At 45.1% G+C, this 52,654-nt stretch carries 40 protein-coding genes and 1 riboswitch; of the genes, 24 read left to right on the plus strand and 16 right to left on the minus strand.

The genetic code is table 11. The annotated features are described in order from the left end of the window. The 13 genes from Xsto_RS13075 to Xsto_RS13135 form a co-directional block, all read left to right on the plus strand. Nucleotides 1-304 (plus strand): EF-Tu C-terminal domain-related protein (locus Xsto_RS13075; RefSeq protein WP_479688473.1); only part of this gene is annotated, 304 nt, incomplete at its 5' end. Nucleotides 305-676: 372 nt separating this feature from the next. Then, the gene (gene secE / locus Xsto_RS13080; protein ID WP_099109246.1) at nt 677-1,060 is read left to right on the plus strand and encodes a preprotein translocase subunit SecE; all 384 of its coding nucleotides are present in this window, start codon (nt 677-679) and stop codon (nt 1,058-1,060) included. Nucleotides 1,061-1,062: 2 nt separating this feature from the next. Continuing rightward, entirely contained in the window at nt 1,063-1,608 is a 546-nt protein-coding gene (gene nusG / locus Xsto_RS13085; protein ID WP_099109247.1) for a transcription termination/antitermination protein NusG, read from the plus strand. A 226-nt stretch (nt 1,609-1,834) separates the two neighbouring features. Next, nucleotides 1,835-2,263: a 50S ribosomal protein L11 gene (rplK, locus tag Xsto_RS13090; protein ID WP_010848553.1), complete on the plus strand. Its 429-nt coding sequence runs from the start codon at nt 1,835-1,837 to the stop codon at nt 2,261-2,263. A 3-nt stretch (nt 2,264-2,266) separates the two neighbouring features. Further along, nucleotides 2,267-2,971 carry a 50S ribosomal protein L1 gene (gene rplA / locus Xsto_RS13095; RefSeq protein ID WP_099109248.1) on the plus strand — a complete coding sequence of 235 codons (705 nt, stop codon included), beginning with the start codon at nt 2,267-2,269 and terminating at the stop codon, nt 2,969-2,971. A gap of 354 nt (nt 2,972-3,325) precedes the next feature. Beyond that, nucleotides 3,326-3,823: a 50S ribosomal protein L10 gene (rplJ, locus tag Xsto_RS13100; protein WP_099109249.1), complete on the plus strand. Its 498-nt coding sequence runs from the start codon at nt 3,326-3,328 to the stop codon at nt 3,821-3,823. Nucleotides 3,824-3,886: 63 nt separating this feature from the next. Next, the gene (gene rplL, locus Xsto_RS13105) at nt 3,887-4,252 is read left to right on the plus strand and encodes a 50S ribosomal protein L7/L12 (protein WP_045972989.1); all 366 of its coding nucleotides are present in this window, start codon (nt 3,887-3,889) and stop codon (nt 4,250-4,252) included. Between the two features lie 415 nt (nt 4,253-4,667). Continuing rightward, nucleotides 4,668-8,696: a DNA-directed RNA polymerase subunit beta gene (gene rpoB, locus Xsto_RS13110; protein ID WP_099109250.1), complete on the plus strand. Its 4,029-nt coding sequence runs from the start codon at nt 4,668-4,670 to the stop codon at nt 8,694-8,696. 148 nt (nt 8,697-8,844) lie between these two features. Then, nucleotides 8,845-13,068, plus strand: coding sequence for a DNA-directed RNA polymerase subunit beta' (gene rpoC / locus Xsto_RS13115; RefSeq protein WP_099125330.1), 4,224 nt, complete (start codon nt 8,845-8,847; stop codon nt 13,066-13,068). A gap of 89 nt (nt 13,069-13,157) precedes the next feature. Then, entirely contained in the window at nt 13,158-14,453 is a 1,296-nt protein-coding gene (locus Xsto_RS13120; RefSeq protein WP_099125331.1) for a polysaccharide deacetylase family protein, read from the plus strand. 181 nt (nt 14,454-14,634) lie between these two features. Continuing rightward, on the plus strand, nt 14,635-16,011 hold the full coding sequence (locus tag Xsto_RS21875; protein ID WP_099125332.1) for a glycosyltransferase family protein: 1,377 nt from the start codon (nt 14,635-14,637) through the stop codon (nt 16,009-16,011). A 2-nt stretch (nt 16,012-16,013) separates the two neighbouring features. Further along, on the plus strand, nt 16,014-17,306 hold the full coding sequence (locus Xsto_RS21880) for a glycosyltransferase family 2 protein (RefSeq protein ID WP_244590398.1): 1,293 nt from the start codon (nt 16,014-16,016) through the stop codon (nt 17,304-17,306). Then, on the plus strand, nt 17,306-18,805 hold the full coding sequence (locus Xsto_RS13135) for a radical SAM protein (RefSeq protein WP_099125333.1): 1,500 nt from the start codon (nt 17,306-17,308) through the stop codon (nt 18,803-18,805). Before Xsto_RS21880 ends, Xsto_RS13135 begins: the two co-directional genes overlap by 1 nt. A 72-nt stretch (nt 18,806-18,877) precedes the next feature. On the opposite strand, the gene Xsto_RS13140 is transcribed toward Xsto_RS13135, so the two are convergent. The 3 genes from Xsto_RS13140 to malK are packed head-to-tail and all read right to left on the minus strand — an operon-like array spanning nt 18,878 to nt 22,204. Further along, nucleotides 18,878-19,762 (minus strand): MalM family protein, encoded by an 885-nt coding sequence (locus Xsto_RS13140; RefSeq protein WP_099125352.1) that lies wholly within the window; start codon nt 19,760-19,762, stop codon nt 18,878-18,880. 20 nt (nt 19,763-19,782) lie between these two features. After that, nucleotides 19,783-21,060, minus strand: a complete 1,278-nt coding sequence (locus Xsto_RS13145) for a maltoporin (protein ID WP_099125334.1) — start codon at nt 21,058-21,060, stop codon at nt 19,783-19,785. 34 nt (nt 21,061-21,094) lie between these two features. After that, entirely contained in the window at nt 21,095-22,204 is a 1,110-nt protein-coding gene (gene malK, locus Xsto_RS13150) for a maltose/maltodextrin ABC transporter ATP-binding protein MalK (protein ID WP_099125335.1), read from the minus strand. 377 nt (nt 22,205-22,581) lie between these two features. On the opposite strand from malK, the gene malE reads away from it, so the two are divergent. The 3 genes from malE (at nt 22,582) to malG (ending at nt 26,379) form a co-directional block, all read left to right on the plus strand. Then, complete coding sequence (gene malE / locus Xsto_RS13155; protein ID WP_099109257.1) at nt 22,582-23,781, plus strand: maltose/maltodextrin ABC transporter substrate-binding protein MalE; 1,200 nt, start codon at nt 22,582-22,584, stop codon at nt 23,779-23,781. Nucleotides 23,782-23,915: 134 nt separating this feature from the next. Then, a complete protein-coding gene (gene malF, locus Xsto_RS13160) occupies nt 23,916-25,472 on the plus strand; it encodes a maltose ABC transporter permease MalF (RefSeq protein WP_099125336.1) in 1,557 nt (518 codons plus the stop codon). A gap of 16 nt (nt 25,473-25,488) precedes the next feature. Further along, the gene (gene malG, locus Xsto_RS13165; protein WP_099109259.1) at nt 25,489-26,379 is read left to right on the plus strand and encodes a maltose ABC transporter permease MalG; all 891 of its coding nucleotides are present in this window, start codon (nt 25,489-25,491) and stop codon (nt 26,377-26,379) included. 99 nt (nt 26,380-26,478) lie between these two features. On the opposite strand, the gene malQ is transcribed toward malG, so the two are convergent. Next, nucleotides 26,479-28,614 carry a 4-alpha-glucanotransferase gene (malQ, locus tag Xsto_RS13170; protein ID WP_099125337.1) on the minus strand — a complete coding sequence of 712 codons (2,136 nt, stop codon included), beginning with the start codon at nt 28,612-28,614 and terminating at the stop codon, nt 26,479-26,481. A gap of 9 nt (nt 28,615-28,623) precedes the next feature. Continuing rightward, nucleotides 28,624-31,068 carry a maltodextrin phosphorylase gene (gene malP, locus Xsto_RS13175; RefSeq protein ID WP_099125338.1) on the minus strand — a complete coding sequence of 815 codons (2,445 nt, stop codon included), beginning with the start codon at nt 31,066-31,068 and terminating at the stop codon, nt 28,624-28,626. Nucleotides 31,069-31,425: 357 nt separating this feature from the next. Here malP and malT point away from each other — a divergent pair, with 357 nt between their 5' ends. After that, a complete protein-coding gene (gene malT / locus Xsto_RS13180; RefSeq protein ID WP_099125339.1) occupies nt 31,426-34,143 on the plus strand; it encodes an HTH-type transcriptional regulator MalT in 2,718 nt (905 codons plus the stop codon). A gap of 53 nt (nt 34,144-34,196) precedes the next feature. Next, nucleotides 34,197-34,802 carry a DUF1349 domain-containing protein gene (locus tag Xsto_RS13185; RefSeq protein WP_099125340.1) on the plus strand — a complete coding sequence of 202 codons (606 nt, stop codon included), beginning with the start codon at nt 34,197-34,199 and terminating at the stop codon, nt 34,800-34,802. Between the two features lie 425 nt (nt 34,803-35,227). Here the strand turns inward: Xsto_RS13185 and thiH are convergent, their stop codons facing one another. The 7 genes from thiH to Xsto_RS13225 form a co-directional block, all read right to left on the minus strand. Beyond that, complete coding sequence (thiH, locus tag Xsto_RS13195; protein ID WP_099125342.1) at nt 35,228-36,376, minus strand: 2-iminoacetate synthase ThiH; 1,149 nt, start codon at nt 36,374-36,376, stop codon at nt 35,228-35,230. Further along, nucleotides 36,373-37,140 (minus strand): thiazole synthase, encoded by a 768-nt coding sequence (locus Xsto_RS13200; protein WP_099109266.1) that lies wholly within the window; start codon nt 37,138-37,140, stop codon nt 36,373-36,375. The genes thiH and Xsto_RS13200 overlap by 4 nt, the downstream gene beginning before the upstream one ends. Nucleotides 37,141-37,155: 15 nt before the next feature. Further along, the gene (gene thiS / locus Xsto_RS13205; protein ID WP_099109267.1) at nt 37,156-37,368 is read right to left on the minus strand and encodes a sulfur carrier protein ThiS; all 213 of its coding nucleotides are present in this window, start codon (nt 37,366-37,368) and stop codon (nt 37,156-37,158) included. Beyond that, a complete protein-coding gene (locus tag Xsto_RS13210; protein ID WP_099125343.1) occupies nt 37,365-38,168 on the minus strand; it encodes a HesA/MoeB/ThiF family protein in 804 nt (267 codons plus the stop codon). Before Xsto_RS13210 ends, thiS begins: the two co-directional genes overlap by 4 nt. After that, complete coding sequence (gene thiE, locus Xsto_RS13215) at nt 38,162-38,875, minus strand: thiamine phosphate synthase (RefSeq protein ID WP_099125344.1); 714 nt, start codon at nt 38,873-38,875, stop codon at nt 38,162-38,164. The genes Xsto_RS13210 and thiE overlap by 7 nt, the downstream gene beginning before the upstream one ends. After that, the gene (gene thiC, locus Xsto_RS13220) at nt 38,859-40,844 is read right to left on the minus strand and encodes a phosphomethylpyrimidine synthase ThiC (RefSeq protein ID WP_099109270.1); all 1,986 of its coding nucleotides are present in this window, start codon (nt 40,842-40,844) and stop codon (nt 38,859-38,861) included. The genes thiE and thiC overlap by 17 nt, the downstream gene beginning before the upstream one ends. Nucleotides 40,845-40,986: 142 nt before the next feature. Further along, nucleotides 40,987-41,111, minus strand: a riboswitch (TPP riboswitch). 81 nt (nt 41,112-41,192) lie between these two features. Beyond that, nucleotides 41,193-41,867, minus strand: a complete 675-nt coding sequence (locus Xsto_RS13225) for an HAD family hydrolase (RefSeq protein ID WP_099125345.1) — start codon at nt 41,865-41,867, stop codon at nt 41,193-41,195. Nucleotides 41,868-42,126: 259 nt separating this feature from the next. Between Xsto_RS13225 and nudC the strand changes: the two genes are divergently transcribed. Continuing rightward, nucleotides 42,127-42,906 (plus strand): NAD(+) diphosphatase, encoded by a 780-nt coding sequence (gene nudC / locus Xsto_RS13230; RefSeq protein WP_099125346.1) that lies wholly within the window; start codon nt 42,127-42,129, stop codon nt 42,904-42,906. Nucleotides 42,907-42,981: 75 nt separating this feature from the next. On the opposite strand, the gene dcp is transcribed toward nudC, so the two are convergent. After that, complete coding sequence (gene dcp, locus Xsto_RS13235; RefSeq protein WP_099109273.1) at nt 42,982-45,180, minus strand: peptidyl-dipeptidase Dcp; 2,199 nt, start codon at nt 45,178-45,180, stop codon at nt 42,982-42,984. A gap of 425 nt (nt 45,181-45,605) precedes the next feature. On the opposite strand from dcp, the gene hemE reads away from it, so the two are divergent. From hemE to Xsto_RS13260, 5 genes are all read left to right on the plus strand, one after another. Beyond that, nucleotides 45,606-46,670, plus strand: coding sequence for a uroporphyrinogen decarboxylase (gene hemE / locus Xsto_RS13240; protein WP_099125347.1), 1,065 nt, complete (start codon nt 45,606-45,608; stop codon nt 46,668-46,670). A 5-nt stretch (nt 46,671-46,675) separates the two neighbouring features. Beyond that, a complete protein-coding gene (gene nfi / locus Xsto_RS13245) occupies nt 46,676-47,353 on the plus strand; it encodes a deoxyribonuclease V (protein WP_099125348.1) in 678 nt (225 codons plus the stop codon). Nucleotides 47,354-47,429: 76 nt separating this feature from the next. Then, entirely contained in the window at nt 47,430-48,020 is a 591-nt protein-coding gene (locus tag Xsto_RS13250; protein ID WP_099109276.1) for a YjaG family protein, read from the plus strand. Between the two features lie 184 nt (nt 48,021-48,204). Continuing rightward, a complete protein-coding gene (gene hupA, locus Xsto_RS13255) occupies nt 48,205-48,477 on the plus strand; it encodes a nucleoid-associated protein HU-alpha (protein WP_099109277.1) in 273 nt (90 codons plus the stop codon). A gap of 50 nt (nt 48,478-48,527) precedes the next feature. Beyond that, nucleotides 48,528-49,181, plus strand: a complete 654-nt coding sequence (locus Xsto_RS13260; protein ID WP_099125349.1) for a DUF1481 domain-containing protein — start codon at nt 48,528-48,530, stop codon at nt 49,179-49,181. 50 nt (nt 49,182-49,231) lie between these two features. On the opposite strand, the gene purD is transcribed toward Xsto_RS13260, so the two are convergent. The 3 genes from purD to Xsto_RS21885 all read right to left on the minus strand — a co-directional run. Continuing rightward, on the minus strand, nt 49,232-50,530 hold the full coding sequence (gene purD, locus Xsto_RS13265; RefSeq protein ID WP_099125350.1) for a phosphoribosylamine--glycine ligase: 1,299 nt from the start codon (nt 50,528-50,530) through the stop codon (nt 49,232-49,234). 152 nt (nt 50,531-50,682) lie between these two features. After that, nucleotides 50,683-52,272 (minus strand): bifunctional phosphoribosylaminoimidazolecarboxamide formyltransferase/IMP cyclohydrolase, encoded by a 1,590-nt coding sequence (gene purH, locus Xsto_RS13270; RefSeq protein ID WP_099125353.1) that lies wholly within the window; start codon nt 52,270-52,272, stop codon nt 50,683-50,685. A 153-nt stretch (nt 52,273-52,425) separates the two neighbouring features. Further along, nucleotides 52,426-52,654: hypothetical protein (locus Xsto_RS21885; protein ID WP_211284319.1), on the minus strand; the 229-nt coding region annotated here is incomplete at its 5' end.

Below are 52,654 nucleotides of genomic sequence, written 5' to 3' on the forward strand. Positions count from 1 at the left end.
GAAACCAGGTTCAATCAAGCCACACACTACTTTCGAATCTGAAGTGTATATCCTGAGCAAAGATGAAGGTGGCCGTCATACTCCATTCTTCAAAGGTTACCGTCCACAGTTCTACTTCCGTACAACTGACGTAACCGGTACTATCGAACTGCCAGAAGGCGTTGAGATGGTAATGCCAGGTGACAACATCAATATGATCGTTACTCTGATTGCTCCAATCGCAATGGACGAAGGTCTGCGTTTCGCAATCCGTGAAGGCGGCCGTACTGTAGGTGCTGGTGTTGTTGCTAAAGTGATCGCATAATTTTTTTAATGTGTTCATTTTGGAAGGGCATCGATAGATGCCCTTTTTATACGTTGTCTTAAGAAGAACCTATCTCATCAATAGTTGTCGATGGGTACATCAAATAACTGTACTGAATTATTGGTGAGATAGGCTCTGATACAACGGATAGGCTTTGGTATCCACCTGTTTTCAGACAAGCAGCTTTAAGAGAACTCTTCTTAATAAGTTCGTTTTCGGGCAAACGGATACAAAAAGTCCTGCTGAATTATGACGCCGAGTCAGATACAATTACAATTATTTTTGGGTTCGGTCTGATTTGTTTTGCTCTTGCGAGGCAAGCTGGCTATCTATTTACATCATAGTTACTTACATATAGTTACAGGTTGGTTTATGAGTGCGAATAGCAATGCTCAAGAAAGCGGGCGTGGTCTTGATATAGCAAAATGGCTATTGGTAGCAGTGCTGCTGGTGGTTGCTATTGTGGGTAATTACTATTACCGGGAGTATAACCTGCCCCTGCGCGCGATAGCCGTTGTTGCTATTGTTGCCCTTGCAGGAGCAGTTGCATTGTTGACTGCGAAAGGTAAAGCTGCATTAGCATTTGCCCGCGAATCTCGCGTCGAAATGCGTAAAGTCATTTGGCCAACTCGCCAGGAAGCCCTGCATACAACACTGATTGTTGCAGCAGTAACGGCTGTCATGTCGCTGATTTTGTGGGGGCTTGATGGTATTCTGGTGCGTTTAGTTTCATTTATTACAGGCCTGAGGTTTTAAGAATGTCTGAATCCCCAAAAAAGCGTTGGTATGTCATACAGGCATTTTCTGGGTTTGAAGGTCGCGTAGCCCAATCTCTGCGTGAACATATCAAATTACACGATATGGAAGACTCTTTCGGTGAAGTTATGGTGCCGACAGAAGAAGTTGTTGAGATCCGCAGTGGCCAGCGTCGTAAAAGCGAGCGTAAATTCTTCCCGGGCTATGTCTTGGTACAAATGGTAATGAACGATGCAACATGGCATCTGGTTCGCAGTGTACCTCGCGTAATGGGTTTTATTGGCGGTACATCTGACCGTCCTGCACCAATCAGTGATAAAGAAGTCGATGCGATTATGAATCGTCTTCAGCAGGTTGGTGATAAACCACGTCCAAAAACTTTGTTCGAACCAGGCGAAATGGTCCGCGTCAGCGATGGCCCATTTGCAGACTTCAATGGTGTTGTAGAAGAAGTCGATTACGAGAAGAGCCGCCTGAAAGTTTCGGTTTCTATCTTTGGTCGTGCTACGCCAGTTGAGCTGGATTTCAGTCAAGTCGAGAAAGCTTGATTTGATGCTTAATTGAGCTATTTTGCTTGCAAAGGGTGTGAAATTAGCATACAATTTCGCGCCTTTTGTTTTTGTTCGGAGGCTATTTTAGTTTATCCGAATAGGCAATAAGTCTGATGACAGACATAATTTTTGTGGTTTTGCCTGATTTAGTTATTAGGCGGGGCCTGAAACGTTAGGGGAGCCTCTTTCCAGAGGCGATAATACCCATATAGAGGAAATATAGATGGCTAAGAAAGTACAAGCCTACGTTAAGCTGCAAGTTGCAGCGGGTATGGCTAACCCAAGCCCACCAGTTGGTCCAGCACTGGGTCAGCAGGGTGTTAACATCATGGAATTCTGTAAAGCGTTCAATGCTAAAACTGAAAGCATTGAAAAAGGCCTGCCAATTCCAGTTGTTATTACTGTTTATGCAGACCGTTCTTTCACTTTCGTTACCAAAACCCCACCAGCGGCGGTTCTGCTGAAAAAAGCAGCAGGCGTTAAATCTGGTTCCGGCAAACCGAACAAAGAGAAAGTTGGTAAAGTAACCAGCGCTCAGATTCGTGAAATTGCTGAAACTAAAGCTGCGGATATGACTGGTGCTGACGTTGACGCGATGATGCGTTCAATCGAAGGTACTGCTCGTTCCATGGGCCTGGTAGTGGAGGGTTAATCAATGGCTAAACTGACTAAGCGCATGCGCACTATTCGTGAAAAAGTTGATGCAACTAAGCAATACGACATCAACGAAGCCGTTGCTCTGCTGAAAGAACTGGCTACTGCTAAGTTCGTAGAAAGCGTTGACGTAGCTGTTAATCTTGGCATCGATGCTCGTAAATCTGACCAGAACGTTCGTGGCGCAACTGTACTGCCACACGGTACCGGTCGTTCAGTACGTGTTGCTGTATTTACCCAGGGTGCAAATGCTGAAGCGGCTAAAGCTGCTGGCGCAGAACTGGTAGGTATGGAAGATCTGGCTGAACAGATTAAGAAAGGCGAGATGGACTTCGACGTAGTTATCGCATCTCCAGATGCAATGCGCGTTGTTGGCCAGCTGGGTCAAATCCTGGGCCCACGTGGTCTGATGCCAAACCCGAAAGTTGGTACTGTAACTCCTAACGTTGCTGAAGCTGTACAGAACGCTAAAGCTGGTCAGGTTCGTTACCGTAACGACAAGAACGGTATCATCCACACTACCATCGGTAAAGTTGACTTTGACGCTGACAAACTGAAAGAAAACCTGGAAGCTCTGCTGGTTGCGCTGAAAAAAGCGAAGCCATCTTCAGCTAAAGGCGTTTACGTTAAGAAAGTTAGCCTGTCCACTACCATGGGCGCAGGTGTTGCGATTGACCAGTCTGGTCTGAACACCGTAACAGCTTAATAATTTAGGCTGAAAGCGAATAACGCTTTACCTCAGCGTCAGATTTGTCTAAAATCTGACGCTTCGAATTTGACTGAACAGATTTATAACAATTTATAATAATTGGTACATAAAATTTGTTCAGGGTAAATCACAGTTTTCGGTTGGAGCTTGGCCTAATCCAAGCCCCGTCCAAGACCGCAGGCGTAAGTACGTAGATACATTACTTACTTAATATCCTGCGTAGACGGTGACAGAGCCAAATGAAATTTAATTTCTGGATTCTGCTCACCGTGTTTCAGCGCTCAGGCATATTTCATGTTCTGAGTGAAGTGAGTCCCGGGTTTGCCCGGTTAATCCAGGAGCAAGAAGCTAATGGCACTAAATCTTCAAGACAAACAAGCGATTGTTGCTGAAGTCAGCGAAGTAGCCAAAGGCGCGCTGTCTGCGGTTGTTGCGGATTCTCGCGGCGTTACTGTAGATAAAATGACTGAACTGCGTAAAGCAGGTCGCGAAGCTGGCGTTTACATGCGTGTTGTTCGTAACACTCTGATGCGTCGTGCTGTTGAAGGTACTGAGTATGAGTGCCTGAAAGAAGCGTTTGTTGGTCCAACCTTGATTGCTTTTTCTAACGAACATCCGGGCGCAGCTGCTCGTCTGTTCAAAGATTTCGCGAAAGCGAACCCAGCATTCGAGATTAAAGCAGCAGCCTTTGAAGGTGAGTTTATCCCAGGTTCGGACATCGATCGTCTGGCTACACTCCCAACTTACGAAGAAGCAATCGCACGCCTGATGTCAACCATGAAAGAAGCCGCTGCAGGCAAACTGGTTCGCACTCTGGCTGCGCTACGCGATCAGAAAGAAGCTGCTTAATTGCTTATTTCCTTCGTTGCTTTTTAACGTATAAATTATTTCTGAATTTTAGGAACACTTGTTATGTCTATCACTAAAGAACAAATTCTGGACGCAGTTGCAGAAATGTCTGTAATGGACGTTGTTGAACTGATCAGCATGATGGAAGAAAAATTCGGCGTTTCTGCTGCTGCAGCTGTTGCTGTAGTTGGTGGTGCTGCTGAAGCAGTTGAAGAAAAAACTGAATTCGACGTAATCCTGACTGGCGCTGGCGCTAACAAAGTTGCTGTAATCAAAGCAGTACGTGGCGCAACTGGCCTGGGTCTGAAAGAAGCTAAAGACCTGGTTGAAAGCGCACCAGCAGCACTGAAAGAAGGCATCAGCAAAGACGACGCTGAAGCTCTGAAAAAATCTCTGGAAGAAGCAGGTGCTTCTGTTGAGATCAAGTAAGATCAGTTTGAAGTTCGCAGCCTAATTTTCAAGGCTGGCGGCTGGCGATTTTTTAATCGCCAGCCTTTTTGCGCTGTAAGGCAGCTTGTCGTTTTGTAAGGACTTTGTTTTACAAGGATTACTTTACAAAAAGATTGCCTTACAGAGCACATGCAGGGTGTTAGTAGCATTTCACACTGTTTGGCTACTCATCAACCCAAAATACTCCTTCCTATTGACGACTTAATATACTGTGTTCTCAGCTACGATCCACTCGGGTAGCTCGGTAGTAAGGTAACGCAATGAAATGATTTAAGAGTAATAGCAATGAGTATTACGGAAAATATTCTATTTTCTGTTCGAAAAAATAGTGTTGCAGAGTGCTGTCCTTAAGGGCGGACAGAGTGGGTCACTTATCAGCGAGCTGAGGAACCCTATGGTTTACTCCTATACCGAGAAAAAACGTATTCGTAAGGATTTTGGTAAACGTCCACAAGTTTTGGATGTACCATACCTTCTTTCTATCCAACTTGACTCGTTCCAGAAGTTTATCGAGCAAGATCCTGAAGGCCAGAATGGACTGGAAGCGGCCTTCCGTTCTGTGTTCCCAATTCAGAGCTACAGCGGCAGTTCTGAACTGCAATATGTAAGCTACCGTCTTGGCGAACCTGTTTTTGATGTTCAAGAGTGTCAGATCCGTGGCGTGACTTATTCCGCTCCACTGCGCGTTAAACTGCGTCTGGTGATTTATGAGCGTGAAGCGCCTGAAGGCACAGTAAAAGACATCAAAGAACAAGAAGTCTACATGGGTGAAATTCCACTCATGACTGATAACGGTACTTTCGTTATCAACGGTACTGAGCGCGTAATCGTATCTCAGTTACATCGTAGCCCAGGCGTTTTCTTTGACAGCGATAAGGGTAAAACCCATTCATCCGGTAAGGTACTGTATAATGCACGTATCATTCCTTACCGTGGTTCATGGTTGGATTTCGAATTCGATCCTAAAGATAACCTGTTTGTGCGTATCGACCGCCGTCGTAAATTACCGGCTTCGATTATTCTGCGCGCGATGGATTACACGAGCGAAGACATTCTGAATCTGTTCTTCGACAAGACCACGTTCGAAATTCGCGACAACAAATTGCAGATGACTCTGGTACCAGAACGTCTGCGTGGTGAGACAGCTTCATTTGATATTGAAGCGAACGGCAAACTTTATGTTGAAAAAGGCCGTCGTATCACTGCACGTCATATCCGCCAGTTAGAAAAAGATCAGGTAGACCGCATTGAGGTGCCTGTTGAATATATCGCGGGTAAAGTTGTTGCAAGAGATTACATCGATCAGAATACGGGTGAAATCATCTGTGCTGCGAACATGGAACTCTCTTTGGATCTGTTGGCACGTTTGAGCCAATCTGGTCATAAAACCATTGAGACCCTGTTCACCAACGACTTGGACCACGGTGCATACATCTCCGAGACTCTGCGTATTGATCCAACCAACGACCGCCTGAGCGCATTGGTTGAAATCTACCGCATGATGCGTCCGGGTGAACCACCAACACGTGAAGCAGCAGAAAACCTGTTTGAGAACTTGTTCTTCTCTGAAGATCGTTATGATCTGTCTGCTGTTGGCCGTATGAAGTTCAACCGTTCACTGGATCGTGAAGAGATTGAAGGTTCCGGTATCCTGAGCAAAGCTGACATCATTGATGTCATGAAGAAGCTTATCGATATCCGTAACGGTAAAGGCGAAGTGGATGATATCGACCACTTGGGCAACCGTCGTATCCGCTCCGTTGGTGAAATGGCTGAAAACCAGTTCCGTGTAGGTCTGGTACGTGTAGAGCGTGCGGTGAAAGAGCGTCTGTCTCTGGGCGATCTGGATACCCTGATGCCTCAGGATATGATCAACGCTAAGCCAATTTCAGCAGCAGTGAAAGAGTTCTTTGGTTCCAGCCAGCTGTCTCAGTTTATGGACCAGAACAACCCACTGTCTGAAATCACTCATAAACGTCGTATTTCTGCTTTGGGCCCGGGCGGTCTGACCCGTGAACGTGCAGGCTTTGAAGTTCGAGACGTACACCCGACTCACTATGGTCGTGTATGTCCAATCGAAACGCCTGAAGGTCCAAACATCGGTCTGATTAACTCCCTGTCCGTTTATGCTCGTACCAACGAATATGGTTTCCTTGAAACCCCTTATCGTTTAGTACGTGATGGCGTGGTAACAGATGAGATTCATTACCTGTCAGCGATTGAAGAAGGTAACTACGTCATTGCGCAGGCTAACTCCGCACTGGACGAAGAAGGCCACTTCATCGAAGAACTGGTAACCTGCCGTCATTATGACGAATCCAGCTTGTTCAGCCGTGATCAGGTTCAGTACATGGACGTTTCGACACAACAGATCGTGTCCGTCGGTGCTTCCCTGATCCCATTCCTTGAACACGATGACGCCAACCGTGCATTGATGGGTGCGAACATGCAACGTCAGGCGGTTCCAACTCTGCGTGCAGACAAGCCGCTGGTCGGAACAGGCATGGAGCGTGCGGTAGCGGTTGACTCCGGTGTAACCTCCGTTGCTAAACGTGGCGGTGTGGTTCAGTACGTTGACGCATCCCGTATCGTGATTAAGGTTAATGAAGATGAAATGTACGCTGGTGAAGCGGGCATTGATATCTATAACCTGACCAAGTACACCCGTTCTAACCAGAATACCTGTATCAACCAGATGCCATGTGTATCTCTGGGCGAAATGGTAGAACGTGGTGACGTTCTGGCTGATGGTCCATCCACCGATTTGGGTGAGCTGGCACTGGGTCAGAACATGCGCGTGGCGTTCATGCCATGGAATGGTTATAACTTCGAGGACTCCATCCTCGTATCTGAACGTGTTGTTCAGGAAGACCGTTTCACTACTATTCATATTCAGGAACTGGCTTGTGTATCCCGTGATACTAAACTGGGGCCTGAAGAGATCACTGCTGACATCCCTAACGTAGGTGAAGCAGCGCTGTCTAAACTGGACGAATCCGGTATCGTTTATATCGGTGCGGAAGTGAAAGGTGGCGACATTCTGGTCGGTAAAGTGACACCTAAAGGTGAAACTCAGTTAACGCCAGAAGAAAAACTGTTGCGTGCGATCTTTGGTGAAAAAGCGTCTGACGTTAAAGATTCATCACTGCGTGTACCAAACGGTGTTTCCGGTACTGTTATCGATGTACAGGTCTTTACCCGTGATGGCGTAGAAAAAGACAAGCGTGCTCTGGAAATCGAAGAAATGCAGTTGCGTCAGGCGAAGAAAGACCTGACTGAAGAACTGCGTATTTTCGAAGCTGGTCTGTTTGCCCGTATTCGTACCGCACTGGTTGCCGGTGGAATTGAAGCGGAAAAATTAGACAAGCTGCCACGTGAGCGCTGGTTAGAACTGGGTCTGGCTGATGAAGATAAACAGAATCAGTTGGAACAGTTGGCAGAACAGTATGACGAACTGAAAGCTGAGTTCGAGAAAAAACTGGATGCTAAACGCCGTAAGATCACTCAGGGTGATGATTTAGCACCTGGCGTACTGAAAATCGTTAAGGTTTATCTGGCAGTGAAACGTCAGATCCAGCCTGGTGATAAGATGGCAGGTCGTCACGGTAACAAGGGTGTAATCTCTAAGATCAACCCAATCGAAGACATGCCTTACGATGAAAACGGTACTCCTGTTGACATCGTACTGAACCCGCTGGGCGTACCATCACGTATGAACATCGGTCAGATTTTGGAAACTCACCTGGGTATGGCGGCGAAGGGCATTGGTGACAAGATCAATGCAATGCTGAAACAGCAGCAGGAAGTTGCCAAACTGCGTGAATTTATCCAGAAAGCTTATGATCTGGGTGATGACACCCGTCAGAAAGTTGATTTGAATACTTTCACTGACGACGAAGTCATGCGTCTGGCTGAGAACCTGAAAAAAGGTATGCCAATCGCAACGCCAGTCTTCGACGGTGCGAAAGAGACTGAAATCAAAGAGCTGTTGCAACTGGGTGGCCTGCCGACTTCCGGTCAGATCACACTGTTTGACGGCCGTACTGGTGAGCAATTCGAGCGTCAGGTAACCGTTGGTTACATGTACATGCTGAAATTGAACCACTTGGTTGATGACAAGATGCACGCCCGTTCTACCGGTTCTTACAGCTTGGTTACTCAGCAGCCGCTGGGTGGTAAAGCACAGTTCGGTGGTCAGCGTTTCGGGGAGATGGAAGTGTGGGCACTGGAAGCATACGGTGCTGCCTATACTCTGCAAGAAATGCTTACCGTTAAGTCTGATGATGTTAACGGTCGTACCAAGATGTATAAAAACATCGTGGACGGTAACCACCAGATGGAACCAGGTATGCCGGAGTCTTTCAACGTATTGCTGAAAGAGATCCGTTCCTTGGGTATCAACATCGAGCTGGAAGACGAATAATAAATCATCGTTTTCCGCTGGCACTGCCCGCCTTATGTTGAAATAACATAGGATCGGGCAGTCTGCCAGCCAGTGGTTACACTGGTTACAAGGGGGGAGTGGCATGGGCCACTCACCTAACAGGTCTAACTCCGACAGGAGCCATTTCGTGAAAGACTTATTGAAGTTTCTGAAAGCGCAAACCAAGACCGAAGAGTTTGATGCGATCAAAATTGCTCTGGCCTCTCCAGATATGATCCGTTCGTGGTCATTCGGGGAAGTAAAAAAGCCGGAAACCATTAACTACCGTACGTTCAAACCTGAGCGTGACGGTCTTTTCTGTGCGCGTATTTTCGGGCCGGTAAAAGATTACGAATGCTTGTGTGGTAAATACAAGCGCTTAAAACACCGTGGTGTGATTTGTGAGAAGTGTGGTGTTGAAGTCACTCAGACTAAAGTTCGCCGTGAACGTATGGGTCACATTGAACTGGCATCTCCGACTGCTCACATCTGGTTCCTGAAATCACTGCCATCCCGCATCGGCTTGCTGCTGGATATGCCACTGCGCGACATCGAACGCGTACTGTACTTCGAATCCTATGTGGTTGTAGAAGGCGGCATGACCAGTCTTGAGCGCAGTCAGATCCTGACTGAAGAGCAGTATCTGGATGCACTGGAAGAGTTCGGTGATGAGTTCGACGCAAAAATGGGTGCAGAAGCGATCCAATCTTTGTTGAAAAACATCGATCTGGAAAACGAATGTGAAACTCTGCGTGAAGAGCTGAACGAAACCAACTCTGAAACCAAGCGTAAGAAACTGACCAAGCGCATCAAGCTGCTGGAAGCTTTCATTCAGTCTGGTAACAAACCAGAGTGGATGGTTCTGACTGTTCTGCCAGTTCTGCCACCGGATCTGCGTCCATTGGTTCCTCTGGATGGCGGCCGTTTCGCAACGTCTGACCTGAACGATCTGTATCGTCGCGTTATCAACCGTAACAACCGTCTGAAACGCCTGCTGGATCTGGCTGCGCCAGACATCATCGTACGTAACGAAAAACGTATGTTGCAGGAAGCGGTTGATGCATTGCTGGATAACGGTCGTCGTGGTCGCGCAATCACGGGTTCCAACAAACGTCCTCTGAAATCCCTGGCTGACATGATCAAGGGTAAACAGGGTCGTTTCCGTCAGAACCTGTTGGGTAAACGTGTTGACTACTCAGGCCGTTCTGTAATTACCGTAGGTCCATACCTGCGCCTGCATCAGTGTGGTCTTCCTAAGAAGATGGCACTGGAGCTGTTCAAACCATTTATCTACGGCAAGCTGGAACTGCGTGGTCTGGCGACTACCATCAAAGCAGCTAAGAAAATGGTTGAGCGCGAAGAAGCAGTTGTATGGGATATCCTTGATGAGGTTATCCGTGAGCATCCGGTTCTGCTGAACCGTGCACCAACCCTTCACCGTCTGGGTATTCAGGCGTTTGAACCGGTTCTGATCGAAGGTAAAGCTATTCAGTTGCACCCATTGGTGTGTGCGGCTTATAACGCCGACTTCGATGGTGACCAGATGGCTGTTCACGTACCGTTGACACTGGAAGCCCAGTTGGAAGCGCGTGCGCTGATGATGTCTACCAACAACATCCTGTCTCCGGCGAGCGGTGAACCAATCATCGTTCCATCTCAGGACGTTGTACTGGGTCTGTACTACATGACCCGTGACTGTGTTAACGCGAAAGGCGAAGGCATGGTTCTGACCGGTCCTAAAGAAGCAGAACGCGTATACCGCGCAGGTCTGGCTTCTCTGCATGCCCGTGTCAAAGTTCGTATCACTGAAGAAGTGAGAGATGGCGAAGGCAACGTTACGGTTAATACAGGTCTGGTTGATACCACTATCGGTCGTGCCATCCTGTGGATGATTGTACCGCGTGGTCTGCCATATTCACTGATTAACCAGCCACTGGGTAAAAAAGCGATCTCTAAGATGCTGAATACCTGTTACCGTGTGCTGGGCCTGAAACCAACCGTTATCTTAGCTGACCAGACCATGTATACCGGTTTTGCTTACGCTGCCCGTTCAGGGGTATCCGTAGGTATTGACGACATGGTTATTCCTGAGAAGAAAGAAGGCATCATCGCGGAAGCAGAAGCTGAAGTTGCTGAAATTCAGGAACAGTTCCAGTCAGGTCTGGTAACTGCGGGCGAACGCTATAACAAAGTTATCGATATCTGGGCGGCGGCAAACGAACGTGTTGCTAAAGCGATGATGGAAAACCTCTCTTCTGAAACTGTGATTAACAGCAAGGGCGAAGAAGAACAACAGGTTTCCTTCAACAACATCTTTATGATGGCCGACTCCGGTGCTCGTGGTTCTGCTGCTCAGATTCGTCAGTTGGCGGGTATGCGTGGTCTGATGGCAACGCCAGATGGCTCCATCATCGAAACCCCAATCACCGCGAACTTCCGTGAAGGTCTGAACGTACTTCAGTACTTCATCTCAACCCACGGTGCTCGTAAAGGTCTTGCGGATACCGCACTGAAAACTGCGAACTCCGGTTATCTGACCCGTCGTCTGGTTGACGTTGCTCAGGATCTGGTTGTTACTGAAGATGACTGTGGTACTCATAATGGCATCATGATGACTCCGGTTATCGAAGGTGGTGACGTTAAAGAACCTCTGCGTGAGCGTGTACTGGGTCGTGTGACTGCGGAAGACGTTCTGAAACCGGGTTCTGCGGACATTCTGGTTCCACGTAACACTCTGCTGAACGAAAAATGGTGTGATCTGTTAGAAGAAAACTCCGTTGACAGCGTGAAAGTACGTTCTGTAGTTAGTTGTGAAACTGACTTCGGTGTCTGTGCGAACTGTTACGGACGTGACCTTGCTCGTGGTCATATCATCAACAAAGGTGAAGCAGTTGGTGTTATCGCGGCACAGTCAATCGGTGAGCCGGGTACACAGCTGACGATGCGTACGTTCCACATCGGTGGTGCGGCATCTCGTGCGGCAGCAGAATCCAGCATTCAGGTACGTAACAAAGGTCAATTGAAACTGACCAACGCGAAATTCGTTACCAACTCAGCGGGCAAACTGGTTATTACTTCCCGTAATACCGAATTGCGCCTGATTGACGATTTCGGTCGTACTAAAGAAAGCTATAAAGTGCCTTACGGCTCCGTATTGTCAAAAGGTGATGGCGAGAAAGTTGCCGGCGGTGAAACCGTTGCTAACTGGGATCCACACACCATGCCAGTCGTGAGTGAAGTGTCCGGTATCATCCAGTTCTCTGACATGGTAGATGGGCAGACCATTACCCGTCAGACAGACGAACTGACCGGCCTTTCATCACTGGTGGTTCTGGACAGTGCAGAGCGTACCGGTAGCGGTAAAGACCTGCGTCCGGCACTGAAAATCGTTGATGCTCAGGGTAACGACGTTCTGATCCCAGGTACAGATATGCCTGCTCAGTACTTCCTGCCGGGTAAAGCGATTGTTCAGCTGGAAGATGGCATATCTATCTCTGCGGGTGACACGCTGGCGCGTATTCCTCAGGAATCTGGCGGTACTAAAGATATCACCGGTGGTCTGCCACGCGTTGCAGACCTGTTCGAAGCACGTCGTCCGAAAGAGCCTGCTATCCTGGCAGAAATCAGCGGTATCGTTTCCTTCGGTAAAGAAACCAAAGGTAAACGTCGTCTGGTAATCAGCCCACTGGATGGTAGTGATGCTTACGAAGAGATGATCCCTAAATGGCGTCAGCTCAACGTATTCGAAGGTGAGGTTGTTGAACGTGGTGACGTGATCTCCGATGGCCCAGAATCTCCACACGACATTCTGCGTCTGCGTGGCGTTCATGCCGTTGCTCGTTACATCACTAACGAAGTTCAGGAAGTTTACCGTCTGCAAGGCGTTAAGATTAACGATAAACACATTGAAGTTATCGTTCGTCAGATGCTGCGTAAAGTGACCATTGCAAGCGCGGGAAGCTCTGAATTCCTTGAAGGCGAGCAGGTTGAATACGCACGCGTTAAAGTTGCTAACCGTAAACTGGATCAAGATGGCAAAGTCCCTGCGACCTTCCACCGTGATTTGTTGGGTATTACCAAAGCATCACTGGCAACAGAATCCTTCATCTCTGCGGCGTCGTTCCAGGAAACAACCCGCGTACTGACTGAAGCAGCTGTTGCAGGTAAACGTGATGAATTGCGTGGCCTGAAAGAGAACGTAATTGTGGGCCGTCTGATCCCTGCGGGTACAGGTTATGCTTACCATCAGGATCGTATGCGTCGCCGTCACGAAAACGAAGTGGTTGAAGCACCACAAGTGACTGTTGACGAAGCCACTGCAAACCTTGCTGAATTGTTGAATGCAGGTTTCGGTAACAGCTCCAACGAGTAAACCATGATGAGTAGGATACATAATTCGTATCACTAATCATAAAATGCCCTCTCTGGTAGAGGGCATTTTTATTTTGGATGGAAAACAGAATGAGACAAATCGTTAATGTTGCTGCCATGATTTTCTTGCTGTCATTCTTCTTTTTCTCTAATCAGGTCGCAGCGTATCAGCCTGATGGGGAAAGCTATCGTTATATGGAGGTAATCAGAGACAGCGAAATTTATGCCTTGATCGGAGAACATGTGATTCAGGTTGGCATCTTCAGGAAAGGGCAGAGCCTGAAAGTAGCTCAGGATGAAGGAGAAGACAGTGATTATTACGTATTTAGGTTTGGTAATGGGAAAGGTTACATTGCTAAAAACCATTTAAAAGAAATAAAAAAAGCCTCATTTCCCCGTGATCCTTTCCCCATCCTCAATAATAAAATCACTCAGGGTTTAGCTACCTTTCAGTCAACGAAGGTTTACAGCACGCTGAAAGCCGATAGTAAGCCAATTGCAGTACTGGCAGCAGATCTCCGTTATCCAATTCAGGATAAGGTACAGGATATTAAGCATAATATCTGGTATGAAATTAATCTGGGAGGACGTCTGGGTTATATTCGTGCTCAGGATGCTGAACAGGATAATGGCATACCCGTGCTGACATACCATCATATCCTTGAGGAGAAAGAGAATAAGCGTTTTCTGCACACATCAACAACCACATCTTTGAACGCCTTCAGTAATCAAATGGATTACTTAAAACAGGCTGGTTATACCACGATTTCACTCTATGAGCTGGAAGGGTACTTGAAAGGAGTAGTTAACCTGCCGGCGAAAGTCGTTGCTTTGACTTTTGATGATGGATTGAAGTCAGTGTATCGGTATGCTTACCCAATACTGAAAAAAAATGAACAAAAGGCGACACTTTTTATCATTTCATCCCGAATCAAACGCCATCCTCAGAAATGGAATCCCAATAACCTACAATTTTTGAGTCTTAATGAATTGTTATCTATGCAGGATGTTTTTGATTTTCAATCCCATACTCATTTCTTGCATCGATTAGGTAAAAATAAGAAGCCCATATTATTCAAGCGTTCATACCGGAATATTCTGTATGATTTCGAACGTTCTCGCCGGGCATTATCACAATTTAACCCCCATGTAATTTATCTTTCCTACCCTTTTGGCGGCTATAATATGTCAGCGATGAAAGCGGCTAGAAATGCAGGTTTTCATTTGGCGGTTACAACTGTGCAGGGAAAAGTTAAATTGGGAGATAATCCTTTTTCCTTGAGACGGTTATATATATTGCGGACAGATTCCATTGAAAAAATGGCGAAAATGATAGCCAATAAACCAAGAGATATTCCTTTTTCTAAGATAAATAGTAAAAAATGATATATTTAGAACGATTATTAAAATAAGTATATAGAACTCACTGTATTAATGGATTTTTATTAGAAATATCACAGTTCGCTATTTTTGATCATGTTTTCATGAAATAATACCCTGTCAGTTTAACTTCAAAATATTATATATTATTGTTTCCATTTAATTATTAAATTATGTGGAGGTGAAAGTGAATATTGACGGTTCTTGTAATGTATTGATAATCTCCTTTGATGGTGTTCCGATGTCCGGAATTGTTGTTGAATCAATTAAACTTGCAGGTTTTTTGAAAAACAGTAAGAAAAGAATTTTCATGGATTTAGGTTATGATATAAAAATTGATAAAGGAAATTTTAATAAGGAATATAAAGATGAGTGCTCATTATTTGGTGAGTTATTAGAATTGGTTAGAGTTGTAAATATTTTTTATCTTCCTGATTATAATATTAATTTTCTTACTGATGTTTTTGATGTCATGATAAGAAATAATAAAGTGATTGAAGATGGTGAATTAAGAAACTTAAAAGAAAGGGTCGAAAAAGTTTCTGATGCGCTTTCGGATTCAATTCTGGAATTCTGGCTGGAAAATCGTATTGGTTATCTCATTGTAGAAAATGGAACTATTCCAGAAAATATTGTTTATACCAAAGCCTTGTATAAAGCTATCGATAAATATGGGCAACAATTTGATCTTGATAAATTTGTTTTTTGGCGTGATCATGATTTGATGTGGAATAGTGAGACATCCGCTGAGAAATATGGCGCACCACCTTACGAATTTGCAATAAAACCTGTTGACTCACCGTATATAAAATACTTTACTTTAAACCAGACTTCAAAATCACATTTATTAGAATGGTGTGGATATGATTTAGATATCAATGTCCTACCTAATAGTTATGACTTTGAACGCCTGACTTCTAGGAAAAATATCAGGCATCGATTTGGTATCAGTAAAAATGATGTAGTTATATCAAGAATCACCAGGATTATTCCACAGAAGAGATTGGACAGAGATATTATCCTGATCAAAGAGCTTAACGGACTATTCAGTCAGGATGATATAAAAATATATTTACTTGTGGCGGGTAATATCAATGAAGATGTATGTCATTATCATCAGTTAAGAGATATGGTGAAAAATTATGATGTAGAAGATTATGTTATCTTTGTCGGTAGCTTATGCCATGATTTTTACCATAATACATCCGAGTTTACAGTTGAGGATCTGATACATTCAGCAGATTTAATATCATTCTTGACTTCATATGATTATGATAGCTACGGGAACCCTATCGGGGAAGCAATCTGTCAAAGTAAATGTTATATCACGACCAGCTATGAATATTATGATGAGGTGTATGGTAATAAAGGTTTCCTTTCTCCAGTGATGAATATCAGCAAAGAAAATGATGGAGTGCCGGATAAAGAGTTTATTAATGAAGTTTATGCATTTCTCAAAGATCCAGTAAATATGAAAAGATATGCGGAGCATAATTACAAATTAGGAAGGGAGTTATTGTCTCATCGTATTCTGGATGACATTTTCTTTTCAGATAAAAGGTGAATATGATGAATGAAGTGATGGAAAAAGATGTCGTTATTTCTGTTGTTTTACCTGTCTTTAATGAAGAGAAAAGATTGAATATTGTATTAACTTCTCTTTTTAACCAATATGATGAATCAGGGGAATTAAATAAGGACACTTATGAGGTTGTTATTGTTGATAATAATTCAACAGACAACTCCCTGAATGTTATTAAAGAATTTAGAGAAGCTAATCCGTTATTGAATCTGTATGTTATAGAAGAAAAAGAGCAGGGGGTTTCTTCCGCCAGAAAATGCGGAATGGATTTTGCCAGTCAGAGGAGTAAAGAGCGGGATAATAAATATCAGCTGGAGCAACGTTTTTATATTCTGTCTGCTGATGCAGATTGTACGGTTGATAACCAATGGATTTATCAGCTCATAAAAAAAATGACGATGGATAAGGCTGATTTGGGGACGTGTAATTATTTCTATGATCCCGAAAAGTTTTTACATCGTCCTGTTTTGTATGAACAGATAAGAAAGACATTACTTTGTCGTGAGTTTTCTTTCTCTCTATTTGGTGGGTTTCCTGATGGTAAAGGTTTTGCTGTTGAAAGAGACTTATACGATAAGGTGGGTGGCATCGAAATTTTTTACCAATTACATGGTGGCGCGTTTGTGCAACACCTGTCGGATGACTGGGATTTCGGTATTAAAGTTATTGCTTATGGTGGTAAGCCAACTTATGCGCACTACTCCAGAGTTGAGATTAACAGCAGGCGGGTCGATAATTTGCTGGGTGAAGTGATCATCGGCAAGGCTTATGGGGCTGATGGCATAATCACCATGAAAGATATCCGACCACCGGATGAAAATATACCGTATGGAGATCTCACACCAGAAGAAGGGAAAATGGCATGGGATTATTCCATTAAAGATTATGTACCTAAAAATATTATATTACCTTTATTGCTTAATCCTGATTTATTACAGAAAGACGCCATCATTGATTTTTTTACGGCTCCGGTGGCTCAGAAATTGTATGAACGCATTCATGAAATAAAATCGGCAGCTTGTATTATCGATTTTAAACCGATACACGCTTATAAAACGCCATCCTACCGGCTTTATTTCGAATTCAGACAGCAAATATTCGCCAGCCTGCGTAAACATGTGGATCAAAGTATAGGTTATCCGCCGGAGTTACCGCCTTGTCTTGACGCTATTCTGAAGCAGCAGCCAGATAAATTTATTAATTATGTTTACTACTTCTGTGAGGACAGGGAATCAGGAACAGCCCATAACTATTTTGCTAATGGAGGGGTTTTCTGATGATAGAGCAAGCACTGTATTCACTGAATAAGATAGACGAAAAATATCCACGGCCCGATATTATTGATGTACTTTCTGATCAGCGTAATCAATCCCTTCTTTCTTATGTTTATCGTGACCCATTCGGGTGTCATATTTTCCCCGGAGATATTGAAAATTACCCGCATCAGCGCTTTCTTGAAGCATTGAATAGTGAACTTTCTACCGGATATCCCATTCATCTCTGGGCCTATATACCTACCTGCCGATATATTTGTCATTTTTGCCAGTTTCCTAAGATTGTGGTCAGGCCACACAGAGAAGAGTCATCTCAGGTATTTAAGGAAGTCGTCGACCTCAATATCATGGAAGCCAGAATGTGGCTGCAAAAAGTGCCTAATCTGGCAAGTGTGCCAATCGGTGAGTTTAATATTTTCGGAGGGACACCATCACTATTGCCCTTTGATGAATTGGAACGGTTAATGGTGTTTTACCGGGAACACTTTAACTTTAGTCATGCAACACTAAGATTTGAAGGAGAGCCGGGTACTTTAGACAGCCATTATCTGGCTTTTCTGCACAAACTAGGGTTCAGTAAACTGTCTTTTGGGGCTCAATCTTTCAACGATGATATTATTTATTCTTCTGGCAGGAAGCACTCTTCTCGGGAGTGTTTCGAGGTGATAAAAAACGCCCGAGAAACCGGTATTGAGTGGACCAGCGTAGATTTAATTTATGGTTTATTACAACAGAGAGTTGAAGATGTTGAGTATGACATCAGAAAAGCGCTGGAACTGGAGTTGTCTCATATTGTCTGCTCGAAGCTGCATATAAAAGATTTCATGGAAACGCGGACCGGTGTCTCAGAGGAAAAAAAAGCCTTGTGGCAAAAGAAAATGGTGCCAATTGAAATTACACCAGTTGAAACAACATCTGCTGGAACAAACCGTATTGATACCGGAGCCAATAAAGGCAGTAAACTTTCTGCGAATATGTTTCCAAGCCTTGGTGAGCAATATCAGATGCGCAATGTTATCGATAATTTATTTGATAGTTATTACTTTGAACATCCGACAATGTATTTTTATCGCAAAGATACAGAGCCAGAAAAGTGGAAAGGCATTATTACTGATCAGGATAAACAACATCCGGAAGTTGCTATTGGATTGGGTGGCAGTTCTAAATGCCGTTCCGCTGAAATGGTGAACCTCACCGATTACAAGTGTTATCGCGAAGCAGTGAATAATCATATTTTGCCTGTTGCTTCTGTGACGGGTATGTCAGCAGAAAGGCAGGAAGCGAATGCTATTAAAATGGCGTTATCGACCTGCCAGCCGGTAGACAATGATATTCACCGGCAAAGATTTGGTCATGCGATAAAAGAAAACAAACGTATTTATAATAAATTATGTGATTTGGCAGAGCGTCAGTTGCTATTTTTTGATGATGACAAAATTAAACTCACGCGTAGTGGCAAAGTGCTGGTTGAGTCAATCATAAATACAGAATTTAATGACTAAATATGATGAGTAATAATGATTAAAGCCACCCGTTTTATTCTTACTAAACGGGTGGCTTTAATGCGTACCGGTTCAGGAAGATTCTTTACTCTTTATCATTTTGATAAATGTTTCTCGTGCACTTGATGAACCAAGGCGTTCAGCTTCATCTAACAGAGTCAGTGCCTTATTTATATCTCCATTTTTGATCGCTTTCTTGATAGCCTCATTGAAGTGCTGTTCTGTTTCACCGGAAATAGATTTAGGCACCCTATTAGGATTTGGATCTACAAAAGTATGATCAGCTAATACGTTTTCGGTAGTTCGTTCTGACGTCACTTTCAGCGTTAAAATTCCGGTATCAGTATGGAGAGCTATTGGGTCTGGAATATTGGGAACCGCGTTACCTACTCCCTGAGCATAGGCTTTGGCTGGATCAACCATTTTGGTCGATGTTTGCAGGTCTGCATGGGTAGTGTAAATCAGCAAATATATATTTTTCTGCCCTGATACTGGCGTTATTTTTAATGTTCTTTCAACCCGTTCCCCCGAGAAGATCCCCGGTTGTTGATAGGAAAAAGAATGGCTTGCATAAAGTGCAACAGGCTGAAATTTTTCATCAAATACCAACACGTTAGGTAAATAGACCTGCTTATCTTTTATCAGGCTGCTCAACGTGATTTTCAGGGCACCCTGACTGGCCGGTAAAGCAAGAGTGGCAATTGCTCCCTGAATATTCCCTTCGTTAATCTGAGGTGAAGCTCGACTGAGTACAATTGTGTGCATTGCCGGGGGCTTCATCGGTTTCCATACCTGCTTCTGTAAAACAGAAGCAGGTATGGAATAAGCTACGTTGTTGCTTACTTCCGGGTTAATCATAGTCTTCTCAGAGACAGTACCTGCGGCATAAGCTACTAAGGGGAGGCTTATGCAGGAGAGAATACTGTAATAGAAGAGAGTAATTAGTTTGGTTTTCATCGTTTCACCCTTAACCACAATCACCACCAGGCTTCAAATTGAGCACCAAACGTGAACTCATCATTCTTACCACGGCTGAAATGGTGCTCAGTTGTATCACGATAAGCTAACCCATCGTTATAACCGGGAGTTTTGTTGGCATAACCCCATTTTTCATTCCATTTAGTATAAGTGGTGTACAAACGAATCGCCGGACGGGACCAGATGCTATCGCCTGCCTGCCATTGTTGGGCCAGAGTGATTTTGTACTGGTCGTTAATCGCTTTGGTACGCTGAGATTTGACATTATCGTAGCCAACCTCCATTAACGTACTCATGGTTGGTGTCCATTTGTACATCGGGCGGATACCGGCGGTATACCAAGTGGTGCCGTTACGATTGTCGCGATCAATATTTTGGTACATAGCGACGTACATTAAGTCCCATTTTTCAGCCAGATTGATGGCTCCATGATTTATCACGCGTAGCATATGACCATTATTGTCGGTACTGGCTCCCGCGGAACGACCATTATTATTGGAAGTCATAGAGTCAGTCGCATACTGAACAACAAGTTTATTGAACCCATCCAACATGCTTTGGGTATGTTCAGCCGTCAGCATTATCCCATCTTTAGAAGCGTTTTTGGCCAAATGATAACCCTTACGTGGATTAGCCCGCCCGTAATCAACACCTAATTCGAGTACACCACCGCTGTTGATGGGGAGATCAGCAAGCCGGGCATCAAAAACATCATTAGAGGTTTCGGTATTTTGATTTTTATTATCAACCCAGTGATATGAACCGCCACTTTCAGTATTGCGTGTCACGGCGAGAGAAAGTTTGCCAAAATCAAGGTCAATATTTTCCAAACCGGCTCCGGGACCGGAAATATCCCAATAATAGAAATCGATCATATGTACATCATGGCGTTGATAAAAACGCTTACCGGCCCACAGTGTTGAACCTGGCAACCAGTCAATCAGGTTAGTTCCCTGTACATTCACTTCACGGAATACTGGGTTGACCGATTCATTATCGCTTTTCTGAGCCGCGCTGTAGGCCAGATTGGTATCGAAATAGAAGCGTTTATCTTCTTGTTGCCATAGTGCTTGCCCCAATTTTAATTCAGCATAGGTTTCACATTCATTTCCGAGGCGGTATTTACTCTGTGCCCCTGTACTTTGAGCACATTTTTGCTCACCGCCACGTCCTGTCCAGCCGATACCTGAACGGGCATAACCGTGGAAGTCTACCGCAGCGGCCTGCATGGAAAATAATCCAGCAAGCAAAGGTAATGAGAGAGGTAAGATGCGCATAATTGTTCTCCTGTTATTTTTTTATGGCGAGGTTTTAAACCCCTGGTTCTCTGTATAGGCGCCGACATGCTGTTCCGTCTTCCCGAAACAGATGACAACGATGAGGGGCTAATCCGATAGTGAAGGTCGCCCCTTCTTCTACAAGAACAATATCAGGCTGGAGATAAACGAGATTTTGACGGATGGTTGATATGTGGATATGGATATGAGTTTCACTTCCTAACTGCTCTACTATCTGTACAGTTCCTGTCAGCGTTACGTCAGCGACATCGCTGGGTAAAAGGTGTTCCGGTCGGATACCCAAAGACACATTACTCCCGATGGTAACTCCCTTACTTTCTACCGGAAGCCAGACATGTTGCCCATTAGGCAGGCTGATCTGTACTTGATCAACAGCGGTTGCGGAGACTTTGACTGGTAAGAAATTCATCTTTGGAGAACCCATGAAACTGGCTACAAAACGGTTAGCCGGGTAGTGATAAATTTCGAGAGGTTTACCAACCTGAGCAATATTGCCGGCATCCAATACAACGATTTTGTCTGCTAATGTCATGGCCTCGGTTTGATCATGGGTGACGTAGATCATGGTGCGTTGTAGACGCTTATGCAGACGTGAAATTTCGATACGCATCTGAACTCGCAGGGCAGCGTCCAGATTGGAGAGAGGTTCGTCCAGTAGAAAAATATTGGGTTCGGCGACCAGAGTACGGCCAATAGCCACTCGCTGACGCTGGCCACCGGATAGTGCTTTTGGACGGCGATCCAATAGATGAGCTAGCTGGAGAGTTTCTGCGACTTTCTCTACCCGTTTTTGAATCTCACTTTTTTTAATACCTGCCAGTTTCAGGCCGAAAGACATGTTATCTGCTACGGATAAATGGGGGTAAAGTGCATAAGATTGGAACACCATACCGATACTACGTTTAGCGGGCGGCACATTATTTATTACTTGGCCTGCAATCAGCATTTCACCGGACGTAACATCTTCCAGACCGGCAATCATTCTTAATAAAGTCGATTTTCCACATCCCGATGGACCAACAAAAACCACAAATTCCCCTTCATCAATCTCAAGATTGATATTTCTGGAAATAACATTTTCACCATAAGCCTTAGATACATTACGAAGTGTGACGCTGGACATGTGTTTCCCTCGGAGTTGCCATCCTGGTTTGTAGTGAAAAGTAGATGGCCGGATTGTGTGCAAAATAACAGGAATAAAAATCCTCCATTTTATCGTTTTTTATGGAGGAGGGATTAGGAGGATGAGATTAGTAGGATTACAAAATCCCTTGATATTTCACGAAATAAAATGTGATTTTAGTTCCAGAAATTGGTGCGTTTTTAAGGCTGGTGGCATGGTTTACAGTGCTTTTGTAATCACGTTCACACTCATTTGATGAGAGGCGTAGACAGGGGGAGGATGAGTCTGCTTTCTATTAATTGCACACTGTGAAATATTTTCTGGCGGTGTAGTGAAAAATTCATCTTAAATCAGCAAATACTGAAAAGGACGGAATGATGACAAAAAGAATCTCAAAAATAGGTGCTCGTGCACTGATGCTTTCCGTTTTATCTACATGGGTACTTTCTGTTCCTGCTTTCGCAAAACTGGAAGAAGGTAAGCTGGTAATTTGGATCAATGGGGATAAGGGATATAACGGTCTGGCGCAGGTTGGTGACAGATTTATGCAGGATACGGGGATTTCAGTCAGTGTTGAACATCCTGATAAACTGGAAGAAAAATATCCTCAGATTGCGGCGGTGGGAGATGGTCCGGATATCATTTTCTGGGCACATGACCGCTTTGGGGGCTACGCACAGTCGGGATTACTGGCGGAGGTTACGCCTGATAAGAATTTTATGGACAAACTATTTCCCTTTACCTGGGATGCAGTTCGTTATGAAGGCAAATTGATTGGCTACCCTATTGCGGTTGAAGCTCTTTCTCTTATTTACAATAAAGACTTAGTTAAGTCACCACCCTTAACATGGGAAGAAATTCCTATGTTAGATAACGAGCTAAAAAAGCAGGGGAAAAATGCGATCATGTTCAATCTTCAGGAGCCTTATTTCGTCTGGCCCCTGATTGCTGCTGATGGTGGATATGCTTTTAAGAGGCAGGGGGATACCTACGATATTAAAGATAGCGGGGTAAATCATACTGGTTCTAAAGCCGGTCTGGAATTTTTAGTCAGTCTGGTAAAAAACAAACACCTTAGTGCTGATACCGATTATTCCATTGCTGAAGCTGCCTTTAATAAAGGTACGACAGCAATGACTATTAATGGTCCTTGGTCATGGGGGAACATCGACAAAAGTAAAATTAATTACGGTGTTACTCTGCTGCCGACTTTTAAAGGCCAACCTTCTAAACCTTTTGTTGGCATTTTAAGCGCAGGAATTAACGCAGCCAGCCCCAATAAAGAGCTGGCCAAGGAGTTTTTGGAAAACTACCTGCTGACTAATGATGGCTTAGCAATGATGGATAAAGATAAGCCGCTGGGTGCGGTAGCGTTGAAGTCTTATCAGGATATTCTTGCCAAAGATCCACGCATTGCTGCCACGATGAACAATGCCAAGAAAGGTGAAATCATGCCGAATATTTCACAAATGAGTAGTTTTTGGTACGCCATGCGTAGTGCAGTACTTAATGCAATCAGCAGCCGACAACCTGTAGATGCGGCTCTCAATGATGCAGAGGCTCGAATTGTAAAATAAACGTGCATTAGTCTTCTTCTTTTGAAGGAGGCTTTTTATTTATCGGAGGAAAGATTTTCTCATTGAATCTCAGTAAAACAGGTTCGTGGGAATAGGCTCGCAGGTAATAAATTTCTAGTAACAGGAAGTGCATAATGTCAGCAAGGTTGAACAAAAATGTATGGTGGCCACGTTCTGTCCTGAAATGGTTTGCGGTGGGGCTGAGCCTGTTTTTTACCGGTTATTTGATTGTGTTGATGTACGCACAAGGGGAATACCTGTTTGCGATTCTGATACTGGTATTACTGGGTAGTGGTGTTTATGTTTTCGCTAATAGTAAGTCTTATGCCTGGCGTTATACCTACCCGGGTATTGCTGCGATGTTATTGTTTGTTCTGTTCCCGCTTGTTTGTACCATTACGATTGCTTTTACAAACTATAGCAGTACCAACCAACTTACCCTTGAGCGGGCTCAGGCTGTATTGATGAGTAGACAATATCAAACAGGCCAGTCATTTAATTTCAAACTTTACCCCCAGGATCAACAGTGGATTTTGGTATTAAATGTCGCTGATAGTTCGAATGTATTGGTATCTGAGCCTTTTTCTTTATCTGATAAAGAAAAAATCATTCTACCATTATATGAACAGGTAACCCCCTTTAATCATGACGCTGCCACGTTGCGTACCATTACGCAGAACCGGCAGGCATTAGGGCAAATAACAGTACTTCTGCCGGATAACAGTAGATTGCGCATGAGTTCTTTACGGCAGTTTTCCGGTATACATTCCCTTTATGCTCTGGAGAAAGATGGACACACCCTCATTAATAATCAGACAGGTGTCAAATATCGCCCGAATATGGAGACGGGTTTTTACCAATCCATTGATGCAAAAGGGGAATGGGGTAGTGAGACGTTGAGTCCGGGGTTTACGGTTTCCATTGGTTGGAAAAATTTCCTGCGGGTTATTCAGGATGAAGGGATTCAAAAACCTTTTCTCTCCATTTTCGTCTGGACGGTGCTCTTTTCTCTGTTGACGGTAATATTGACTGTGGCACTGGGCATGATTCTGGCTTGCATTGTGCAGTGGGACGCTCTTAAAGGCAGAGCTATTTATCGTGTATTACTTATCTTACCGTATGCTGTACCTTCCTTTATTTCTATCCTGATTTTTAAAGGATTATTTAACCAGAGTTTTGGTGAGGTGAATCTACTGCTCAATGGGCTGTTTGGTTTGAAACCGGATTGGTTTACTGACCCGACTCTGGCCAGGACCATGTTGATTATTGTTAATACATGGCTGGGGTATCCCTACATGATGATCCTTTGTATGGGGCTGCTGAAAGCGATACCTGATGATTTGTACGAAGCCTCCGCGATGGATGGTGCAGGGCCGCTACAGAATTTCCGCTATATCACTTTTCCTTTGTTAATTAAGCCTCTGACACCATTGATGATTGCCAGTTTTGCTTTTAACTTCAATAATTTTGTTCTTATTCAATTGCTTACCAACGGCAGGCCGGATCATGTTGGGACAACGACACCAGCGGGTTATACCGATCTATTAGTCAGCTATACCTATCGTATTGCTTTTGAGGGTGATGGAGGGCAGGACTTTGGATTAGCAGCGGCGATAGCAACGTTAATCTTCTTGTTGGTGGGGGCTTTGGCAATCATTAATCTGAAAACGACACGAATTAAATTTGATTGATTAAGGAGGTAGTGGCATGGCGATGGTCCAATCTAGATCACAGCGGTGGCGAATATGGGCAACGCATATATTCATGCTGATTTTTATCGCCTCGATTTTATTTCCATTACTCATGGTCATTGCTATCTCTTTACGACCGGGGAATTTCGCGACGGGCAGTTTGATCCCTGAGTCGATTTCTTGGGAACACTGGAAACTGGCGCTGGGTTACAGTGTTGAATCCTCTGATGGGCGCATTACTCCTCCTCCGTTCCCAGTAATACTGTGGTTATGGAACTCTGTAAAAGTCGCATTAATTACTGCGACTGGCATTGTTGCGTTGTCAACAACGTGTGCTTATGCTTTTGCTCGTATGCGTTTTCGTGGCAAAAACACCTTATTGAAAGGCATGCTGATTTTTCAAATGTTTCCCGCTGTTTTGTCATTGGTGGCCTTGTATGCTTTGTTTGATCGTTTGGGGGAATATATCCCTTTTCTCGGTCTGAATACCCACGGTGGTGTGATTTTTGCCTATCTGGGGGGAATTGCGCTGCATGTGTGGACGATAAAAGGCTATTTTGAAACGTTAGATCGTTCTTTAGAAGAGGCGGCCATGCTGGATGGTGCTACATCGTGGCAGGTTTTCCGTTTGATATTGTTACCGCTTTCTGTACCGATATTAGCAGTGGTATTTATCCTGTCTTTTATTGGTGCGATTACTGAAGTACCAGTTGCATCGTTATTGTTAAGGGATGTGGATAATTACACATTAGCTGTGGGGATGCAGCAATATCTCCACCCACAAAATTACCTCTGGGGTGACTTTGCCGCCGCCGCTGTACTTTCTGCTATACCTATTACAGTAGTTTTCTTGCTTGCCCAGCGTTGGTTAGTTGGGGGATTGACTGCTGGTGGTGTGAAAGGGTGACGGTCTGTTTGAAATTTATCAAAGAGTAAAGATAAAGCAAAACTTCGTACCTGAATAAAGGGTACGAAGTTCAATATTTTTTGCCTGTTTTGTCTGTTGTTATGACACTCTTCTTCTGTGCTTATCTATTGTTTCCAATAAATTATTTATGTCTGTATTTTTGAACATGTCTTCCAATGTGACGGTTAATTTACGTCTCCAATTAGGATATTCCATAGTTGTACCCGGGACATTGACCGGATTTTCCATACTCAGCCAGTCCTCAGGTTGTAAGCCCAACAAGGCACTGGTACAGCTAGCGAGATAATAGTGTATTCCTTGATTAACGGATGTTGGTATCTGTGATGAAGATATTTTTGGCTGCAATGAGGTTAGTGTGTTCGCTATATTTGCTGATTCGGAGAGATAACCACGATGATTTAAACTCTGTAATAGCTTTTGCTTACAATGTTCGCGTTCATTATATAACTCAGTGAGTAATGCCTTATCAGGATATAACCCAATTGATTCACCCAGTTTCAGATCACCACTTTGCCAAAACCCACCTAATGTCGGTAAATCATGGGTAGTGATAGTTGCCATGGCCTGTGTCTGATATTTCTCAGGTGGTTTAAATTCACCTTGCCCGTCGCGCTCGAAATAAAAAACCTTATAAGAATAGATACCACGGTCACGTAATTTTCCAACAATCTCTTCTGGTACTATTCCTAAATCTTCGCCTATCACCATGCAACAATGACGCTGGCTTTCCAATGCCAGTATCGCCAGTAAATCATCAACAGGATAATGGACATAAGCGCCTTGAGCTGCGGTTTCTCCCTGAGGGATCCACCAAAGCCTGAGCAGTGCCATAACATGATCAATGCGTAATGCCCCACAGTGCCGCATATTACTACGCAGTAATTGAATAAAAGGCTGATAATTCTGAGCCTGTAATATATGAGGATTCATTGGAGGAAGCCCCCAATTTTGCCCTAGTGGTCCCATGATATCAGGCGGCGCACCAATAGATGCTTCCATACAATAGAGTTCCCGGTTACCCCAGGTTTCTGAACCACCTTGCGCCACGCCAACAGCCAGATCACGATAAATACCAATCGGCATAGCATGGTTCTTACTTTCACGTAAACAATCAGCCAGTTGCCTGTCTGCAATCCATTGTAACCAAAGAAAGAACTCCACTTCTTGTGGGTGAGAGTGACAAAACTTCAGTACAGTATCACTATCTGGGTCGCGGTATTTTTCAGGCCAGATGGGCCAACCCCAATAGGTGTGACTTTCACTGTATAGTTTGTAATGTAGAGCATCATAGACAGCCTGAGAGTACAGGCTTTTGCCGCCTTGATTAATGAATTGACGGAATGAGAGATATAGGGGATCGGTATCATTTCGAGTATTGAATTGTTGATAAGTCAAACGCAACGCTGTCATTTTCAGTGCCATCACACTGGAATAGTCAACCCATTCTGTTTGGCGAACACTCTGAATTCTGTGCTGGGTTTCCGGCATCATCCACCACTCTTGAGCATTGGTACTGGATTGGAAATCTTCTACCTGACTGACATCAATATAAATGATATTCAACCAGTGGCGGGATGAAGGGCTATAAGGGCTGGCGTTTTCAGGCATGACAGGATACATCGCATGTAGCGGGTTTAGGCCAATAAAAGCGCCGCCGCGTTGTGCCAGTTCCCGTAACATTTTTTTCAGATCGCCAAAATCACCCATTCCCCAATTAGTTTCGGATCGCAGGGTATAAAGCTGGATGCAGGCTCCCCACAATTTGCTGCCTTTTATCAGTGATTCTGGTTCGTAACAGCGTTCCGGAGCGATGATGATCTGCATAACATGGCGTTGTACCGCGTCTTTGGGGCTTGATGAAGGGATTAAACTAAGCGTGTGATAACCCAAAGGCAAAGAGGCTGGCAGTGTCAGTTGATATTGGCAATTTCCACGCAGGTTTATCCCTTGTTCTGTCTGTATTTGCCACTGATATTGGGCAGAGGTATTCAGATTAAAAGTGAATGACTGGCCAATAATTAATATTTTCACTGTGGGTAAGGTTAAAACTGATGGATCAGAAACCGGCCTTTTGACCGGTATATTTTCCCCCATGGCTTGCAGGATCCTATGCCTTATCTGAGAAGGAATAGCCTGTGGTTTGCCATAGGCATTAATATATTCAGTGACAATACCAGCTTCTGTTGCTAAATCATCGAGGCTTTTGTTTTCCATTATGATCTTCTATTTTACCTGCTTAACCTGCCAGATACGTTGTTGATAATCCTGAATAGTTCTGTCGGAACTGAATGTTCCCATACGGGCAGTATTAAGGATCGTACGTTGTGTCCAAGACGGGATATTACGGTAGAGTTCATCAATTTGCTGATGTGCGGCACCGTAAGAAGCAAAGTCAGCTAATACTAAATAAGGGTCACCACCATCGATCAGGCTGTGTAGCATTAAATCAAATGCCTGTTTATCTCCATGGCTGAACTCACCGCTGGCGAGAGAATTCAGTATTTGTTGTAATTGCTTATTTTGTTGGAGAATATTTTGGGGGTCATAGCCCTCTCTCAGTAAGGTTTTTGCTTCTTCTACTGTATGTCCAAAGATAAAAATATTGTTGTTGCCAACCTGTTCGGCAATTTCGACATTTGCACCATCCAGAGTTCCAATAGTTAGTGCTCCGTTCAAGGCAAGTTTCATGTTACCAGTACCGGAGGCTTCTTTTCCTGCTGTGGAGATTTGTTCTGATACATCGGCAGCTGGGATCATCAATTCAGCTTTCGAAACATTGTAATCAGGAATAAAGGCAATTTTTATGCGATCGCGTACGATCGGATCATGGTTGATTTTTGCGGCTGCGTGATTGATAGCTGAAATAATATTTTTTGCCAGATAGTAGCCGGGAGCTGCTTTAGCCCCAAACAGGAAAACACGCGGGTAAATATCCAGTGCCGGATTTTCCTGAATCTGTCGATAAAGTGAGAGGATATGCAGCAGGTTCAAATGCTGGCGTTTGTACTCATGCAGCCGTTTGATCTGTACATCGAAAATGGCATGAGGATCTAGCTTAAGCCCCATTGTTTTATTGATGTAGTTGGAAAGGCGGATTTTATTGTTCTGTTTGACGGTGCGATAAGCCTCACGAAAAGCAGCATCAGCAGCGTAGGGTTCGAGTCTTTTTAGTTCAGTAATATCACTGAGCCATTCATGGCCTAATGTCTGATCAATCAGTGAAGAGAGTGTTGGATTACACTGTTTTAACCAGCGACGTGGTGTAACGCCATTGGTTACGTTATGGAATTTTTGAGGCCACAATTGATGATATTCAGGGAAGAGATCCGTCACAATCAAAGATGAATGCAATGCGGCAACACCGTTAATCGCAAAGCAGGCTACAACACAAAGATTAGCCATTCTTACCTGATTATCATGGATGACTGCCAGTTTTTCCCATATTTGTTGGTTACTCGGCCAGTTTTGTTCCACCGTTTGACGAAAACGATTGTTTATTTCTTGAATAATACGATGGTGGCGCGGCAGTAATTCGATGATGAGATGTTCATCCCAACGTTCCAAACCTTCCGGTAATAGGGTGTGGTTAGTATAAGCGAAGGTTTGCCCGGTAATGCTCCATGCTGTATCCCAATCTAGTTGGTGATCATCAATCAGCAGACGCATCATTTCAGGAATGGCGATTGTGGGGTGGGTATCATTGAGCTGTATCACTTCGTATTGCGGTAGCGCCTGTATTTTCCGACCAGCCAGCTGGTGACGACGCAGAATATCAGATACAGCGCAGGCACACTGAAAATATTGCTGCATCAGGCGGAGGCGTTTTCCAGCCTGATGGTTATCATTCGGATAAAGAACTTTGGTCAGGCTGGTGGCTTCTATGCCCTGCTGTTCCGCATGAAGAAACTGCCCATCATTGAACAGTGATAAATCAAAGGGATTATCATATGTTGCTTGCCACAGGCGCAGCGGCTGTATAACACCATTATTATAACCAACGACAGGCAGATCCCACGCTTCCCCGGTCAGGGTAAAAGCCGGTCGCCAGATTTCACCACCATCGGTTGTTGTGACCACTTCACCACCGAAACTCACATTAACGTTTAGTTGTATATTGCGGTAAAACCATGGATAGGTATTGCGCTCCCAGTCATCCGGAGTTTCAATTTGTAACCCTTGTTCGAAGGATTGCCGGAACAGCCCATACTGATAATTAAGGCCGTAGCCGATTGCCGGTTGATTAATTGTCGCCATTGAATCAAGAAAACAAGCGGCCAGACGGCCTAAACCACCATTACCCAAGGCAGGATCAATTTCTTCTTCCAGCACATCACTTAATACCACACCATATTCGGCTAAATACGCCTGAACATCATCATACCAGCCAAGATTCAGCAGGTTGTTACCCGTTAAACGACCGATCAGGAACTCCATTGATATGTAGTTTACATGCCGTTGTTTGCCTTTTGAGCCATCAGGAAGGGGAAGATTATCAATTTGATGGTGATTATTTTGGCGATAAGCAGGCAGTAATTCCAAAAGAGTGGCACTGATAGTTTGCCACCACTGATGTGTTGTTATTCCCTGTGCTAAATCAAGGCCAAAGCGTTGTAACTGTCGGGTCAGCGCAGCCTGGAATTCGGCTTTATCAAGTTGGGGCTTTTTCATGGCGTCTTCATCCTGTCACTGAATAAGGAAAATATGCAGATTATTGAGTCTGATATGCTGAAGGTTCAGTGAACAAGAAACATCATCCTGTCAGGATATTCGCGGGGATGAGTATCAGGGCGTAGCTATTTTTTCGTGCGCTTTCGCAATTTATTCAGGAAAAAGAAACGTTTCAGTTAAAGAATGTGACAGGGTGCAACTTAACACAATCTAATCAATTAACCTAATTGCAAATGGCGCACGTTTCTCTAAATTTGGGTGTTTATTTATGAATGTTACTGATTTGTATTTCTCAATAACATGACAACAAGGTTACAGGGATCAGTTCTACTCATTGCTTGTGAGGGGAGGAAATCAATGCTTATCCCATCGAAACTCAGTCGACCCCTTCGCCTCAATCATATGGTCATGCGTGAGCGCCTGCTGGCGCAGCTCAATGAAGCACAGAATTATCGTTTGGTATTAGTAACCAGTCCGGCAGGATATGGTAAAACTACGCTGATGTCACAGTGGTCGGCAGGGCAGGGTAATCTGGGGTGGTATTCTCTGGATGATAGTGATAATCAGCCGGAGCGTTTTGCCAGTTATCTGATTGCTGCGATTCAACAGGCCACACAGGGGCATTGTGTCAAAAGTGAGGTTTTGGCGCAGAAACACCAGTATGCCAATTTATCGGCGCTGTTCGCACAGTTGTTTATTGAATTGAATGAATGGAAACAGTCATTGTTTCTGGTGATCGATGATTATCACCTGATAGTAAATAATCTCATCCATGAAGCCATGCGTTTTTTTCTCCGTCATCAGCCGGAAAATCTCACGCTGATTATTCTCTCCCGTCAATTACCGTCTCTGGGAGTTGCTAACTTGCGGGTACGTGAGCAATTACTGGAGTTTGACAGCCAGCAGTTAGCATTTAACTATCAGGAGGCTCAGCAATTTTTTGATAAACGTCTGCCCAGCCCATTGGATGCGGATAATTGCAGGCAGTTATGTCATGACGTGGCCGGTTGGGCAACAGCGTTGCAGTTGATTGCTCTGTCTGCCCGTCAGGCTGGTAATACAGCAGAAATATCGGCCAAACGCCTCTCAGGTATTAATGCTGGCCATTTATCCGATTATTTGGTGGATGAAGTTTTAAACCGTGTTGATCAGGGAACGCGAGAATTTTTATTGCGTAGTTCTATCCTGCGTTCAATGAATGATGGGTTAATTGTTTGTCTGACGGGCATGGAGAATGGTCAGCAACGCCTTGAAGATATTGAGCGTCAGGGGTTATTTATCCAGCGCATGGATGATTTCGGAGAATGGTTTTGTTTTCATCCCTTGTTCGCAACATTTCTTCGGCAGCGTTGTCATTGGGAAATGGCATCTGACTTGCCTAAGCTGCATAGTATGGCGGCAGAAGGCTGGTTGAGGCAGGGGTATCCGGGAGAAGCCATTCATCATGCTTTGGCAGCAGGGGATACGAAGTTATTGTGCGATATTTTGCTGCAATATGCGTGGGAACTGTTCAACCAGAGTCAACTGTCGCTACTGGAAGAGTGCATGAATGCGTTGCCCTATGAGCAGCTTTTGGAAAAACCGCGTCTGGTGCTGTTACAGGCATGGCTGGCGCAGAGTCAGCATCGTCATTATGAGGTTAATGCGTTACTGAATCAGGCAGAGCAATCGTTGAAGCAAAAACAAATAACGATTGAGGCTGAACTACTGGGAGAGTTTGACGCGTTGCGTGCTCAGGTTGCGATTAATGATGGCCGACCGGATGACGCTGATTTACTGGCTGAAAAAGCACTGGCTGCTCTGCTGCCTGATAATGAATATGGCCGTATTGTCGCAATGTCAGTGAAAGGGGAAGTGTTGCACTGTAAGGGGGCGCTGTCTCAGGCATTAGCATTGATGAAGCAGACGGAGCAGTTGGCCCGCCGCTGTCATGTCTACCACTATGCTTTATGGGCATTATTACAGCAAAGTGAAATTTTACTGGCGCAGGGGTATTTACAGGGCGCTTATGAAACCCAAAAACACGCTTTTGATCTGGTTCGTGAACAACATATGGAACAGCTACCGATGCATGAGTTTCTGTTGCGTATTCGCTCCCAGCTTCTGTGGTGTTGGGCACGTATTGATGAATCAGAGGAAGCGGCCCGGCATGGTCTGGAGGTATTGTCTAACTTTCAGCCTCAGCAGCAATTGCAATGTCTGTCTCAACTGGTGAAATGTTCGTTAATCCGGGGAGATATCGATAATGCCCGCCGCCATTTAACCCGTTGTGAAAATTTGTTGAGTAATGGGCATTATCATCGGGACTGGAGAACGAATACGGATAAATTGCGGATCATTATCTGGCAGCATCTGGAGGATCATATTTCAGTGGCTCAATGGCTGGCTCAGGCAGAAAAACCCGAAAGTTTCAGTAATCACTTCAATCAGAATCAGTGGCGTAATATTGCCCGTGCTCAGATATTGCTTGGTCAGTATGAAGAGGCGGAAAGCATTTTAAACATGCTGAATCAGTATGCGGTAAAACTGGAGTTGGTCAGTGATTTAAACCGCAATTTGTTGCTGTGCAACCTGCTCCACTGGCAGCTTGGACGCAAGGCTGAAGCGCAACAGGTGCTGATAGAAGCGCTGAAATTGGCTAATCGCACGGGGTTTATCAGTCATTTTGTGCTTGAGGGTGAGTTGATGGCTCTGCAATTACGCCAGCTTATCCAGCTCAATATCCTGCCTGATTTTGAACAACATCGGGCACAGCGTATTCTGCGTGAAATTAATCGTCAGCATCGGCATAAATTTGCGCATTTTGATGAAACATTTGTTGAACAGCTTATTACTCATCCTGATGTACCTGAACTTATCCGCAATAGCCCATTAACCCAACGTGAATGGCAGGTATTAGGATTAATTTATTCTGGTTACAGCAATGAACAAATTGCGACTGAACTGGAAGTGGCCGCGACGACGATTAAGACACATATCCGCAATCTGTATCAAAAAATGGGTATTACTCATCGTCAGGAAGCGATTCAACAGGCGCAGAATTTAATGAAAATGATGGGATTAGGTGTCCAGTAAAATGTTCTCAAGGTGATATTTCTGATGATTTCATAAATAAAAAGGGGCTACTGATGAATTTATCGCACTGTCATTGGCTTAATGAGCCTGCTTCATGGCAACGTCAGGATAATGCACTGAGCGTGGTAACTGATAATAAAACCGACTTTTGGCGTGACACATGGTATGGCTTTCAGCGCCACAGTGGCCATGTTTTTGGCTGCTATGTTGACGATTTACTTATTACCGAAGGGTTCACGTTTCAGCTCTGTATTGAAGGGCGTTTTGAGCAGTTATACGATCAGGCTGGCGTTATGTTGCTGGTGGATGAACAGCATTGGCTGAAAGCCGGTATTGAATATTCCGATGGCAAGGCAACAATCGGCAGTGTATTAACCTCACCTTATTCTGACTGGGCGATGGGGATTTTTTCGGGTAACGCTGAGAAATTCTGGTTGCGGCTGACCTATCAGGAAGGTGCTATCCGGCTGCAATATTCCACAGATGGTAAGCAGTGGCCTTTGTTGCGGTTATCCCCTTTTACTATTAACCAACATAATGGGCAACGAGTGTTTGTTGGTGCAATGTGTTGTTCACCAGAAAGAGAAGGATTGCAGGTGAAGTTCTCTGAATTCAAGCTAATGCCAGCCTTGAACAAGCCTTTGCATGATTTGAGTTAGTGGAATGGCTACAAACCGGTCAGATAAAATGCTTTTATGATGGATTTATACCCGAATATAAAAAGTAAAATAAAGGTATTACGGAAAAGGAGATGCAAATGGAAGATTTGTTGGAGTTTTTCGCGGCACTACTGGAGTGCATTTATCACATCATAAAATGCATACTTACATTTTTAAAATGGATAATGGAAAATATCTTTAATTTTTTTATGGTTATCGGGGTTTTATTCTGTATTGTCATTGCGGGAAGTATCGTTAAATTTATTTTTTATAGTAGCTTCTTGGTATTGGTTTTATCAGTTTGTAAATACCGAAAAAAAATAAAAAGATATCTGAATGAAAAAGATCTCTTTAAATAAGTATTAAGGCGATTATCCCTCACCCAATGTGCTATGTAATGTGGATGAGGGACATAAGCTTATTTTTTATCCCTGCCTTCCCAAATAATTATCCCAATCTTTCCAGACTGGCTGTAAGCCCGATCTGACCAGTGCTTCGGCAACCTGTTGCACAGAGCGGTGGTCATTCGGAGAGAACTGCTCCAGTTCGTGATGATCACTTTCGACATAACCACCCGGCTGAGTCTTAGAACCAGCACTGACACTGTTTATCGCCAGAGGTACAACATGATCACGGAAATAAGGTGACTCACGGGTAGAAAGTGAAAGTTCAACATCCGGTGCCAGCAGGCGGAATGCACAGATCAGTTGTACCAGTTCTGCATCATTCATCAGGGATGCGGGCTTAATCCCGCCAGCACAGGGACGCAGGCGTGGAAAGGAGATGGAATAACGGCTTTTCCAGAACTGTTTTTGCAGGAAAAACAGATGTTCTGCCACCATATAGCAATCAGTTCGCCAGTGAGGTGATAACCCGATTAATGCGCCCAGACCAATTTTATCAATGCCCGCCCGCCCTAGCCGCTCAGGGGTTTCCAGCCGCCAGTGAAAATCCTGTTTTTTTCCCTTGAGATGGTGCAACTGATAACTCGGTTCGTGGTAGGTTTCCTGATAGACCAGTACAGCATCTAATCCCAGTGTTTTCAGTTCGGCATATTCCTCTTGCGCCAATGGCTGAACTTCCATTGTGACTGAACTGAAATAGCGGTGTATTAAGGGAAGGTAATGGCGAAAATAATCCATGCCGACCTTTTTCTGATGCTCCCCTGTTACCAGCAGAATATGCTCAAATCCCAGCTTTTTCAGCGCCTGACATTCAGCCTCAATTTCCTGTTCATTGAGCGTCTTACGTTTGATGTGGTTACTCATGGAAAAACCACAATAGGTACAGTCATTGGCGCACAGATTGGAAAGGTAAAGTGGGATATAAAATCCCACGGTATTACCAAATCGCTGACGGGTTAATTGTTGTGCCCGCTGAGCTAATGGTTCAAGGTAGAGAAGGGCTGCGGGTGAGAGCAGTGCCATAAAATCATTCAGTGTCAGGCGCTCACTATTTAGAGCGTGCTCAACATCATGGCGGGTTTTACTATTGATGCTCAGCGTGATGTCATCCCAGTCCAACTGTTGCCAGCGATGTCGGAAAGTCTGCTCTGCCACGGTATTGCTGCTCATAAAGCCCCCAGAAAATCGGTCAGTGGACTGGAGGCTTCTGCATGGAATTTCTGGCTTGCCACTCCTGCCTGATGAGCGAGTTCGCCTGCTTCAATGGCGGTTTTGAATGCCTGCGCCATTTTAACCGGATTACGGGCAACGGCGATTGCAGTATTGACCAAGACAGCATCGGCTCCCATTTCAATGGCTGCCAGTGCATGGCTTGGAGCACCAATACCGGCATCGACAACCACAGGAACATTGGACTGCTCAATGATAATTTGCAGAAAATCCCGAGTAAGTAAGCCCTTATTTGAACCAATAGGCGCTCCCAATGGCATGACAGCGGCACAACCCACTTCTTCCAGACGGCGGCACAGAACCGGATCTGCGCCACAGTAAGGCAGAACTACAAAACCTTCCCTGACTAATTGTTCCGCTCCTTTCAGGGTTTCTATCGGATCAGGTAATAGATATTTCACGTCAGGGTGGATTTCCAGTTTGACCCAGTTAGTGCCCAGCGCCTCCCGCGCAAGGCGGGCAGCAAAAACCGCTTCTTCTGCGGTTTTTGCTCCGGAAGTATTGGGCAGGAGTTTAACCCCCAGCTCCTGCAAGGGAATGAGAATGCCATCATCTTTGCCTTGCAGGTCAATCCGTTTCATCGCCATTGTGACTAACTGGCTACCGGAGGTGCGAATGGCTTCAATCATCAGTCCGGCATTGGCAAATTTTCCTGTGCCTGTAAACAGACGGGAATGAAAGGTGGTATCAGCAATTTTTAACATGGTTAACCTCCGGCATTAGCCCCCCGCAATGGCCTGAAACAGCAGGATATTATCCCCGTCATTGAGCTGGTGGGTGCGCCATTCTGAGCGGGGGATGATGGTCTGGTTAATAGCCAGTGCAGTACCTGACTGGGTACGTTGCATATGTTCCAGTAATTGCTGAACTGTCATGGGATTATCTGTCGGCGTATCCAGTGTGATCGTTTGATCGTTGACAATAATGTTCATGCGATTTCTGTTCCTGAAACGGTTTTATCTGTGCCTGCAGTTTTATCAATGATTGGGCGTGTTCCGCATACCGGACATTGTGGTGAGGGGGTTAGTTGTAACGTACTCCAGTTCTGTTTTCTGCCATCAAACAGTCGCAGTTTTCCATTCAGATAAGAAGGGAGACCCGCCAGCATTTTAATGGCTTCCAGCGCCTGTAACGTTCCAATCACACCGACCACCGGCCCTAAAACACCCGCAGTGCGGCAGTTACGCTGAGGCTCTTCCTGATCGGGATAGAGGCAGGCATAGCAGCCATGCTGGTAAGGTGGTTCGAATACCATCAACTGACCACTGAAACCGACGGCGCTGCCACTGATAAGAGGTTTACCGGTTTCGATACAGGCGGCGTTAATAGCATGTCGGGTTGCCATGTTATCGCTACAATCCAGTATCAGATCGACCTGCCGGACGAGGTTTGTCAGTGATTTTTTATCCAGTCGTTCATTAATAACGGTTGTATTAACCAATGGGTTCAGATCAGCCAGTTTTTGTGCCGCCAGAGCGGCCTTACCAGCGGGAATATCAGTCGTGCGATAGAGGATCTGACGTTGCAGATTTGAGATATGTAATTTGTCATCATCGGCAAGATAAAGGTGCCCTACTCCTGCTGCCGCGAGGTAGAGTGAGGCAGGAGAGCCTAATCCCCCCATCCCGACTATTAACACTTTGCCGTTTTTTAATTTTTCCTGCCCGTCCGGGCCGATATCTTCCAGTAATAATTGACGGCTGTATCGCATAAATTCCTGGTCGTTCAACATAAGCGCCTCCGATCATTTTCTTCAACGTTTTTGTCAGATGTCCCTTCAACTAAATGAAGCAACCTGGCTGTCGCCTGTCGCCAGTCTTTCGCTTTGGTGATAGCACTGACCAGCGCTACACCACCGACACCGGTCGCGACCACATCAGGGATTCGTTCCAGTGAAATACCACCAATAGCCACTGTCGGGAATTCAGGGGTGAGTGCTACCTGATGTTTCAGGGCGATTAAACCCTGTGGTGATGAGGGCATCTCTTTGGTTGTGGTCGGAAAGATATGCCCCAGTGCAATGTAGGATGGGCGCAAGGCTTTTGCCCGCGCCAGTTCCTGCTCGTCATGAGTGGAGATCCCCAGCCGAAGCCCGGCCTGTCGGATGGCACTGAGATCAGCAATATCTAAATCCTCCTGCCCCAGATGAACGCCATAAGCATGGTGTTTGATTGCCAGACGCCAGTAGTCGTTGATAAACAGGCGCGCGTTGTATTGCTTCCCTAACGCAATCGCCTGCCGGATGTCATGCTCTACCTGATCTTCGGGCAGATCTTTAATACGCAGTTGCAGCGTTCTGATACCGGCTTCCAGTAACCGCTCAATCCATATCAGTGAGTCCACCACGGGATATAACCCCAACCGGTGTTCGGTTGGAGCAAAGGAGGCTGTTTCAGGGCAAACGGTTTCAGATAAAATCGCTTCAGACTGATTTAACATCGTTGATATCCTCAGCCCGGTGATACAGTTCGCTGCCATGTATCCGAAATTCTTCGGACATTTGTTCCATACCCGATTGTTGTTCCAGTTTTGCGGCATAGTCCCGCACATCCTGTGTAATTTTCATTGAGCAGAATTTCGGCCCGCACATGGAGCAGAAATGGGCAACTTTACCGGATTCCTGCGGTAATGTTTCATCGTGATAAGCGCGGGCGGTGTCAGGATCAAGGGCCAGATTAAACTGGTCTTCCCAGCGGAATTCAAAACGCGCTTTTGACATGGCGTTATCGCGGATTTGAGCACCGGGATGGCCTTTCGCTAAATCTGCCGCATGAGCTGCGATTTTGTACGTGATGAGCCCTTGTTTCACATCTTCTTTGTTTGGCAGGCCAAGGTGCTCTTTAGGCGTGACATAACAGAGCATGGCACAGCCGAACCAGCCAATCATAGCTGCACCAATACCGGAGGTGAAATGGTCATAACCCGGCGCGATATCGGTTGTCAGTGGCCCTAATGTGTAGAAAGGCGCTTCGTGGCAGTGTTCCAGTTCTTCCGTCATATTGCGGCGGATTAATTGCATCGGAATATGTCCCGGCCCTTCGATCATCACCTGAACATCATATTCCCAGGCGATTTTGGTCAGTTCACCCAGTGTATGTAGTTCGGAAAACTGTGCTTCATCATTGGCATCCTGAATGGAACCGGGACGTAAGCCGTCTCCCAGAGAAAGGGAAACATCGTAGGCGGCACAGATTTCACAAATTTCACGGAAATGGGTATAGAGGAAGTTTTCCTGATGATGAGAGAGACACCATTTCGCCATAATGGAGCCACCACGGGAAACAATGCCTGTCAGTCGTTTGGCGGTCATCGGAACATAGCGCAGCAGAACGCCGGCATGAATAGTAAAGTAATCGACTCCCTGTTCCGCCTGTTCCAGTAACGTATCGCGGAACATTTCCCACGTCAGGTTTTCCGCAATGCCATTGACTTTTTCCAGCGCCTGATAGATGGGGACTGTACCAATTGGCACCGGGCTATTACGCAGTATCCACTCACGGGTTTCGTGGATATAGCGCCCGGTGGAAAGATCCATTACGGTATCCGCGCCCCAGCGGGTAGACCAGATCAGCTTCTCAACTTCTTCTTCAATGGAAGAGGTGACGGAAGAATTACCGATATTGGCATTCACTTTCACCAGAAAATTGCGCCCGATAATCATCGGTTCAGATTCTGGGTGGTTAATGTTGGCAGGAATAATCGCACGGCCCGCAGCGACTTCCTGTCGCACAAATTCCGGCGTAATGTTTTCCGGTAAGTTGGCACCGAAACTTTGCCCCGGATGCTGCTGGAGAAGCACTTCACCGCGGATACGTTCACGCCCCATATTTTCCCGCAGGGCGATAAATTCCATCTCCGGCGTGATAATGCCTTTACGAGCGTAGTGTAATTGGGTAACGCGTTCGCCAATTTTCGCTTTCAAAGGGTGGGGACGATGGTGAAAACGCAGATGATCCAGTCCGGCATCCGCTAGGCGCTGTTGGGTAAAATCAGAGCTGAGGGTTGTGACAGGCTCTGTGTCATTGCGCTCTTCAATCCACGGCTGGCGGATTTTCTGTAAACCTGCGTGTACGTCCAGTACGGCTTCAGGGTCGCCATAAGGGCCGGAAGTATCATAAACAGGTACGGGTTCATTTTCCTCAAATTGGGGCGCTTCTTTTGTCCCGCCAACCAGTGTAGGAGATACCTGAATTTCACGCATAGGAACCTGAATATCCTCGCGTGAACCTTCCAGATAGATACGACGTGAATTGGGGAAGGTAACACCCTGAATTGAATTGATAAATTCCTGTGCGGCATCCCGTTGGGCTTTACGTGGACGTGCCGGATGAGTTTTAGGGGAGATATCAGTTGTAGGGATAATATCTGCGCTGGAGGTGACGGTATCATTAGTAATAGCATTAGACATAGCAAATTCCTGACTGTGTGATCGCCTGTAATCAGGCTTAAGTTGAGAAAATTGCTTGTCTGGAGCTCGCAGGGAGTAATGATGATTGCTGAACAGTGTTATCTGGCAGAAGATCTGTACAGAAGCAATAAAGCATATCAGCAGAGGGATTACTCTTGTTCCCTTCGCGGGTATTAGCCCGATCAGGTTCTGCGGATCCCGAATAAACGGTCTCAGCCTGTGTCCACCGTGATATACGCTGAACGCTAGGCACTCCGACAAGAAAACACCCCAGAGTATAAAGGGGATTATGGAAACTGCAACCGGAAAACCGAGCCTTTTGTATTGGCCCGATGTCAGGTATTAATATTAATTCCGTGGCGCTAACGCCCAGCTCAATTGCTTCCAACCATGTTTTTCTGCTGCTGACTGCAATTTTACATCCGGATTCACGGTAAATACTTCACTGGCAAAGAAACACATCGGCAAGTCGTTCGATGAGTCTGTGTAAAAAGAGATATGTTGTGGCGATAAATTCTGTTCTGTCAGCCATTGCTGTAAGCGGGTAACTTTCCCTTCCCGGAAAGTCGGGACACCCTCAATATCGCCGGTATAACAGCCATCTTTCATGACCATATCAATCCCCATGGCGGTTTTTACGCCAAATGCAGCCGCGATTTTTTTCACCACGAAAGAAACAGTAGCAGAAATGATAATGACGGGAATATTTTGTTGGCGGTAAATATCTAATTGTGTTTTCGCTGCGGGGTAGAAGAGAGGTTTGATTGTCGTTTCTACAAAATCTGTCAGCCAGATATCAACTTGTTCATGGGGTATTTGGCAGAGGGCTTGTAAACTGACTGACAGATATTCCTGCATATTCAGTTTCCCTGCACTGTAATCCGATATCATTTTCTGGTCTGCTTCTATAAAGCGGGGGTCAGTAATGATCTGCTTTTCCCATAAATAATTTGTCCAGAGTAGACTGGAATCCCCACGGATCAGGGTGTCGTCCAGATCAAATATGGCAACCTGCTGTGACATAGTTGTTATTCCTAAAATCCGAAATAGACAGGATAAGGTCGATTGAAAGAGAATCAAATATTTTATTGCTACGGCTTAATGAACACCCGAAAACATGCACATTCAGAAGCATTGTTAATATAACAGATTGCAGACAGAATACGATGAAGAGGAGTATGCTGTAATGATGTTAATCTTGGTTAACATTTAATTAACACTGACTTGGTTAATATATTCTTAATTAACGCAGCATATGACACAACACATGATGGAACCAATGATGCAAAAAAAACTGATAGGTATAGAACGAGGCTGGTGGATTGTCAGTCTTGAAAACAGAGTTTGGCTTCCGCAGGGAGACTTACCACTGGGTACTGCTGAGAGCTGGTCATTGCAGGGCCTTGTCGCCTACGTGATTGGCGAGTGGTTGGGAGAAGTAGTGTGGCTTGTCCGTCATAAGATGGCATCAGATATGTATTCTCCCCGCCGGATTGCAGAACAGGATCCTCAATTATTTCAGCTGGTAGGGCGCGGAGTCCAGTTGGCGGAGTTTTACCGCTCACATCGTTACTGTGGGTATTGCGGTCATGAAATGCAGCAGACTGAGCATGAGTGGGCCTGCCTGTGTCACCATTGCGATGAACGCTATTATCCGCAAATTGCTCCCTGCATTATTGTGGGTATCCGCCGTGAAGATCACATTCTACTGGCACAACATCAGCGCCATCGCAATGGTATTCATACAGTGCTGGCTGGGTTTGTGGAAGTGGGTGAAACACTGGAGGAGACGGTACATCGTGAGGTGATGGAAGAGAGTGGAATAAAAATCCGTAACCTGCGTTATGTGACTTCTCAACCGTGGCCTTTTCCTCATTCATTGATGATGGGGTTTCTGGCTGATTATGAGAGTGGTGATATTGAACATGACCCCGTTGAGCTGATCAGTGCGGATTGGTATCGATATGATGATCTTCCCCTGATCCCCGGGCCTGATACGATTGCCCGCCGTCTGATTGAGGAAACGGTCGCACTATGTCGTCAGAGCTGTCGCCAATATTGATAGTGAATACTTACAAATCATGAGAGTTACCCGATTTTTTCTATCAGGTAACTCTCAGCCTTTAACTATATTTGATTATTTTTGTTCCGTAAGACCCCGGTTTTTCAGCATAGATTCAGTACTTGGTGGCTTACCTCGCCAGTCGATATACAGTTTTTCCAGATCTGTACTATTACCGCGTGACAGTATCTTATCGCGGAAAATCTGACCGTTTTCTTTTGTCAGACCGCCATGCTCGGTAAACCATGCAAACGCATCGTCGGCCAGCATTTCTGTCCACAGATAGGCATAATAACCGGCAGCATAACCACCGCCCCAAATGTGTTTGAAGTAACTGGAACGGTAGCGCGGTGGCACGTAGTTGAGGTGGATATTGTCTTCTTGCAAAGATGCGGCTTCAAATTTATTCACATCCTGCTGCGGCTTATCTGCGGCCAGCATATGCCAGTGCATATCCAGCAGTGCGGCTGATAGTAACTCGGTCATTTGATAACCTTTGTTAAACTTATCCGCCTGATTGATTTTATCCATCAGTGCCTGCGGCATGACTTCGCCAGTTTGGTAATGTCTGGCGTAATTCGCAAATACCTTGGGATCACGGGCCCAGTATTCATTAATTTGTGACGGGAATTCCACAAAGTCACGAGCAGTACTGGTTCCTGACAGAGTCGGGTATTCCTGATCAGCAAACATGCCGTGTAATGCATGTCCAAATTCATGAAATATTGTGATCACGTCATCATACGATAACAGTGCTGGCTGGCCCGGAGCCGGTTTGGTGAAGTTGGCAACGTTGTAAATTACCGGTTTGGTTCCGAAGAGTCTGGACTGATCGACAAAATTACTCATCCAGGCGCCACCGGCTTTATTGTCACGCTTAAAGTAATCGGAATAGAACAACGCCAGTTGTTGCCCGTCCTTATCGAAAACTTCATACACGTGGACATCGGGATGATAAACCGGAATGTCTTTACGCTCTTTAAAGGTAATGCCATATAGCAGGTTGGCGGCGTAGAACACGCCGTTATTCAGGACGTTATTCAGTTCGAAATAGGGCTTAATCTGGGACTCATCCAAATCATACCTTGCCTTGCGTACCTGTTCGGCATAGAACGGCCAATCCCATGCTTCCACTTTGAAGCCGCCTTTTTGCTGGTCAATCACGGCCTGAATATCTTTTGCTTCACGTTCAGCGCGTGCAGTTGCAGCAGGGACAATATCACGTAAAAACTTCAATGCGACTTCCGGTGTTTTTGCCATCTGGCTTTGCAGCTTCCATGATGCGTAATCTTTGAAACCTAGTATCTTAGCCTGCTCAGCACGGATTTTCGCTAATCGGGACAGCGTTTGGCGTGTGTCGTTATCATCCCCTTTTTCCGCTCGGTTCCACGATGCTTCGAATAACGCCTTACGTGTATCGCGATCTTTCAGATCTTGCAGAATCGGTTGTTGGGTTGTGTTCTGTAATACGAACAACCATTGATTATCCAGCTTACGCTCACTGGCAGCCTGTGCAGCCGCAGCCATTTCGCCATCGGATAGCCCGGCCAGCAGAGTTTTATCCTTAATCGTCAGAGCGCCATCTTTGGTTGCTGCTAACAATTTATTGGTAAATTGAGTACGAAGGGTTGCCGATTCCTGATTTAATGCTTTCATTTTTATTTTGTCAGCATCAGATAAATTGGCACCCGCTAATTCGAATTGCTTATAAATGACTTCTACCAGACGGAGCGATTCTGCGTCCAGATTCAGTTTTTCGCGCTGTTGGTAAATGGTTTTGATGCGATTGAACAGTTTACTGTTCAGCATAATCTCATCATTCATTGCCGCCAGCTTTGGTGACATTTCCTCACTGAGTTTTTGTAACCCGTCAGTCGTATTGGCTGAGGTCATCGCCCAAAATACGTTTGTTACCCGCTCCAGCGTTGTGCCGGATTTCTCCAGTGCGATAAAGGTATTTTCAAAGTCAGGCGGGGCGGGATTATTGGCGATCTTCTCCACTTCTTCCAGCTTCTGTTTAATACCGGCCGTGATTGCAGGTGAGTAGTCTGTTTCTTTTATTTTATCAAACGGAGGAGCCTGGAAGGGGAGTACGCTGGTATAGAAGAAAGGATTATTCTTATCTTGTTGTTGGTCAACTTCATTGATCACACTTACCTCCTTTATCTGACCACCAGATACGCTAGTGTGGCCAGAGCCCCGTTTATTTTCTTCGGCTTGTGCCTGAGTGCCTAATGCTAAGCCAATAGCCAGTACTAAAATGGATAAACGCATCAGTCGAAACTCCTCCATGTAAGTTTTATAGGTTATTTATCAATAAAAATGACTTTATAAGAGCTTTGAGACAGTCGATTGAGGATGGCCGCTTAACTAAAGCCCATTAACGACTGTCAATTAACTAACGTAAACCAATTCATCCAACGATTAACTGAAAAGCGCGAACGGTGAAGGATTATGGCAATGTGAGATACCAGATTGCCTGCGCGCTACATATATGTAACACAAGGTTAACATAATGAGAGCAATAGACCGGAGTGCCTAGCTCTTGTTCCTGGTTTTGTGAACCCATACATAAATTTTTTTCATCTTAGGTTGTTGATTGATGACCGAACGTTTATTTATTGGCAGTCACGACGGAAGTTAGGCTTTTGACGTGTTATCATGCGGGCGCTTTTTGTCGATAATCAAGGGAGCCTGTCATGAATGAGTTGAAAAACGACCGTTATCTGCGTGCCTTATTGCGTCAGCCAGTTGATATCACTCCGGTATGGATGATGCGGCAGGCAGGACGATATTTACCTGAATATAAAGCAACACGGCAGGAGGCGGGAGATTTCATCTCGTTATGCAAAAATACTGAACTGGCCTGTGAAGTGACTCTTCAGCCTTTGCGACGTTTTCCTCTGGATGCGGCCATTCTGTTTTCCGATATTTTGACCATTCCTGATGCAATGGGATTAGGGTTGTATTTCGAAGCTGGTGAAGGCCCGCGTTTTCAGTCGCCAATCCTTAACCATGCTGATGTAGAAAAGTTACCTGTTCCTGATCCGGAGATGGAGCTGGGTTATGTCATGAATGCTGTCCGTGCGATACGCAAGGCACTGGCAGGGCAGGTTCCTCTGATTGGTTTTTCCGGCAGCCCGTGGACACTGGCAACCTATATGGTCGAAGGCGGAAGCAGTAAGGCGTTTACTAAGATCAAAGCCATGATGTATGCTGAGCCGGCGACACTTCATCTGTTGCTGGATAAATTGGCTGATAGCGTTATTCTATATCTGAATGCTCAGATTAAAGCAGGCGCACAATCTGTCATGATTTTCGATACGTGGGGCGGAGTTTTGTCCCAGCGCGATTATCAGGAGTTTTCCCTGCGATATATGCATAAGATTGTCGATGGGCTGATCCGCGAGCATGAGGGCCGTAGAGTACCTGTCACCCTATTTACAAAAGGGGGAGGGCAATGGCTTGAGGCGATGGCTGCAACTGGCTGTGATGCTCTTGGGCTGGACTGGACAACGAATATTGCTGATGCACGCCGTCGTGTCGGAGATAAAGTCGCCCTACAGGGGAATATGGACCCATCTATGCTGTATGCTCAGCCAGCGCGGATTGAACAGGAAGTTTCGACTATCCTGCAAGACTTTGGTACAGGTAATGGGCATGTTTTCAATCTGGGGCATGGTATTCATCAGGACGTTCCGCCAGAGCATGCAGGGGCTTTTGTCGAAGCAGTGCACCGGTTATCAGCGAAATACCATCAATAAAATCTATGTACAACACTAAAGCACTACGTCAAGAACAGATAGAGAAAGCACAACTGGTGATTCGCCATGATGTGCTGCCAGCTGCTTTTATCCCGGAATTCATTGCAGGCGCTGACGTTGGGTTTGAAGAAAACGGCACGATAACCCGTGCCGCCATCGCTGTTTTACATTATCCCTCTCTTAAGCTGGCAGAATACCAGATCGCGAGAATGGCGACTGTACTTCCCTATATTCCCGGTTTACTCTCATTTCGTGAATATCCGGCATTGATCGCAGCATGGGGTAAGTTAAACTTACGTCCTGATTTGGTGATGGTTGATGGTCAGGGGATAGCTCACCCAAGACGTTTCGGCATTGCCAGCCATTTTGGGTTGTTGGTGGATGTTCCGACAATCGGGGTAGCTAAAAGTCGCCTTTGTGGTGAACATGCTCCTGTCGGAGAAGTAGTAGGAAGCCGTCAGCCACTGATCGATCATGGTGAACAGATAGGTTTGGTCTGGCGGAGTAAAAAAAGGTGTAATCCACTCTATATTTCCATTGGTCATAAGGTCAATATTGACAGCGCCATTGGTTGGGTTGAACACTGTATGAAAGGATATAGGTTACCTGAACCGACCCGTTGGGCTGATGGAATAGCCTCAAATAGAGCGTTTTTTAGGCAAACAATGCAGAAAAGTCTTTAATTGAGGCGGAAATATGTGGATATTCTTGATTTTCAGGTAAACTTCGGCGCAAATTAGGCATCATGAGTAACGACTAATGTTAAGAAACCCGATTCACCTGAGGTTGGAGAAGCTTGAAAGTTGGCAACATCTAACTTTTATGGCTAGTCTATGTGAGCGGATGTATCCGAATTATCACACGTTTTGCCATCAGACTGAGTTTGTTGATCCTGCACAATATCGCCGAATTCTTGATCTGGTGTGGGAAACATTAGTTGTCAAAGATGCAAAAGTAAATTTTGATAACCAGCTGGAAAAATTGGAAGCCATTATCCCATCAGCAGATAGCTATGATATTTATGGTGTGTATCCAGCAATTGATGCGTGTATTGCATTAGGTGAAGTCATTCATTCGCGTTTGAGTGGTTCAACGTTAGAGCATGCAATAGCCGTCAGTGAAATATCCATCCGTACTGTCGCCATGCTGGAAATGACGCAGGCTGGTCAGGAAATGACAGAGGATGAATTAAAGGCATTGCCTGCCATTGAAGAGGAATGGGATATTCAATGGGAGATTTACCGTTTATTGGCGAACTGCGAAGAACGGGACATAGAATTAATTAAAGGATTAAAGGCTGACCTCCGTGAGTGCGGAGTCAGCAATATCGGCATAAATTTAGAGCAATAAGTTATAAAACGTGACTTAGTGCTTGATTTGCCGGATTTAAAGACTTCACATTTGCCCTCACTCTGTTCTAAATTGAGGGCGAAAAGAAGTGGCTATCGGTGCGTGTATGCAGGGGTGCTGTCAAATCGGCATATCCGTCGCACTCGATGCTTTGCAAACGATAAACACACTGTAAGGATAATCTATGAATAAGACTGAATTAGTTGATGCAATCGCAGCAGGTGCTGATCTGACCAAAACTCAGGCTAAAGCTGCCCTGGAATCAACTTTGGCTGCAATCACCGAATCTCTGAAAAGCGGTGATGCAGTACAACTGGTTGGCTTTGGTACTTTCAAAGTTAATCATCGTGCAGAGCGTACTGGTCGTAACCCACAGACTGGTAAAGAAATCAAAATTGCAGCTGCAAACGTACCTGCTTTCTCTGCTGGTAAAGCTCTGAAAGACGCAGTCAAGTAATCGTATTGCGAAAAAAGAAAAAAGAGGGGAAGTCAACGCCCCTTTTGTTGATGATACAGGGGCTGTTAGCATTGGGGTTAATCTCATTGCTCAGCGCCTGCTCAGTCAAGCCGAAAGAACCCACTTTCGATGCCAGTGGCTTCATTACCGATGGCGGCGTTATCCGCTTATGGCGTCTGAATGATCAAAACAGTAAACCTCAGGTTATCATGAGCGTTTACAGCCCTTACCAACACAAAAACACCACTGTTACTTTCTACGAATACCGTCAGGGTCACTTATGGCAGATGCGCCGCAATGTATTTAATAATAACCCAACAGAAGAAATCCTGAGGTTAGATAAAAACGACAACGTTGTTTTTATGCAACGCGAGTTTGATGGGCATCGTGAGCAACTTTCCAACGATGACATCATCAGGTCATTGTTTGATGCCAGCCGAATAAAAGAAACCAGCGATGTTCTCATTGCCGGGAAGGTAAAACTGATACAGGGGCACTGGCAGAACGGTGAAGTGACTACCTGTTCAGGCGAGAAAATATCTATTGAGTTTGACCCTCAGTCACAGGCATGGCTCGAAGAAAGAAGTAAAAACAGTTATGGCATACTCACCATTGCCTGGCTGGAAGCACCAGAAGGTAATCAGTTATTGTTAGTTGCCAATGATGATTTTTGTCTTTGGGAGCCGACGAAAGATAAGCTGTAAACCTGTTACTTTCGCCGACTTTTTATTTCTGGCTTTTTTTCTGAATATCGTTATTTCAGACGAGCAATAGCACGGTAGCCAATGTCTTTGCGATAAAAGCAGCCTTTCCAGTTAATCTTTTCTGCGCTCAGGTAGGCTTTTGTCTGAGCTTCCGCAATATTGTCTCCCAATGCTGTAACACACAAAACACGGCCACCGGCAGTGACCACGTCTTTATCTTTCAACGCTGTTCCGGCATGGAAAACTTTTTCATCCGCTTGTGGTTCATTGGATTGTGGTTCTTGATTCAGGCCACTAATGATATCGCCTTTAGAATAATCAGCCGGATAACCGTTTGCAGCTAGCACGATACCTAGTGCAGAACGGCTATCCCACTCAGAGGTTTTACTGTCTAACTGGCCTTTTGCTCCGGCAAGACACAGTTCCACTAAGTCGGAGCGCAGGCGCATCATAATAGGCTGTGTTTCAGGATCACCAAAGCGGCAGTTAAATTCGATGACTTTCGGTTCACCCTCTTTATCAATCATCAAACCTGCATACAGAAAACCGACATAAGTATTTCCTTCAGCAGCCATGCCTTTAATGGTCGGATAAATGACTTTTTCCATGACCCGCTGGTGGACCTCATCCGTGACTACAGGAGCAGGGGAATACGCCCCCATTCCACCAGTATTTGGCCCGGTATCACCATCACCTACCCGCTTATGATCTTGACTGGTTGCCATAGGAACTACATTTTTACCATCCACCATGACAATAAAACTGGCTTCCTCTCCATCCAGAAACTCTTCAATAACAATCCGGTGACCGGCATCGCCAAACGCATTACCTGCCAGCATATCTTTAACTGCATTCTGTGCTTCTTCCATTGTCATGGCGACAATGACGCCTTTACCCGCCGCTAGCCCGTCGGCCTTAATGACAACCGGAGCACCTGTTTTTTCCAGATAAGCGAGCGCGGGATTTATTTCGGTGAAATTCTGGTAAGCCGCAGTTGGAATATGATGGCGAGCAAGGAAATCTTTAGTGAAGGCTTTAGACCCTTCCAATTGCGCGGCGGCTTTAGTCGGGCCAAAAATTGTCAGCCCAGCCTGCTGGAAAGCATCAACCACGCCAATCACCAGCGGTGTTTCTGGCCCTACAATTGTGAGATCAATATGGTGGCTTTGAGCAAATGCCAGTAATCCCTCAATATCTGTTGCGGCAATATCCACATTTTTCAAATTAGGCTCCAGAGCCGTTCCTGCATTGCCCGGAGCAACGTAAACCAACTCTGCCAGCGGAGATTGTGCGGCTTTCCATGCAAGTGCGTGTTCCCGTCCACCACTACCGATGATTAGTATATTCATTATTATCTCTCATTATATACCCTTCGTCTTTTAAGTTGCCTCTTTGTTGGCTGCACTCACCCCAGTCACATAGTTATCTATGCTACCGGGGATTCATTTGCTTGCCGTCGCGATGCAACTTAAAATCCATTGGGTATAAGTGTTAGGGCTGGTTAGTGGCGGAAATGACGCATTCCGGTGAAAATCATGGCAATACCATGCTCATCAGCAGCCGCAATGACCTCATCATCGCGAATAGAGCCACCCGGCTGAATCACGCAAGTCACGCCGACAGAAGCCGCTGCATCAATACCATCGCGGAATGGGAAGAAAGCATCAGAAGCCATCGCACATCCCTGAACTTCCAGACCTTCATCACCGGCCTTAATTCCTGCAATTTTAGCGGAGTAAACCCGGCTCATCTGGCCTGCGCCAATGCCAATAGTCATATTATCTTTGGCATAAACGATAGCATTAGATTTAACGAATTTAGCCACTTTCCAGCAAAATAAGGCAGCCTGCATTTCCTGCTCTGTGGGCTGTCGTTTGGAAACCACCTGCAATTCTGCTTCTGTTACCATGCCTAAATCGCGATCCTGTACCAATAAACCACCATTAACGCGTTTGAAATCCAGACCGGCAACCGCTGAATTCCATTCACCACATGACAGAACGCGGACATTTTGCTTGGTTGCCAGAATAGGCAGTGCTTCTTTATTAATAGAAGGAGCAATAATAACTTCGACAAACTGGCGCTCAATAATGATTTTAGCCGTGTCAGCATCCAGCTCACGGTTAAACGCGATAATCCCGCCAAACGCAGATGTTGGGTCGGTTTTGAATGCCCGCTCATAAGCAGTACGAATATCCGCTCCGATCGCCACTCCGCAAGGATTAGCATGTTTGACAATGACACAAGCTGGTTCGGCGAAAGTTTTTACACATTCCAGAGCGGCATCAGTGTCTGCGATATTATTATAGGAAAGTGCCTTGCCCTGCAATTGTGTTGCTGTAGCGACAGAGGCTTCTGTGATCTTCTCTTCTATATAGAAAGCAGCATCCTGATGGCTGTTTTCGCCGTAGCGCATATCCTGCTTCTTAATAAAGTTGAGATTTAATGTGCGTGGGAATTTTCCTGATGGTTGATCGTTATCGCTGTGATAAGCCGGAACCAGTTTGCCAAAATAGTTGGCAATCATACTGTCATAAGCAGCGGTATGCTCAAATGCTTTGATAGCTAAATCGAAACGGGTGGGTTGAGTGAGGGAATTCTGATAGTTGTCCATTTCCTCAATAATCTTGTTGTAATCCTGTGCGTTGACAACAATCGCAACATCTTTATGGTTTTTGGCCGCAGAGCGAACCATTGTCGGGCCACCAATATCAATATTCTCTACAGCATCTTCCAGAGAGCAATCCGGTTTTGCGACGGTTTGGGCAAAGGGATAAAGATTAACGACTACCATATCAATAGGTGCAATCTGATGTTGCTCCATTACTGCATCATCCTGTCCACGCCTGCCAAGAATGCCGCCATGTACTTTAGGATGAAGTGTTTTCACCCGGCCATCCATCATTTCAGGAAAACCAGTATGGTCGGAAACTTCAGTGACATTCAGGCCAGCCTCAGCCAACAAGCGGGCGGTTCCTCCCGTTGAAAGCAGTTCAACACCGCGATTAGATAAGGCCTTAGCAAATTCAACAATACCCGCTTTGTCAGAAACACTCAGCAGGGCACGACGGATTGGACGAAGCTGTTGCATTGGTGTGATCCCTTGGATTTCATCAAACAAGAATGTGTTATTGGGAAAAACATCTGCCATTTAGGTCAGAAAATCGCCATTCCAAGAAAAAAATAGCTTTCCACAATAACATTTCAAAACAAGCAGAAAAAAGCACATGGCGATTTTTTCCGCTCAGATTGTAACGCAAACGTTTGCGCGATGCTCGACAATTTTTACCAAAATATCGCTCTGTTGATAACATTGTGTGTAACTTGGTATAAAGCGGCCTTTTGCTGTGTAATGCAGCAAACGATAATTTTTTTCAAAAAAACTATTGTCAGGGCCGAAAAACTCCCTATAATGCGCCACCACTGACCGACGCTGAGCTGAACACGCCGCGAAGGACAGCGGAAGGAAAGCG

Source organism: Xenorhabdus stockiae, from assembly GCF_002632825.1.
GTDB lineage: Bacteria > Pseudomonadota > Gammaproteobacteria > Enterobacterales > Enterobacteriaceae > Xenorhabdus > Xenorhabdus stockiae.

Coding starts and splice junctions, on each gene's coding strand:
- secE (WP_099109246.1), top strand. CDS start 677: ATGAGTGCGAATAGCAATGCTCAAGAAAGCGGGCGTGGTCTTGATATA.
- nusG (WP_099109247.1), top strand. CDS start 1,063: ATGTCTGAATCCCCAAAAAAGCGTTGGTATGTCATACAGGCATTTTCT.
- rplK (WP_010848553.1), top strand. CDS start 1,835: ATGGCTAAGAAAGTACAAGCCTACGTTAAGCTGCAAGTTGCAGCGGGT.
- rplA (WP_099109248.1), top strand. CDS start 2,267: ATGGCTAAACTGACTAAGCGCATGCGCACTATTCGTGAAAAAGTTGAT.
- rplJ (WP_099109249.1), top strand. CDS start 3,326: ATGGCACTAAATCTTCAAGACAAACAAGCGATTGTTGCTGAAGTCAGC.
- rplL (WP_045972989.1), top strand. CDS start 3,887: ATGTCTATCACTAAAGAACAAATTCTGGACGCAGTTGCAGAAATGTCT.
- rpoB (WP_099109250.1), top strand. CDS start 4,668: ATGGTTTACTCCTATACCGAGAAAAAACGTATTCGTAAGGATTTTGGT.
- Xsto_RS13120 (WP_099125331.1), top strand. CDS start 13,158: ATGAGACAAATCGTTAATGTTGCTGCCATGATTTTCTTGCTGTCATTC.
- Xsto_RS21880 (WP_244590398.1), top strand. CDS start 16,014: ATGATGAATGAAGTGATGGAAAAAGATGTCGTTATTTCTGTTGTTTTA.
- Xsto_RS13135 (WP_099125333.1), top strand. CDS start 17,306: ATGATAGAGCAAGCACTGTATTCACTGAATAAGATAGACGAAAAATAT.
- Xsto_RS13140 (WP_099125352.1), bottom strand. CDS start 19,762: ATGAAAACCAAACTAATTACTCTCTTCTATTACAGTATTCTCTCCTGC.
- Xsto_RS13145 (WP_099125334.1), bottom strand. CDS start 21,060: ATGCGCATCTTACCTCTCTCATTACCTTTGCTTGCTGGATTATTTTCC.
- malK (WP_099125335.1), bottom strand. CDS start 22,204: ATGTCCAGCGTCACACTTCGTAATGTATCTAAGGCTTATGGTGAAAAT.
- malE (WP_099109257.1), top strand. CDS start 22,582: ATGACAAAAAGAATCTCAAAAATAGGTGCTCGTGCACTGATGCTTTCC.
- malF (WP_099125336.1), top strand. CDS start 23,916: ATGTCAGCAAGGTTGAACAAAAATGTATGGTGGCCACGTTCTGTCCTG.
- malG (WP_099109259.1), top strand. CDS start 25,489: ATGGCGATGGTCCAATCTAGATCACAGCGGTGGCGAATATGGGCAACG.
- malQ (WP_099125337.1), bottom strand. CDS start 28,614: ATGGAAAACAAAAGCCTCGATGATTTAGCAACAGAAGCTGGTATTGTC.
- malP (WP_099125338.1), bottom strand. CDS start 31,068: ATGAAAAAGCCCCAACTTGATAAAGCCGAATTCCAGGCTGCGCTGACC.
- malT (WP_099125339.1), top strand. CDS start 31,426: ATGCTTATCCCATCGAAACTCAGTCGACCCCTTCGCCTCAATCATATG.
- Xsto_RS13185 (WP_099125340.1), top strand. CDS start 34,197: ATGAATTTATCGCACTGTCATTGGCTTAATGAGCCTGCTTCATGGCAA.
- thiH (WP_099125342.1), bottom strand. CDS start 36,376: ATGAGCAGCAATACCGTGGCAGAGCAGACTTTCCGACATCGCTGGCAA.
- Xsto_RS13200 (WP_099109266.1), bottom strand. CDS start 37,140: ATGTTAAAAATTGCTGATACCACCTTTCATTCCCGTCTGTTTACAGGC.
- thiS (WP_099109267.1), bottom strand. CDS start 37,368: ATGAACATTATTGTCAACGATCAAACGATCACACTGGATACGCCGACA.
- Xsto_RS13210 (WP_099125343.1), bottom strand. CDS start 38,168: ATGTTGAACGACCAGGAATTTATGCGATACAGCCGTCAATTATTACTG.
- thiE (WP_099125344.1), bottom strand. CDS start 38,875: ATGTTAAATCAGTCTGAAGCGATTTTATCTGAAACCGTTTGCCCTGAA.
- thiC (WP_099109270.1), bottom strand. CDS start 40,844: ATGTCTAATGCTATTACTAATGATACCGTCACCTCCAGCGCAGATATT.
- Xsto_RS13225 (WP_099125345.1), bottom strand. CDS start 41,867: ATGTCACAGCAGGTTGCCATATTTGATCTGGACGACACCCTGATCCGT.
- nudC (WP_099125346.1), top strand. CDS start 42,127: ATGCAAAAAAAACTGATAGGTATAGAACGAGGCTGGTGGATTGTCAGT.
- dcp (WP_099109273.1), bottom strand. CDS start 45,180: ATGCGTTTATCCATTTTAGTACTGGCTATTGGCTTAGCATTAGGCACT.
- hemE (WP_099125347.1), top strand. CDS start 45,606: ATGAATGAGTTGAAAAACGACCGTTATCTGCGTGCCTTATTGCGTCAG.
- nfi (WP_099125348.1), top strand. CDS start 46,676: ATGTACAACACTAAAGCACTACGTCAAGAACAGATAGAGAAAGCACAA.
- Xsto_RS13250 (WP_099109276.1), top strand. CDS start 47,430: ATGTTAAGAAACCCGATTCACCTGAGGTTGGAGAAGCTTGAAAGTTGG.
- hupA (WP_099109277.1), top strand. CDS start 48,205: ATGAATAAGACTGAATTAGTTGATGCAATCGCAGCAGGTGCTGATCTG.
- Xsto_RS13260 (WP_099125349.1), top strand. CDS start 48,528: ATGATACAGGGGCTGTTAGCATTGGGGTTAATCTCATTGCTCAGCGCC.
- purD (WP_099125350.1), bottom strand. CDS start 50,530: ATGAATATACTAATCATCGGTAGTGGTGGACGGGAACACGCACTTGCA.
- purH (WP_099125353.1), bottom strand. CDS start 52,272: ATGCAACAGCTTCGTCCAATCCGTCGTGCCCTGCTGAGTGTTTCTGAC.